The sequence below is a fragment of the Faecalibacillus sp. genome (assembly GCF_047023275.1).
In the GTDB taxonomy this organism is placed as follows: domain Bacteria; phylum Bacillota_I; class Bacilli_A; order Erysipelotrichales; family Coprobacillaceae; genus Faecalibacillus.
Map to the genome: position 1 here is coordinate 1 of NZ_JBKYAR010000021.1, position 48,454 is coordinate 48,454.

Genomic DNA, 48,454 nt, shown 5'->3' on the forward strand with positions numbered 1-48,454 from the left:
ATTTTATTTTGCAGTTTTATTTTGTTTTTAGATGTATTCAGTTTGCGGTTTAACAGTCGACAACCATAAATAATAAAAAGGATGGACATAATAAGGGTAAGGAGTGTTAGTTTATTAAAAAACATTATAATCATCGCTAGACCTAACCCAGCAATAGAAAAGCCATATCCAAGAGAAATAAACCAAACGAATTTTTTGAAGCCAATAGAACTGATCAACATGGCAATAATAAATAAAATTAAAAATTTCATAACATATTCTTCTTTCTTTTAATAAGTTTTGTTAAATGCACATAGGGCATTGATATAATTATACAGTTGCTGATAAGAAAATACAATGATATGATTTTTATAAAAAAATATATTTTAGCACTCAAATGTTGACAGTGCTAAAAGTAAGAACTATAATGTATTTAGAAATTAGGAAAGGTATAAAAAAAGAACCTAGTTTCAAGAGTTAACACCGCTTGAAGTAACGATGCTAATGACTAAGCATTTATATTGAAAGGGGAAATGACTTATGATGGTGCCTAGCTTATTTACAGAAAACTTATTTGATGATTTCTTTAATGATTTTGATGAAGACTTCTTTGGAAAGAAAAATCCATTGTATGGAAAACATGCAAGAAACATGATGAAGACAGATGTCAGAGAAACAGATACGACATATGAAGTAGATATTGATTTACCAGGTTTCAAGAAAGAAGATATCAATGTCAACTATGAAAATGGATATTTGACAATTTCAACAAGTAAAGGCTTGGATAAAGATGAAAAAGACAAAGATGGACGTTATATCCGTCAAGAAAGATATGTTGGAAATATGACACGAAGTTTCTATTTGGGAGATATTCCAAAAGAAGATATCAAAGCTAAATATGAAGGTGGAGTACTTCGTTTATCAGTTCCTAAATCTGATATGAAACAAATTGAAAATACTTCTACAATAAGTATTGAATAATATTAAATGAGAAATCCTACGGGATTTCTTTTTTTTGTATCATAAATTTAAAAAGTGGGCATATATTATAATGAGCATATCATAAAATACCATATTTATAAGCATATATTTGTTTAAATCCTAAAAAATGACAAGATATCTTTTTGTTCATTCAAAAAAACGTTGATAAAAAGGAGAAAAAATATTTTTAAAAGCATGTATTTTTTTAGAAATTTGACAAAACAGTGATATTTTGTTAGTATTCACCGGGGTGAGATTTATGTACTTTGATACACATTGTCATTTAAATAGTGAACAATTATATGAAAACAGAGATGAATTTATTAAGCATGCTTTAGACAATCATGTAGAAATGATGGTTGTTGTAGGGTATGATCTTGAGTCTTCCAAAAAGGCAGTTGAAATTGCTAAAGAGCATTCCTTTATCTATGCTGCTGTAGGTATTGGACCTAATGACTGTTTAAACACAACTACTCAAGATTTACAAATCATCGATGAGTACTTAAATGAACCAAAGGTCGTAGCACTTGGTGAAATCGGATTGGATTATTATTGGGATGATGTTCCTAGCGATAAACAAAAAGAAATTTTTCAACAACAAGTTGATCTTGCTAAAAAACATCAAAAACCAATTATTATTCATTGCAGAGATGCTTATGAAGATACTTATGAAGTGCTTAAAAGAAATGGACATCCAGGAATTATGCATTGTTATAGTGGATCAGTGGAAATGGCTAAAAGATTTATTGATTTAGGTTTTTATATTTCTTTAGCTGGACCAGTCACTTTTAAAAATGCAAGAGTTCCTAAAGATGTGGCAGAAAAAATAGGTTTAGAGCATTTATTAATTGAAACCGACTGTCCTTATTTAACACCACATCCATATCGTGGAAGCTTAAATGAGCCTGCAAATGTTGTGTATATTGCCCAGGAAATAGCGAAGCTAAAGAACATGGAGATAGAAAGCGTTGCAAGTCAGACAACGTTTAATGCTAAAAAAGTATTTGGCATTAAATAGGAGGAAAATTAATGAAAACAATTAAACAAATCATTTCAGATGCAGACCCCCGACTGAAAGGGGTATTAGTGATTATGATTGTCTATGTGATGGTTATGGCTACAACTGTTACATCAGGCGCAACTCAAGAAATTAAAGGTTATAAAGAAACCATTGAAATTCAGTATCAAGATGGTGGTCAAGAAGCTAAAGATTATTTAGTTAGACAAGATACTGTAAAAAATGTATTAAAAGAATTAGATGTAAATTTAAATGCAAAAGATACAGTTAATAAAGATATGGCTTATATTGTACAAAGTAAAGATTTACTTCTAGTCAATCGTATTAGTGAAGAAGAAGTTAAAGAAGTACAATATGTAGCTTCTCAAACAGTTCAAACAACTGGTTTACATTTATTTACAACAGAAGTTGTTCAACAAGGACAACGAGGACAAATTAATAATAAAGTGAAAGTCACTTACGAAAATGGTAAAATTGTCAAAAAAGAATTGTTATCAAGTGAAGTTGTAACTGAAAAAACAGATACGATTATTGCACATGGTACAGTTCAACCTGGGGCTTATTTTACTGGAAAACTGACAACTTATGGTGGCGATTGTGCAGGAGGAAATGGAACTTCATCATCAGGAATTTCTTTATCACCAACAACTGGTGTTAAAGGAAGTCATAGTGCAAAGTTAAGTTATAATGGTGGAAGTTATTATTGTTTAGCAGCAGATCCATCTATTCCTTTTGGAACAATTATTAAGATTACAAATCACAACTTAGGTATTGAATCAACAGCGTATGGTATTGTTGTTGATAGAGGTGGAGCTATTAAGAAAAATCATATTGATATTTTTAATGGAACAGAAGCTGGTAAATACTTTAAAGGTGGTACATCCAATAATACGCAATTTGAAATCGTATCTGTTGGTAGTGGCAAGAATTTTTGGAAATAGATGACAAGTATATCTCGAAGGAGGTATACTTTTTTTGTGGGGTGATGATATGAAAATAGGTGTTATTCAAGCTTCGTCACAAATAGAAAAAAATACTATTTTATATGAGTGTACAAAAGATTATGGGGAAGTTATCAATTTTGGTTGTTTTGAAGATGAAGAAAATTATTCTTATGTTGAAATTGCTTTAGAAATTTGTTTGCTTATTTCAAGTCAAGCAGTAGATTTTATAGTGACAGGATGTTCTTCAGGACAAGGAATGATGATTGCTTGTAATAGTCTACCAAATTTAATTTGTGGATATTTGCCAACACCACAGGATGCATATTTATTTGGAAGAATCAATGATGGTAATGTAGCTTCTTTACCGTTAGGACTTAACTATGGATGGGCTGGTGAAATTAATTTAAAAGCAACCCTCCAACAATTGTTTGAAGAACCTTTTGGGATAGGGTATCCTTTAAAAGATGCCAAACGAAAAATAGAAGATACAAAGAAAATAAAAGCATTAAATCAACTATGTAAAAAAGATATTATTGAATTTTTAGATGAAGTAGATGATCAATTGATGATAAAAGTTTTATCTAAAAAGAATGTGATAGATTATATTTTGGAACAAGGAAAAGAACAAAGAATAAAACAGTGGATTTTAAACAGGAGGTAATCCTGTTTTTTTATGAAAAAAGAGTGATAAAACGTACGAAACTCATCTTTTTTCCTCGTCAAAAAAGCAATGTTGGTGTACAATGGAAAAGAATTGAAAGGGAGTGTAAGTGATATGTATGACGTAATAGTTGTCGGAGGGGGACATGCTGGAATTGAAGCCAGTTTAGCACCTTCAAGAATGGGATTAAAAACATTACTTGTCACATCAAATATAAATAATATTGGGTCTATGCCATGTAATACTTCTATTGGTGGACCTGCTAAAGGAATCATTGTAAGAGAAATTGATGCTCTTGGTGGACAAATGTCTAAAACTGCAGATAAGACTTACTTACAAATGAAAATGTTAAATACAGCTAAAGGACCAGGAGTCCAATCTTTAAGAGCACAAGCTGATAAGAAAGCATATCCTCGTTATATGCAAAAAGTTGTTAAAGAACAAGAAAATCTAGATTTAATTGAAGGTATGGTTGAAGATCTCGTTATTGAAGACCAAACTGTTAAAGGGGTTATTCTTGATGATGGAACAACTTATTTATCTAAAACTGTTATTCTAACAACAGGAACTTATTTAAAAGCAGAAATTCTTGTGGGACATAGTAAACATGCTAGTGGACCTGATCAACAAAAAGAATCTAAATTCTTATCTGAAAAATTAAAAGAATGTGGATTTAGAATTCAAAGATTAAAAACAGGAACACCACCACGTGTTGAAATTAATAGTATTGATTATTCTAAAACATCATTACAACCAGGAACAGATGCAAAACTAGCATTTAGTTTTACCACAGATGAATATGTTCCTATTGAAAAACAAACACCATGTTATCTAACTTATACAAATGAAACAACACATAAAATCATTCATGATAATCTAGAAAAATGTGCGATGTATAGTGGACTTGTTAAAGGAATTGGACCACGTTATTGTCCATCAATTGAAGATAAAGTTGTTAAATTCTCAGATAAACCACAACATCAAATCTTCCTAGAACCCGAATCAAAAGAAATGAATTCAATCTATGTACAAGGTTTTTCAACATCAATGCCACATGATATCCAAGAACAAATGATTCGTACTTTACCAGGATTAGAAAACTGTAAAATCTTAAAATATGCTTATGCGATTGAATATGATGCGATTGATCCATTACAATTATGGCCATCATTAGAAACAAAAGTGATTAAAAACTTATTTACAGCTGGACAAATCAATGGAACAAGTGGTTATGAAGAAGCTGCTGGACAAGGATTAATGGCAGGAATCAATGCAACTCTTAAAGTAAGAAATGAAGCTCCTCTTGTTTTAAAAAGAGATGAAGCTTATATTGGGGTCATGATTGATGATTTAGTTACTAAAGGAACAAAAGAACCTTATCGTATGCTTACATCAAGAGCGGAATATCGTTTATTAATTAGACATGATAATGCTGATGAAAGATTATATGATTATAGTCATCAAATTGGTTTAGTTAAAGATGAAGAATATCAAAGATATCAAAATAAAATGAAAGGAATCTATGATGAAATAGAACGCTTAAGTACTATTCGTTTTACACCAAAAGATGATATCAATGAAATGCTTGAACAAAACAATTCTTCACATTTAAAAGAAGGTGTTTCTGCAAAAGAACTTATTACTAGACCAGAAATCACTTATGATATGATGTTACCTTATATTGATGCACCTGAATTAAGTGATGAACAAAGAAGAAGAATTACAATTTTAATTAAATATGCAGGATATATTGAAAAAGCAAAAAGACAAGCACAAAAACAAATTAAAATGGAAGAAAAACATATTCCAGAAGATATTGATTATGAAGATGTAAAAAATCTTGCTTTAGAAGCAAAACAAAAATTGTCAGAAATTAGACCACTTACAATTGGTCAAGCTTCTCGTATATCAGGAATTAATCCTGCAGATATTTCAGTTTTATTGATTTATTTAAAACAAAAATATAACGGAGAATAATAATGAATGAATTAGAATTTCAAAATATACTTAAAGAAAAAGGAATCGAAGTAAGTGAACATCAACTTCAACAGTTTCAAAAATATTATGAAATATTAGTTGAATGGAATGAAAAAATGAATCTTACAGCAATAACTGATAAAGAAGATGTTTATTTAAAACATTTCTATGATTCAATTACTATTGCTTTTGATTTTGATTTCAATGATCAAACATTAATTGATGTAGGAGCAGGAGCTGGTTTTCCCTCAGTTCCTTTAAAAATTCTTTATCCAAATTTAAAAATTACAATCGTTGATTCCTTAAATAAAAGAATTACTTTCTTAAATCATTTATTTAAAGAATTAGAATTAGATAACTGTCAAGCATTGGCTGCACGTGCAGAAGAATACGCTAAAGATCATCGTGAAAGTGTTGATATCGTGATGGCAAGAGCAGTAGCACGTTTAAATATCTTAGATGAACTTTGTTTACCACTTGTTAAAAAGAATGGTTATTTCTTATCTTTAAAAGGAAGACAAGCACCAGAAGAAGTCAAAGAAGCTAAAAAAGGTATTCAATTATTAGGTGGACAAATAGAAAGTACACATGATTTTACACTTGCAAATCATGATGATTTTAGAAGTAATATTATTATTAAAAAAGTAAAAGAAACACCAAAGAAGTATCCAAGAATGTTTTCTAAAATAAAAAAGAGTCCATTGTAGGAGGGTATCATGTTTAATAATAAATTAAAAAATATAGATATTAATAAAATACAAGCAAATGAGAATCAGCCAAGAACTGTTTTTAATGAAGAAAAAATTGAAGAATTAGCTGCTTCTATTAAAGAAAATGGTTTAATACAACCTATAGTTGTAAGAAAAGTAAATGGAATTTACCAAATTATTGCAGGTGAAAGAAGATATCGTGCTTGTTGTTCTTTAAATATGAAACAAGTACCATGTATTATTGAAGATTATGATGATAAGCAAACACAAACACTTGCTATTATTGAAAATATTCAAAGAGAAGACTTATCACCATTAGAAGAAGCAAAAGCTTATCAAGCTTTAATTAAAGAATATGGTTATAGTCAAACAGAGCTTGCAGATATTGTTGGTAAAAAACAATCAACGATTGCTAATAAATTAAGATTATTAAAATTAAGTGATGATGTTCAATTTTCTTTAAATCAAAAACAAATAACAGAAAGACATGCTAGAGCAATGCTTTCTTTAAATGAAGAAAAACAACAAGAAGTTTTAAGAGAAGTTTTAAAGAAAAAACTAACAGTCGCTGATACTGAAAAATTAATCAAAAAAGAACCAAAACCTAAAAAGAAAAAAGCAGAAGTTGATGTTAAAAAAACAGTTTCAAGAAATGTAAAAATTGCTTTAAATACATTACAACAAGCAATTAGTATGATTGAAAAAACAGGAACAAATTTACAACAAGAAACAGAAGATTTAGAAGATGAATATGTAATTACGATTAGAATACATAAATAGAGGTTTAAAATGAAGTTACTAGCAACAGATATGGATGGAACATTTCTAAGAGATGATAAATCTTATAGCGATGAATTTAATGATTTATATAAACAAATGTTAAAACAAGATATACAATTTGTGATTGCTTCAGGTAATCAATATGAAGCACTAGCCTGTAAATTTGATGAAGAAATCAAAAATGATCTTTATTATCTTTGTGAAAATGGTACAAAGATAGTTTATCAAGGGAAAACACTTTATAAAAAAGCTTTAGAAAAGCAAGATGCTCAAGAAGTTCTAGATATTTTAAAAGTAGATCAAGAATGTATGCTTGTTGTTTCTGGAGATAAACATGCATATATTTCTAAAAATTTTGAAAATAAAAAAGATTTTATTTCATTATTTATGAAAAATGTTCAATTTGTAGAAAGTTATGATGATATTGATGATGACATCTTGAAGTTTTCAATTGCTAGTTTTGATGATCAAATGGAACAAAGAATTGAAAAAATTCAAAAACAATTAAAACCACATCTTAAATTAGTAACAACTGGGAATGTTTGGTTTGATATTTTTTATAAAGATGTTAATAAAGGAACAACATTAACGCATCTTTTAGAAATTTTAAATATTAAACCAGAAGAAGCAGGAGCCTTTGGTGATCAAATGAATGATTATGAAATGTTACAAACTGTAAAATATGGTTATGCTATGGCTAATGCGATGCCACCTGTTAAAGAGGTTGCTTATCAAGTGATTGATAGTAATGAAAATGATGGGGTTATTTTAAAAATAAAAGAAATCTTAAAAGGTAACTATTAATAAAAATAAAGTGAACTATTTTGTGATTAATCAACAAGTAGTTCACTTTGTTTTTATAATTCTTTGTTAAAAATATATTTTTTTAAAATGAATAGGGTGAGAATAAAAATAATTATTTCAGCAATTCCTACAGTAAACCAAATAATTGATGCCCCTAATAGTTTTGGTAAAAATAAAATGATAAATGGTAATACAATAAATCCTCTTATGAAATTTATAATTGTGGCTTCTTTTGCATTTTTTATAGAGTAAAGATACGATGATATTAAAACATTAAAAGAAATAGGAATAAATGCCCATGAATATTGAGATATGACATTTAATACTGTACTTAAAGTTTTAATATCCGCACCAAATAAAATACTTGCCTGTTTACCAAATAGAATAACAAGAATATACACTAAAAGACTTCCTACAAGCCCTATAATGATTCCAGCCTTTAAATAGTATTTTAAATCCTTTTCATTTTTCTTACCATAAGTTTGTCCAAATAATGGTTGAAAACCTTGAGCATTTCCTAAAAATATTGCATAAGCAAAAGAAGAAATATAAGAAATAACAGAATAAGCATTGACTGCATTATTTCCAAGATAAGCAAAGAGTACGTGATTCATACAAATAATGGTGATGGGTGTCGCAAATTCGCTTATTGCTTCTGGCAACCCTTGCATAGAAAGTTCTTTTATAAGTTCCTTATTTATATTGAACTTTCCAAAATATAAATTTCCTTTTTTCATTAAGAAATAAATAGTTAATATAATAAACCCAGTTGTTTGTGAAATTCCTGTCGCAATAGCAGCTCCAGCAATACCCATGTGCAATGGAAAGATGAATAACCAATCTAAAAAGATATTTAATAGTGTTGTAAAAATGACAGAGAAGCTAACTAATACAGGTGCATTATCATTTCTACCAAAACCCTGTAATGTCATAAATAAACCAGAAGGAATAGTAAATACGCTATACCAAAACACATAGTCTGAACACATTTTTATATAGTTTCCTTTAGCCCCTAATAATAAGACAAGTTGATGAGTAAATAAGATACCCATAGTAGAAAATATTAAAGAAATAAGTAATGTTGCAATCAATGAATGCATAAAAACTGCATTTGCTTTTTCTTTTTGCTTGTTTCCTAGAAATATAGCAGTTAGAGTAATTCCTCCCATAGTTGTAAACATAAATAAAGCTCCAATGATCATAGTAAAAGGAAGTGCTAAATTAACAGCTCCTAAAGCATTAGAACCTACACCATTTCCGACAAATATCCCATCCACTATTGTAAATAAAAAAAAAGCACACTGACTTAATATTGTAGGAAAAACAAATTTTAAAATCTGTTTATTTTTTTCTTGTTCCATATAAAAAACTCCTTTCATTAAGTATTCTATTCTCTCCTATGATGGGAGGGTCAATACTTATAAAAAAGAAGTTTATTTATTTTCTAGTGAACAAGATAATTCATAGTCATATTCTCTAACTTGAAGATTACTGTCCCATAATTCAGTTTCAAAAACATATTTTTTATAATCTTTATTAAATAAATCCTTAAATTCTTCTTGAGCATTATCAATACTAGTTGTTTTTACTGATTTAGATAAATATTTTAGTTTAGGTATATAAATAACATTTTCATTATTTTGTTTATTTACTTTAGTTAATTCTATATAAGCATATTTATTTAGAGTCGTTTTATCATAAATATATAATTTACCAAGTTCATAACCTAATTGATGACCTGCATTTAAAGCTTTATTTTCAATGGTAATAAATAAGTTGTAAAACTTATGATTAGATATCTCTTGATTTAAAGGTATAGTATATAAATATTTTTCTTTTTTTATTATTTCAATACTTTTGTTTTGATATTGGTTAGAATGTTCAATTTTATTTTGATAGTATTCTATTTTGTTGATATTACTTCTAATACGTTCTATTTTTTTCTCTGCAAGCATTTTACCTTGTTTTAATAATTTATCATAATAGATTGTTGTTTTATCTTCACTCATAAATTGATCAAAATCTTTTAAAGGAATACCCACATCAATACATGTAGAAATAGCATCTAATATACCAAGTTGTTGATAAGAATAATAACGATAATTAGTTGCAGGATCAACATACATAGGTTTTAAGACACCAATTTTATCGTAATATCTTAATGATTTTATATGAACATTCGCAATTTTAGAAAATTCTCCAATACTTAACAAATTCTTATTCATAAATACCTCACTATTTATTAATATTTTATATTATTAGTATAGCATTATTTATAATAAAAAAGTAAATGATGCTATAATATAAAAAAACAAGGAGGAAGACTATGAAACCAAAATTACATTTTACAGCACCTTATCATTGGATCAATGATCCAAATGGACTTATTTATTATAAAGGAAACTATCATATCTTTTATCAACATTTCCCATATGATAATAAATGGGGAACAATGCATTGGGGGCATGCTATTACAAAAGATTTTGTCAATTTTGAACATCTTCCAATTGCTTTATATCCATCTAAAGATTTTGATAGAAATGGATGCTTTTCAGGATCAGCAATTGAAATCGATGGACAACTTTATCTCTATTATACAGCTATTAAATATGCAAAAGAAAATCCAAGTAATGTACACAATCAATACAGTGATGATGATTTAAGAGCCTCACAAGCACTCGTTGTAAGTAGTGATGGTATTCATTTTGATAATGTTAAAAATAAAAAACAAATTATTCCCATGATTCAAGAAGGATTTATTGGAGATTACCGTCATACTAGAGACCCTAAAGTATGGAAAAAACAAGATGGTAAATATGCTATGGTGATTGGTAGTAAAGTGGCTTATAAAGATGATTATTGTGGAAAAGCACTTTTCTATGAAAGTGAAGATGCTATTCATTTTAATTATAAAAATAGCTATCAAGAACCAACAATTGGAAACATGTGGGAATGTCCAGATGTCTTTAAAATCAATGATCAATTCTTTATGATTTTCTCACCAGAAAATACTGATCAACCACCAAAACCCAATAGTAATGCACGTTATATGCCTATTGATTTTGACGAAGATACACTTACTATTAAATCTCATGGAGATTGGCCTTATCTTGATCATGGATTAGATTTCTATGCGCCACAAACATTCTTATCAAAAGATAATGAAAGACTTTTACTTGGTTGGCTTAGAATGAGAGAACCTGTTCAAGGAGAAGAATGGATTGGAATGTTTATCATGCCAAGAATTCTACATGAAAAAGATGGAAAGATTATTCAAGAGTTATATCCTGAAATTAAAAATTCATTTAATCAAGAAGTTCAAGAAATTTCATTTGAACAACCATTTCAATTAAAAACAACTCTTAATAAAGAAAGTTCTTTAAATTTAGGTGGATTTAAAATTGATATCCAAGATGATTGTTTACATTTAAATAGAGAAGAAGTTTCTATTCAAGCTAATAAAGTATGCAATGATGTTGTTTCACCAAAATTAGAAGGAAATTATGATCTTGAAATTTATTATGATCATCATGTTTTTGAAATCTATATTAATGGTGGAGAGTATGTGATGTCACAAGTTGTTTATGATTTAAATGATCAAGTTGTTATTCAAAACACAGAGTATAAAGTCTATGTCAGATCATTATAAATTCTTCAGTCATAAACAATGTGAATATTATCCATGTCATCAATTAGATGAAATTAATTGTTTGTTTTGTTATTGTCCATTATATATTTTAAAAGATTGTAATGGTCATTATAAAATGATTGGAAATATTAAAGATTGTAGTGAATGTACTTTGCCTCATCAAAAAGAAAACTATGATTATATTATTTCTCGTTATCAAGATGTTATAAAAGCTTTTCAATTACTTGACAATAAAGATACAAATGATAAGATAGAAGCACCGGAGGGTATTGAAGACAATGCTGGATAAGGTTTAGACCTTATCCAGTTTTTTTTAGGAGGAAATTATGGAACAAAGACTTTTAAAAGAAAATGTGTTTAAAGTATTAATGATATTTGCATTACCATATATGTTTTCAAATTTATTACAAGTATTATATGGTTCAGCAGATATGTTTGTAGTTGGACAATTTGGACATACCTTTGATGTTTCAGGAGTTTCGATAGGAAGTCAAACGATGGCTTTAATTACAAATCTTGTTTTAGGACTTACGACAGGGGTTACGGTTTTATTAGGACAATATTTGGGAAGTAAATCGTATCGAGATTTATCGAAAACGATTGGTGGAGCTATTGTTTTATTTTTAATCATTGCTTTAGGTTTAACTTTTATCATGTTGTATTTTAATAATGAAATTACTCTTTTAATGAATACACCTAAAGAAGCCATTGAAGCTACTAAAAGCTATTTAAGTATCTGTTCAGCAGGGATTATCTTTATTGTCGGATATAATGTTGTCAGTAGTATTTTAAGAGGATTAGGGGATAGTAAAACACCTTTATTGTTTGTTTTTATTGCTTGTATCATTAATATTGTTGTTGATTTTGTTTTAGTAGGATATTTTCATTTGGGAGCTAAAGGTGCTGCCATTGCAACTGTATCAGCTCAAGGTTTATCTTTTCTCTTTGCATTAGTTTATTTATGTAAAAAAGGAATTGGTTATTCTTTTTATAAAGAAGATATTTGTTTTTCAAAATATATTCAAAAGATCATGAAAATTGGTTTTCCTTTAGGATTACAAAGTGTACTCGTTAATATTTCATTTTTAATTATTACGATTATTGTTAATCATATGGGATTAATTGCTTCTGCTTCTTTAGGAGTTGTTGAAAAATTAATGGAATTTTTAATGTTACCAGCGATTGCCTTAGGAAGTGCTTTAGCTTCTCTTATTGCTTTAAATGTAGGAGCTAAACAATATAAGCGTGCTAAACAAACTCTAAAGTATGCGATTATGATTTCTCTTGCCTTTGCTATTATTGTAACAACAATTTGTGAAATCGACGGGACACTACTTACTCGTATTTTTACCAATAATCAAGATGTTATAGATAATGGTGCACTTTATTTAAAAACTTATTCTATTGATTGTCTATTAACGAGTTTTCTATTTTGTTTCAATGGTTATTTAAATGGCTATGAAAAAACAGTTTTTACGATGATACATAGTTTAGTAGCTACATTTTTAGGAAGAATACCTTTAACATTGTTATTTTCTAAAATACCAAATGTAACACTTTTCCATATGGGAATTGCAGCACCATTATCTACAATGATTTCACTTATTATGATCTTTATTTATTTCAAGAAAACAAAATTTGATAATATTAAAGAGAGATAAGTTACATTATTACTTAGAAAAAAGAAATATTTTATTTTTTTGTAACAATATATCTTTTTTTATAAATTCTATTGCTTAGTTTATTTTGAATCTTTATGATTAAAGATAGGTGATGAAAATGATTAAAGCGATATTTTTAGATATTGATGGAACATTGATTTCAGGGAAAAGACCTTCTATAAAAAAAGAAGTGATTGAAGGATTAAAACAAGTAAGGAAAAAAGGAATTCAATTGTTTATAGCCAGTGGAAGACATATGTTAGAGCTAGAAGAATTAAAACTTGTTGAACAGTTTGAATTTGATGGCTATCTTTTATTAAATGGTGGCTATTGTACAATAGGTTCACAAATTATTTATGATAATAAAATACCTCAAGAGGATTTAAAAGAAATTGTAAAGATTGTAAAAGAAAATAATTATCCTTGTTTATTTATTGAAAGCAATCAAATGTATATTACTCATGTAAATCAAAGAGTCATAGATGCTCAAGCATCTATTTCAACAATGATTCCACCAATAAGTAATCAAATCAATATAGATAACATTTACCAAGTAGATCCTTATGTAGATGAAAAAGGAATAAAAGAAATTATAAAAAATACCAAACATGTCAAAGTCACAAAATGGCATGACTATGCTTATGATATTGTTCCCAAAACAGGTGGGAAAGCAGCGGCTATTCAAGCTGTTTCAAAACATTTTGGTTATCAAAAAGAAGAATTAATGGCTTTTGGTGATGGACATAATGATATTGAAATGTTAGATGTCGTAGGTTATCCTATTGTGATGGAAAATGGCAGTGATGAAGTAAAACAACATGCATGTTATATTTGTGATGATGTTGAAAAAGAAGGAATTTTAAAAGGATTAAAACATTTTAATCTTATTGACTAGGAGAAAAGAGTATGAGAAGAAAAGATAGAGAAATTACTGATTTTGATGAAATGATGAAAATTATTGCAAAGTGTGATACTTGTCGTTTAGCGCTGTTTGATGATGAATTTCCCTATATCATTCCTTTAAATTTTGGTACAGATATTGAAAATGGACAAATTTATCTATATTTCCATAGTGCCAAAGAAGGCACAAAACTTGATTTAATAAGAAAAAATAATAAAGTTACTTTTGAAATGGATTGTGAACATAATATTATTATGTATGATGAAAGAATGTCATGCACAATGGGTTATGAAAGTATTATTGGACATGGTATTGTAGAATTTGTCGAGGATAAAAATAAGATTGCTGCGTTAAAAATTTTAATGAGACATTATCATGAAGAAGAATTCAAATTCAATGAAAAAATGGCAAGTGCAACAGAAGTTTTCCGTGTAAAAGTATTAGACATGACAGGTAAACGAAGAGATAATATGCATCCTGAAGAAAAAGTAAAAAGACATATTACATTAGAGTAAAACCTTGGCATTGCCAAGGTTTTTAAAACTGATAAACATCTTCACCTAATAGATTTAAGGCATTTAAATTAATAATTTGATATGTTCCTCGTTTGATTTTCTTTATATATTTCTTATCTAAAAATAATTGAAGAATACGTTGGAGTTGACGATAACTACAACCTATCAATTCAGCAACGACTACAAAATTATCTTGAACAATAGAGTTTTTATGAGAAACAATAAAGTAAGCCGCTAATCTATTTTCAACTGGATAATTTAATGAAATAGACTGATTCTGAGTTGATTTAGAATGCTTGCTGGCAAGATTTTTTGCGATGGTTTTCATAAAGAAAACATCATTCATTAATATTTCATGATATTTAGAAAGGGAAATAGTTGCACAAATACAATCTTCATAAGCAATCACATTATTAATAATAGGAGATTGAGTGATAAATTCTAAATCACCAATAATAGAGTAGGGACTATTAAAACTGCATAACATACTATTTCCATTCGCATTAATATGGTTTACTTTCACTTTTCCTCTTAAAAGAATATAAATATAATTAAGCTTTTCACCTTGATGTAATAAATATTCGTCTTTATTTAATTTTTTAATTTCAATATATTGATAATTATCAACGTGAAGAATTTCTAATTTTTTTAATTCATTTAAATAATTCATCTAAATCACCATCACCAATATGACATATGTCGTATTTATAATCAAGTTCAATCACTATAATTCTTTCTGGAGGTGATCTTGATGGATTTTGTATTAGCCACATTATGTGGGATTATTGTAACGACAATGAATGTATTTAATGGGCAATTATCAGATTATACAGGGGTCTATTTATCAACAGTTATCATTCATTTAGTTGGTTTAGTTACTTTTTTAATTATTATGAAAATCAAAGATAAGAAAGTTTGTTTTAAAAAACAAATTCCTTTATATATGTATTGTGGAGGATGTATTGGGGTATTAACCGTTATTTTTAATGTTTTTGCGATTGGTAAGATAGGAGCTTCTTTAATGACAGCACTAGGATTATTAGGACAAATGATGACATCTTTGTTGTTAGAAAATAAGGGATGGCTAGCGACATCTATTCGAAAATTAAATATAGGAAAGATCATAGGATTAGCAGTTGTTTGTTTAGGAATAGGAGTGATGTTATTATGATTTCTATTATATTTTCTATTCTATCAGGAGTTACAATTGTTTTAAGCCGTAGTGTCAATGGGATGCTTTCTAAGAAAATGGGAGCTTATCAGGGAACGTTTTATAATTACTTTACAGGCTTTATAACAAGTTTGATTTTAATGCTTGTTTTGATGATTGTTGGTGTTCAACATATAAATATTTCTTTAGATAAAACGAATTTGATGATGTATTTAGGTGGAATCATAGGGGTTTTTAATATCTTGATTTTAAATATTATTGTTCCTAGAATATCACCTGTTATCCTTACTTTATTAAGCTTTATTGGACAACTTGTCAGTGGGATGGTGATTGATGCTTTTGTATATAACATGTTTTCTATTTCAAAGATTTTAGGATGTTTGATTGTTATTGCTGGTTTAGTGATTTATCAATTAAGTGAAGAAAAAGCATAAAAGAAGATCAGTTTAGATCTTCTTTTTGCTTAATATGAGCTTTTCTTTTTCTGATCTTTTTAATTGTTTAATTTGATACTCTCTTTTTAAAGCCTCGCTTTTATGTTCAAAAGTTTCAAAATAAACAAGTTCGACTGGTCTTCTTGCCTTTGTATATTTAGCACCTTTACCAGCGTTATGGGCTTCAATACGCTTTTCTAGCTGATTTGTCCAACCAGTATAAAGTGTTTGATCACGACACCTTACGATATAAACGTAATTATTTTGTTGTTGAGCCAAAGCCACCATTTCTTTCTTCAGTGACATCATCATCTTCAACAATTCCAAATTCAAAGAAAATACCTTGAACCATTCCTTGTCCTGCTTTTAAAGAAAGAGATTTATCTTCATTACTATCATTTGTAAGTTTTACAAACATATGACCTTCATTATCACTATTATAATAATCACTATCAATAATACCTACTGTATTATTAAGTTGTAAACGATATTTAAATCCTAAACCACTACGAGGATATAAACCTAATACCCAACCATTTTCAATACGTACACGAATACCTGTAGGAATTTTAATAGTTTGTCCTGGATTTAATTCAAAATCAATAGGACTATAGAAATCATATCCAGCTGATCCTTTTGTGGCACGTTTTGGAAGTTGGATGGAATGATAGATTTCTTCTACTTCTTTTTCATTATATTGAGGAAATGAATCCATGAAATCATTTTTAAATTGGTTATATGATACTTTTTCAAATTTTGCGATTTTTTTCATAATTTTTCTCCTTTTTACTTCTCTATTATAGAGGAAAAAAGAAAACAAGAAAATAAATAATTTCATCACTTGACATAGGGAAATGAGATTGTTATTATAAGTGTAAATTACAAGACATAGTATTAAATACTACATAAGATAGTTAAAAGAGGTAATGTGTATGAAAAGAACAAAATTAGATGATCGTGTTTTACCTGTTTATACAAAAGGTGAAGAAATATTTAATATGGTAACTCATATTGTAGGTGGGGCGATGGGAATAGCCGCATTAGTTTTATGTATTATTTTTTGTCATGACGGTTATGGCTTATTTTCAGGGATTGTTTATGGAATTTCGATGATTCTTCTTTATACAATGTCAGCTATCTATCATGGTTTATCACCTAAGCTTAAAGCAAAGAAAATTTTCCAAATTATGGATCATTGCAGTATCTTTGTATTGATTGCGGGAACTTACACACCGGTTTTACTTTGTTCAATAAGAGAAGTTGATGCTAAATGGGCTTGGATTTTATTTGCAGTCATATGGATCATGACAGTGATTGGAATTACGTTAAATGCAATCGATATTAAAAAATATCAAACTTTTTCAATGATTTGTTATTTAGTGATGGGTTGGTGTATTATTTTTAAAATCAATCTCTTACCACAAGCAATAGGAATGAATGGTATTTGGTTACTTGTTTCAGGAGGACTTGCTTATACAATTGGTGTTATTTTCTATGTATTACAAAATAAGATTAAATATATGCATAGTATTTGGCATTTATGGATTTTAGTTGGTTCTATCTTACATTTTTTATGTATTATCTTATATGTTCTTTAGAATTTATAAAAATCATAAATATATTTTTTACAAAGTCCTTTGTTTATATAAACATTGGATTTTTTTATTTTGTAAAAACGTAAAAGAACTATAAAATCAATATTATTTGTGATAGAATGGATTGGACGTCGAATTATTTTAAGTAAAATAATTCGAAAAAAAGTATGGGCCAATAGAGCATAAAAGTATATTTTTTTTTTTTGATTGGCTATAATACAAATACATAAAAAATACGAAAGGGGATATTTGGCGTGAAAATAATAAAAAGAAATGGGCAAGAAGCAATTTTTGATGAAGTAAAAATTACCAATGCAATTATTGGTGCTAATAAAGAAGTTGTTGAAACAGAAAGACTTTCTGAAGAAGAAATAGATAATATTACAAATGACATTAAATATAAATGTCAAAAAATGAAAAGAGCATTAAGCGTTGAAGAAATTCAAAACTTAGTAGAAGATGAATTAATGAAATTAAATGCTTTTTCTGTTGCCAGAAAGTATATTACATATCGTTTTCAAAGAGCACTAGCAAGACAATCTAATACAACTGATGATCAAATTTTAAGTTTGATTGAATGTGCAAATGAAGAAGTTAAACAAGAAAACTCTAATAAAAACCCTACAGTAAATAGTGTACAAAGAGATTATATGGCTGGAGAAGTTAGTAAAGATTTAACAAGAAGAATTTTACTTCCAGAAGATATTGTAAAAGCACATGATGAAGGATTGATTCATTTCCATGATGCTGATTATTTCTCTCAACATATGCATAACTGTGATTTAGTAAATCTAGAAGATATGTTACAAAATGGAACAGTTATTTCAGAAACAATGATTGAAAAACCAAAGAGTTTTTCTACTGCATGTAATGTAGCTACTCAAATTATTGCTCAAGTAGCAAGTTCTCAATATGGGGGACAAAGTATTACATTATCTCATTTAGCACCATTTGTTGATGTAAGTAGACAAAAATTTAGAAAAGAAGTTAAAGAAGAATTTGAAACTATTGGTTTAGAATTAGATGATGAAAAAATCAATGCTTTAGCTGAAGAACGTTTGAAAAAAGAAATTACTAAAGGGGTACAAACAATTCAATATCAAGTTGTTACTTTAATGACAACAAATGGACAAGCACCATTTATTACAGTTTTCATGTATTTAAATGAAGTACCTGAAGGACGTTTAAGAGATGATCTTGCTATGATCATTGAAGAAACACTTAAACAAAGAATGAAAGGTGTTAAAAATGAAAAAGGTGTTTATATTACACCAGCATTTCCTAAATTAATCTATGCTTTACAAGAAAACAATATTGAACCTAATAGTCAATATTATTATTTAACAGAACTTGCTGCAAGATGTTCAGCAAAACGTTTAGTTCCTGATTATATTTCTGAAAAAGTAATGAAAGAATTAAAAGTTGATCAAAATGGAAATGGTCAATGTTATCCATCAATGGGATGTAGATCTTTCTTAACACCTTATATTGATGAAAATGGTAAACCAAAATACTATGGACGTTTCAATCAAGGAGTTGTGACAATCAACTTAGTTGATGTGGCTTGTTCATCAAAAAGAGATATGAATAAATTCTGGAAAATCTTTGATGAAAGATTAGATTTATGTTATAGAGCTTTAATGTGTAGACATGAACGTTTAAAAGGAACACCTAGTGATGTTGCTCCTATTTTATGGCAACATGGAGCATTGGCTCGTCTTAAAAAAGGTGAAACAATTGATAAATTATTATATGGTGGATATTCAACAATTTCTCTTGGATATGCTGGATTATATGAATGTGTTAAATATATGACAGGAAAATCACATACAGATCCAAGTGCTACACCATTTGCAATTGAAGTGATGCAACATTTAAATGATGCATGTACTAAATGGAAAGAAAAAGAAAATATTGATTTCTCACTTTATGGAACACCAATTGAATCAACAACTTATAAATTTGCGAAATGTTTACAAAAACGTTTTGGTAAAATTGAAGGTGTTACAGATAGAAACTATATAACAAATAGTTATCATATCCATGTAACAGAACATATTAATGCCTTTGATAAATTAACATTTGAATCTCAATTCCAAAAATTATCACCAGGTGGAGCTATTTCATATGTAGAAGTTCCAGACATGCAAGATAATATTGATGCGGTATTAGCTGTTATGAAACATATTTATAATAATATTATGTATGCTGAATTAAATACAAAGAGTGATTATTGTATGGCTTGTGGATATGATGGAGAAATTCAAATTGAAAAAGATGAAAATGGTAAGCTTATTTGGGTATGTCCAAATTGTGGAAATAAAAACCAAGATATGATGTCTGTTGCTAGACGTACATGTGGTTATATTGGAACACAATTCTGGAATCAAGGAAGAACACAAGAAATCAAAGAACGTGTATTACACTTATAGAGATGAAATTTTCATCTCTTTTTTTTATATTTATAATAGTTAAAAGCTATGATAAATAATAGGTTATAAGTATTAGTAATAAATTAATTCAAGATTATAATAGAAGCGAAATGGGGGATTAGATGAAAGAGATAGATATGTTACACGGAAGTATTTGGAATAAAATACCATTATTTGCCTTACCTGTTGCTATGACGGCTATTTTAGAACAATTATTTAATGCTTCTGATATTGCGGTTGTTGGTAATTTTACAGGTAAAATGGGAACGATAGCTGTAGCTGCAGTAGGAGCGAATAGTCCTATTATTAGTTTAATTGTGAATTTATTTATTGGTATTGCTTTAGGAACAACAGTGGTCATTGCTAATGCGATTGGGCGTGATGATAAAAAGACTGTTCATCATGCGGTGCATACTTCTATTTTAATGGCAATTGTTGGGGGATTTGTTGTTACGATTATTGGAGAATTAGTTGCTGGTTATGTTTTAAATATGTTAAATGTTCCTCGTGATGTTTATGGACAAGCACTTCTTTATTTAAGAATTTATTTATTAGGTATGCCAGTTATTTTATTATATAACTTTGAAGCAGCTATTTTTAGAAGTGTTGGAGATACTAAAGTTCCTTTAAAAACATTAGTTATTTCAGGAATTATTAATGTTATTTTAAATTTATTTTTTGTAATTGTTTTAAAGATGACAGTTAATGGTGTTGCTATTGCTACTGTTATTTCTAATTTAATAAGTGCAATTATTTTATTAAATAAATTGATTAAAACAGATCAATATATACATGTGAATTTAAAAGAGTTAAGAATCTATAAATTATCACTTGTTAGAATTTTAAAAATAGGAATGCCTGCAGGCATTCAAAGTGCCGTTTTTGCTCTTGCAAATATTGTTATTCAAGCAGCTATCAATAGTTTAGGAACAGTTGTGATTGCAGCTTCAAGTGCAGCCTTTAATGTAGAAATCTTTGCTTATGATATTTTAAATTCTTTTGGGCAAGCTTGTACTACTTTTGTAGGACAAAATTATGGAGCAGGGCAAATTGATCGTTGTAAAAAGACCCTTTATTTGTGTTTGATTGAAGATGCTATTGCTTCAGCTCTTGCAATAGGAATTATTATTGTTTCTGGTAAATTCTTATTATCATTATTTAATAATAATCCACAAGTTATTCAAATTGGCTATACACGTTTAATTATGGTCTTTACAGCCTATATCTTTAGTATGCTCTATGAAGTGATGTCAGGTTATTTAAGAGGGTTTGGTATATCTTTAGTGCCAGCTATTCTTACTTGTATTTGTATTTGTGGAACAAGAGTTTTATGGGTAGAAACAGTATTTAAAAGTTATCAATCATTTACGACTATTATGTGTGCGTATCCTTTAAGTTTATCCCTTACAGCTGTTGCTATCTTTTGTGCTTTGATGTATTATCGACCATCAAAGAAAATGTTAAATAAAAATTAATAAAATGATAGAATGTATCTAAGAGGTGAAAGTATGTATAATCATCAATTAGATACATTTATTGTTGTAGCGGATGTAGGAAGTTTTAATAAAGCTGCAGAAAAGCTCTATATTTCAGCTAATGCAGTTATGAAACAAATTAATTTATTAGAAAGAAATATCGGTTTTCCTTTATTTGAAAGAACCCATACAGGATTAAAGTTAACAGCTTCAGGAAAGTCTTTTTATAAAGATGCAAAATATATCATTCAATATTCAAAAGAAGCTATTTTAAGAGCAAGTCAAATTAAAGATGAACATATTATTCGTTTAGGTGTTTCTTTTACGACACCTGTAGATTATATTATGGATCTATGGAATCAAATGAATGATCAATCTTTAAAATTAGAATTAGTTTCTTTTGAAAACACACCAGAAAACGCTAAAGAAATCATGAAAAACTTTGGTCAAAAAATGGATATTGTAGCAGGAATCTATAGTCAAAATTTATTAAAGGAAAGAAATTGTTTAGCACTTAAACTTTATGAAAGTTCACTTGCTCTAGCAATCCCGAGAACACATCCACTAGCTTCTAAAGAAATAATAAATATAGAAGATTTAACAAATGAAAAAATCTTGATTTTAAAAAAAGGTTATTTAAAAGACATTGATCGTTTAAGAATAGATTTGTTATCTAAAAATCCTTCAATTATTTTAGAAGAAATTTCTTTCTTTAATGTTAAAGCTTTTAATCAATGTGTAAATGAAAATAAATTGATGATTGTTATACCTGAATGGAAAAATATTCATCCAATATTAAAAATCATTCCTGTTCAATGGCATTACACAATTCCTTTTGGCATTATGTATTCAAAACAGCCTTCAAATGATGTTCAGTATTTTCTAAATAAAATCGAAAAGTTACAACCTAAAGGTTAATAGTTATGAAGAAATAGAGAATTCAAAGAGATCTCTATTTTTTATATACTCCTTTTGTAAAGGAGAGATTCAAATGAATAAAAAAATATTAAAAATAGCTTTATTATCAGTATCAATGTTGGTAGCAGTGGCACCTGCTAGCAACGCTAATATTCCTGCTATGAAAGAAGCATTTCCTCAAATACCTCTTTCTATGGTAGAAATGATTACAACAATTCCTTCATTATTTTTAATGATTTCAGTTTTAACAAGTGGTTTTATCGCTAAAAAGATGGGATATAAACAAACTATTATGTTAGGACTAGGAATTGTTGCTATATCAGGGATCATTCCTGTATTTATTGGAAACTTCTATTTAGTATTATTTTCTAGAGCGGCTTTAGGTTTTGGAATTGGTTTATTTAATTCATTGTTGATTGGTTTAATTAGTTATTTCTTTGATGGAAATGAAAGAACAACACTTATTGGTTATCATGAAGCCTTAGGTGGACTTGGTGGTATGTTGATTACATATATTGCAGGTCAACTTATGCATGTAAATTGGCAAGCACCTTTTATCTCTTATGCTATCGCTATTCCGGTATTCTTTATCTTTTGGAAAGTTATTCCCAAAGTTAAAACAGAAGATATTTTACATAAAAATACAAAGCAAGTTGTTGTTAACGATGGAAAAGAAGGAAACTTTTCAATTGTCTTTGTCTTTATGATTTTAATTGTCATAGGGGCAACGCTTAATATGACAATGGGTATTAAAGTATCAAGTTTGATTGTTGAACAAGGTTATGGAAGTGCCAGTGATGCAAGTACAGTCATTATGTTACTTAGTTTAGGTGCGATGATTTCAGGTTTTCTATTTGGTAAAATGTATAAGCTTTTCAAGAATTATATTATGTCTGTAGGATTTACAATTACAGCACTCGCAATGTTTATTATTGGCATTTCTAATACATCATGGATGACCGTTTTAGGTGGATTTTTAGTAGGCTTTGGTTTTAGAGTCATGATGCCATGTCTTACAAATATCGTTAACAGTTCTCATCTTAAAAATCCAACATTAGCGACATCATTACTTCTTGTGGCTTATAATTTAGGAAGTGCTTTTGCTCCTTATGGAAGTATGATTATTCTAAAGTTCTCTTGGACAAGTGATTTAAGAGGTATTTTCTATGTAGATGGTATTGGTTTTATTTGTTTAGCAGTGATTGTTTTTATTGTAAATAAGGTAAAAGGAAAACAATCATGCAAAGAGTAATGATTTCAGTAAATCAACAAGATAAAGAAAAACTTCTACATTTATTAGAAGTGAATCAATATAAATATGTAGAATATAGAAATCAAGACAAGAGTTTATTTGAAATATTTGTTTATGGTTATCAAACGAATTTACTGATTGAACTTATAAGAAAATATCAAGTAAAATATAATATAGATGTCTATTTGTTGAATCAAGTAAAGTTTTATTAAAAGGAGAACATATGTTAAAAAGAAAATTAGGACAAGGTTTAGAAGTATCAAGTTTAGGCCTTGGTTGTATGACCATGGTTGGTAAAGATAGAAAAGAAATGATTCATTTATTAAGAGAAGCTGTTCAATTAGGTGTCAATTTTTTTGATACAGCAGAAATCTATGGACCTTATTTAGATGAAGAACTTGTTGGAGAAGCATTAGCTCCTGTAAGAAATCAAGTCATTATTGCAACTAAATGTGGCTTAAGAATGGAAAATGGTAAACAAGTTGTTGATGGAAATCTTGAAGGAATCAAGAAATCTTTAGAAGGTTCTCTTAAAAGATTAAAAACGGATTATATTGATTTATATTATTTACATCGTGTGGATCCTAATGTACCCATTGAAGATATTGCATATTTAATGAAAGATTTTATTAAGCAAGGGAAAATCAAACATTGGGGATTATCAGAAGCAGGAATTGAAACAATCAAAAAAGCCCATGCAATATGTCCTTTAACAGCCGTAGAAAGTGAATATTCAATGATGTGGAGAGAACCAGAAAACAAGCTTATTCCTTTACTTGAAGAACTAGGAATTGGTTTTGTACCTTTTGCTCCATTGTGTAAAGGATTTTTAAGTGATGCTTATGATAAAAATGGTTTTCATGCAAAGTTAAATGCACCAAGATTTAGCGAAGAAGCACTTAAAAAGAATCAGGTCGTGGTTGATCTTGTAAATAAGATTGCAAAAGAAAAAAAGGCGACAGTGGCACAAATATCTTTGGCTTGGGTATTAGCACAAAAAGATTTTATTGTACCTATTCCAGGAACAACAAAGTTAGAAAGATTAAAAGAAAATATAAAAGCAACTGAAATCAAATTTACAAAAGCAGAAGTTGAATCAATGAATCAAGCATTATCTCAAATGGATATCGAAAGTAGAAGATTTGAACCAGGTTCTGATTTTGAAAAAAGAGTTGGTTTATAAAGGCGAGACATTCTCGCTTTTTTGTTATGAAAAAAATTTAATGGATTGATAAATTTGTAAAAAAATGTCGATTATATCTAAAAAATGTGTAATACTGAAAGAAGTGAGGAAAGGAGAATAAGGTGAAAGATATTTATTTATTACTAACAAAATCGGATACATTTATTTCTAAAGCTATTTATTTAATGACACAGGACAGTTATACACATATTTCTATCTCTTTTGAAGAAAATTTACAACCGATGTATAGTTGTGCTAGAAAATATACTTATTCTCCAATTCCTGCAGGAATTAGAAATGAGTCATTTGAAAAGGGATTCTATAATAAAAATCAACATATTCCTTGTGCATTATATAAACTTACTGTTAAGAAAGAGATATATTATAAGGCAAAATTTATTTTAGAATCTATTTTAAATCATTCTCAAGATTATAAATATAATTTAATGGGATTGATCTTATGTAAATTGGAAGTTCCTTATCGCAGAAATCATTATTATTTCTGTTCAGAATTTGTAAGTGAAATCTTGGCTTATAGTCAAGCTATAGAATTACCGAAGCTTCCTTGTTTAATGAAACCATCGGATTATTTATTATTTGAAGAATTAGAGTGTTTATATCAAGGAAATATTGGAGAACTTATAAAATATAGAGGCTTATGTTAAAGGATGATACATCCTTTTTATTATATCAATAGAATCTATAAAGAATTGTTGTATAATAGGAAAATATGAAAAGAGGAATTGAAATGAATTATGCAGAAATTAAGAATTTTGATATCGCTAATGGCTTAGGAGTTAGAGTTTCTTTATTTGTATCAGGATGCACGCATCATTGTAAGAATTGCTTTAATCAAATGACATGGGATTTTAAATATGGAAAAGAGTTTAATCAAGAAGTAGAAGATTTAATTATTGATTATTTAAAGCCAGAACATATAACAGGATTGTCTTTACTTGGAGGAGAACCAATGGAACCAAGTAATCAAAGAGCGTTATTACCGTTTATTAAAAGAGTGAAAGAACTTTATCCACAAAAGGATATTTGGTGTTATACAGGTTATCTCTTTGATCAAGAACTTTTAAGTGAAAGTCGTGCAAGATGCGAAGTAACTGATGAGTTGTTATCTTATATCGATGTTCTAGTAGATGGTAAGTTTGTAGAGGAACTAAAAGATTTAAGTTTAAAGTTTAGAGGATCATCAAATCAAAGGATTATAGATGTAAAAGAAAGCTTAGAAAAAAAAGAAATTATTTTATATAAAGATTTGAATGAAAATAGAAATTTTCAAAAATATGAATAAGACGATATACACTACATAATTAGATAAAATTATGCTATAATATTTTCGTTAATTATAGAGGGAGTAGAATATGATAGGATTTTATAGTTATACTGTCATTCTTACATATTTATCATTAGTTTTTGCAATGGTAGGAATCCACTTATCAGTCATTGGACTTTATCAATGGTCATTCATTTGTTTAATGATGTGTGGTATTTGTGATACCTTCGATGGAATGGTCGCAAGAAGTAAGAAAAATCGTACAGAAGAAGAAAAGAAGTTTGGGATTCAAATAGATTCTTTATGTGATCTTATTTCTTTTGGTGTTTTTCCAGCAATACTAGGATATAATTTAGGATTATCTTCAGTAGGATGGCTTGCTATTGAAATACTTTATGTATTAGCAGCAGTTATTCGTTTAGCTTATTTTAATGTTACTGAAGAAACAAGACAGCAACAAACAACAGAAAAAAGAAAGTATTATCAAGGTTTACCAGTTACAACTTCAGCCTTTATTTTACCTTTTGCATTTGCTTTAAGATATGTTATTTTTGGTTTAGATTACTTATATGGAACTTTAATGTTAATTACAGGTATTTTATTTGTTGTTGATTTTAAAGTACCAAAATTAAAAGGGAAAGGAATTATTGCACTAGGTTTTTTAGTTGTTATTGAACTTGTGCAAATTCTTTGTTTTTCATGATTAAAGATCGTCAAGGACATATCGTTAAAGAATTAGAAGGGCAAAATCAATTATTAAAAAAATTATATAGCACATCTGCTGGTAGATGTGCTTTAAAAATCTTAGTATCACCATTTGTTACACATTTAGGTGGTTTATATATGTCTTCACCACTTTCAAAGACAAGTATTTCTTCGTTTATTAAAAATAATGATATTGATATGAGTCAATATGAAGAAAAGAAATATAAAAGTTATAACGATTTCTTTACAAGAAGAATAAAAGATGGTAAAAGACCATTTGATGTTTCTAAAGATGTATTGATGGCACCTGCTGATAGTAAACTTACCTATTATCCAATTCATGATGATACGATTTTAGAAATTAAAGATACAAAATACCAATTAAAAGATTTATTACAAGATGAAACTTTAGCTAAAGAATATGATGGTGGAATGTGCCTTGTATTTCGTTTAGCTGTTGATGATTATCATCATTATAGTTATGTAGATGATGGTCAAATTGTTTCACATAAGAAAATAAAAGGTATTTTTCATACTGTTAATCCTATCGCAAATGATTATTACCCTATATACAAAATGAATAGTAGAGAGTACACTGTGATTGATTCAAATAACTTTGGTAGAATGATTCAAATGGAAGTCGGAGCGATGATGGTTGGTAAAATTGTCAATTATAAACATACTATCGCGACAAAAGGAGAAGAAAAGGGTTATTTTGAATTCGGAGGGTCAACAGTTGTATTGATTTTGAAAAAAGATACTGTCAAAATAGATGATGATATTATCAAGAATTCTAGTGAGAATGTGGAAACAAGAGTATTACTAGGACAAACGATAGGACATAAAGGGGTGTAAAGATGTCGAAGGTTATAGCAATTACAAATCAAAAGGGTGGCGTTGGTAAAACAACGACAAGTGTTAATTTGTCAGCGGCACTAGCTAAGATGAATTATAAAGTTTTGCTTATAGATATGGATCCTCAAGCAAATGCAACACAAGGTATTGGTATCGATAGAGATTATATTGAATTATCAACATATCATGTTTTAACAGGAGAAGTTGGTTTAGAAAAAGTAATTCAACATTCTTATATTGAAAACCTAGATGTTGCACCAGGAGAAATAGATTTAGCAGGGATAGATTTAGAATTAGCACATGTAAAACAAGGAAGAGAAGTGCGTTTAAAACAATCATTAGATAAAATTAAAGATTATTATGACTTTGTTTTTATTGATTGTCCACCAGCCCTTGGTTTATTAAATACAAATGCATTAACTTCATGTGATACAGTACTTATCCCAGTACAATGTGAATACTATGCACTTGAAGGTTTAACACAACTGTTAAATACAATTAAATTAACACAAAATCATTTTAATAAAAAACTTTCTATTGAAGGTTTATTATTAACAATGTTAGATCAACGTACAAATTTAGGATTGGAAGTTTCTCAAGAAGTAAGAAAGTATTTTAAAGAAAAAGTTTATAAAACTGTTATTCCAAGAAATATTAAATTATCTGAGGCACCAAGTGCAGGAATCTGTATTTTTGATTATGATGGATCTTCTGTTGGTGCTCAAGCTTATAAAGAACTTGCAAAGGAAGTGTTGAGTAGAAATGGCTGAGAAAAAGAAAAAATTAAATAAAGGATTAGATGCTATTTTTGGTGGAGATATTACATCATTAATTGATGATATTGAACATAATACACCTGAAAGTAGTCAAGAAAAAATCAAATTAGATGAAATTAGACCTAATCCTTATCAACCAAGAAAAGTATTTGCTGAACAAGCTTTAAATGAACTTGCTTTATCAATTCAAGAACATGGTATTTTCCAACCAGTTATTTTAAAGAAATCTGTTCAAGGATATGAAATTGTTGCTGGTGAAAGAAGATGTCGTGCAGCTAGAATGGCACATTTAGAAGAAGTTCCAGCAATTATTGTTGATTTTAGTGATCAACAAATGATGGAAATTGCTTTATTAGAAAATATTCAAAGAGAAGATTTAAATGCCATCGAAGAAGCACAAGCTTATCAAACGATGATGGAAAAGCTTAAACTTACACAAAATGAGTTAGCTAAACGTATTGGAAAATCAAGAACACATATTACAAATACACTTAGATTATTGAACTTACCTGAAAAGATTCAAGAATATGTATTAGATGGTTCTTTATCAATGGGACATGCAAGAGCTTTAATTACATTGGATAAAGAAAGAGCATTAAAGATTGCTAAAAGAGTAATTGATGAAAAATTATCTGTTAGAGATGTTGAAAATATTGTAAAAGGTTTTGAACTTCAAGAAGCTAGAAAGAATAAACCTAAGGTTGAAAAACCTAAAGAATATCAATATGTTGAAGGATTACTTAGAAAAAAATATCGTACGAGAATCAAAGTAGATGATAAGTCTATTACAATTAAATACTCTGACACAGATGATTTAAATAGATTATTAGAATTAATGGGTGTTATTGAAGAAAGCTAGAAGTCGTAAGACTTCTTTTTTTGTGACAAAGTATGAAACATGTAATAGAGCGGTGGTAAACGCTATCAAATATAAAATAAGCATTATATACTGTAAGTAGATAAAATATTTAGCAAAACTATTGAAAAATAGTGACGCAAAGCTACAGAGCTGAACCATAGAGAAGCTGGCTGAGTTGCAATGATTTAGGGCACAGCTTTTCTATGGTTTTTTATTTAGGGAGGAAGAAAAAATGTTAAAAAAAGTTTTAGCTTATGTGATTGCTTTAGTGATGGTTGTTTCGTATTTTATAGGTAGTGTTTCAGCAAAGAGTGAAGATTATATGACATTACCAGTTCAGCTGTATGATTATGATGCAGATGGTTTATTTTATGAATATGCTCTTTATAAAGGCATGGATACTTTTGGATTGGGCGAATCTAATAATGAAGGAATGACACAAGGTTTAGTCGCAAGTAAACTAGGAGATGATGGACTTCCAGTTTATACAAAAAGTGCTGTTGAAAATGCAGCAAAAACAATTCAAGAAAATTTAGTTTCAGGGAAAAATGATGAATCTCTTACTAGATATTCAATATTTAATACATTTGCAACTTATAAACAAGCCCAAGGAAGTACCTATACAAAAGATGACGTACTAGGAAATGAACAAAATTATTTCTATGATCGTTGGAATTTAGAAAATATTCAAGCTTCTAAAACAAATGGTATTCTTCATTCTGGAGTGGGTACGGTTTGGCAACAAGATACAGATGGTGTTGTTAATTATGGTGTAAAAGATCATCTTAAAAAAACAATAGATGTAGAAGCAAATGCAGAATATAAATTTGATTGTTGGAGAGATGGTGGAGAACATGCTCTTAAATACCAAATTAAAGATAGTAATGGAAATGTTTTAGATGATAATGGAAGTAATATAACATTTACGGCAACAACTTCAAAAGTTATATTAGACATTTATAAAGATGATGATTATCAAGGAAGATTAAAATTCTCAATTCCAAAACTTACAAAAGAAGGTGTAACATCTAAAAATTATTTGGGTGATAATCGAGAAGGTAGTAACTTTATTAAAGAAGGTTGGACATCAGAAAAATACCAAGATAATTCCTATATCGATAAGGATAATGGTGAAATTATTCATGGTGATAATTATTGGAAACAAGATGGAGATGGTGTTGTTTGTTTAAAGGATTCATCTATCGTTTTGAATACAGATATTCCAACAGATCAAAATATCAAATTAACTTATTATTTAGGATATGGTTATAATGCTGACGGCATGACAATAGATCTTTTAGATTCTAATAATAAAGTTTTAGTAGAAAAATTAAAATTAGAAGATAAAGAAGGTGGAGAATATACTTTAACTACATTTGTTCCTCAAGGTACTGGAACAGTAAAAGTAAGAATTAATGGTAAAGAAAATTCTAGAATTGCTGCGATGACAATTACTCCTCTTGGACAAGTATTGCCATTAGGTGATTATAATGATACTGTTTTAAAATATAAAAATAATCAATTAAAAACAGTAGAAGATTGTTCAAGTTGTATGGATTATGCTTATTTAAGATTAAAAAACTTCTATAATACAGATTTCTATCTTAATAAAAAATCTAATAAATATAATCAAATGGTATTAAGAAAAATTGTAGAAGATAATACAAATAAATATTATTTTGATTCTAGTAAAACAACAACTTATGATGAAACAAATAAATCATTCTATAATAATGAAGATGAAGGTATTTCAACAGGATTCTTCCCTTTAGATTATATGGATGGTGAAAAAATGAGTGATCAAAATGGTGATGATGCACAAGATCATAATTATCATTTTGCTATGAAAGTTGATGGTGATTTTATTTATAAAAAAGGATCAAATCAATTCTTTGACTTTACTGGAGATGATGATGTTTATGTTTTCATCAACGGTCAATTAGCAGTAGATTTAGGTGGAGCACATAAAGAATTATCTACAAGTTTAGATATTGAAAAATATGCAAGTGAAAATGGAATAAAAAATGGTGAAAAATGTCATTTCCAAATGTTCTATTTAGAAAGACATACAACAACTAGTAACTGTAAAATTCAAATAAATTTAAAAATTGGAAATCATGTGGAATATAAATTTGAAAGTGGAACTGAATGTAAAACACCTCCACAAGATATTTTAGATTTAGTACCAGTAGATGAAAATGAATATTTTGAAGGTGATGTTGTTCAAATTGCTGATCAAAATAAAACTTTTGAAAATTATGTAGATTTAGAAAATAAAGGTGTATGGAAATTTGTAGGATGGGATAAAGAAAATCAAGTAATGACAACTGAAGATATTCAATTTGTAGGTACATGGATTTTTATTCCTGATAATTTCAAAGTTAAATATGAATTTGTAAGTGGTACAAAAGGTAAAGAATTACCACAAGAAATTTTAGATATGTTACCAAATGATCTTGAACATTTAACAAGAAATCAAATTATTGAAGTTGAAAATAATTTTAAGAAAGAAATTAAAGTAAAAGATGGTGTATGGAAATTTAAATCATGGGATAAAGATTCAGTAACGATTGAAGATAAAGATGAATTCTTCAAAGGTGTTTGGGAATTTACAGCTAATGAAGAACCTACACAAAATGTTCAAAAACCTGAAAATAATCAAAAAGGCAATACAAACAAAACACAAAATATTACAAAACAAACGAAAACATCAAAAGTAAAAACAGGAGATGATACAGCACTCTTCATGTATAGTTTAATGTTATTAGTAGCACTTTTAGGATTTATGCTTGTATTAAGAAAGAAAGTAAGATAAGGACTTGTTAATAAGTCCTTTTTCTATGCGATAAAGTTATAGCAGATTGCAAAATTGATATTGTACATCTGAGCTTTTTTATTTCAAAATATAAGTAAGAAAAGAGGAAATATTATGGAATATCAAACATTAAATAATGGGTTAAAAATCCCAACAATAGGATTTGGTGTCTTTAGAGTACCAGATAAAAAAGAATGTGAAGAATCAGTTTATCAAGCAATTAAAGCAGGCTATCGTTTAATTGATACAGCTGCTTCTTATACCAATGAAGATGCTGTAGGAGCAGGTGTTAAAAGAGCAATTGATGAAGGTATTTGTACAAGAGAAGATTTATTTATTACTTCTAAAATGTGGGTTCAAGATATGCAAAACTATGAAACTGCTAAAAAAGCAATTGATGCATCTATTGAAAAAAGTGGTTTAGGATATTTAGATTTATATTTATTACATCAAGCGATGGGAGATTATTTCAGTGCTTGGAGAGCCATGGAAGATGCTTATAAAGAAGGTAAGTTAAAAGCCATTGGTGTTTCTAACTTTTATGCACATGTTCTTGTCAATTTTGTTCATACAGTAGAAATTAAACCGATGGTCAATCAAGTAGAACTCCATCCATATTACACACAAGAAAAAGCAATTGAAACAATGAAAAAATTAGATGTTATTCCAGAAGCATGGGCACCATTAGGTGGAGGAAGATATAATCCATTTGAAGATGAAATGTTAAAAGGAATTGCAGCTAAATATAATAAGTCTGTAGGACAAGTAATTCTAAGATGGAATGTACAAAGAGGAGTTGTTGTTATTCCAAAATCAACACATGTAGAAAGAATAAAAGAAAATATAGATATCTTTGATTTTGAATTAAATGAAGAAGAAATGAAACAAATTTCATCATTAGATATGGGACAAACAGGATCAAGAGCTAAACACTTTGACACTGAGTTTGTGGAAATGTGCTTGGCTAAAAAAATTCATGATTAATAGTAGCGTGATTATTTTCAATTAATGAAATAATCATGCTTTTTTTAATGGAGGTGTTAAGATAGCTTTAGAAAAAGCGGAGGATATGAAAATGAAAAAATTTCCAGAAGGATTTTTATGGGGTGGCGCTGTTGCTGCTAACCAATATGAAGGTGGATGGAATGAAGGAGGAAAAGGTGTTTCTGTTTCAGACTGTGCCCATCATCATTTAGATGTAGATGTTCAAGATTATGCAAAACAAAATGAAATTTCTACAGAAGAAATCTTAAAAGCAATGAAAAGTGATGATACAAGTCTTTATCCTAAAAGACATGGTTCAGACGGGTATCATCATTATAAAGAAGATATTAAATTATTTGCTGAAATGGGATTTAAAGTATTTAGACTTTCTATTGCTTGGTCACGTATTTTCCCTAATGGAGATGATAAAGAACCAAATGAAGAAGGTTTAAAATTCTATGATGATGTTTTTGATGAATGTCATAAATATGGAATTGAACCATTGGTAACAATGTCACATTATGAACCACCAATCAATTTAGTATTAAATTATAATGGATGGTATGACCGTGAAGTTATTGATATGTTTGTAAAATATGTAGATGTTATTACTAATCGTTATAAAGATAAAGTAAAATATTGGCTTACTTTTAATGAAGTAGATTCAATGATTAGACATCCTTATACAACAGGTGGACTTGTAAGAGATCGTTTTGAAGGTAAAAACTTTACAGAAGTTATTTTCCAAGCAATGCATCATCAATTTGTAGCAAGTGCTCTTGCAACAAAAATTGCACATGAAAAAAATCCAGATTGTAAAGTAGGATGTATGCTTACTAAATTAACTTACTATCCATATACTTGTAAACCAGAAGATGTTTTACAAGCACAACAAGATATGAGAAGTACTTATTGTTATAGTGATACTCAAGTCTTTGGTGAATATCCTGCATATTTATTAACTAAATTTAAAAATGAAGGTCTAAATATTAAAATGGAAGAACATGATTTAGAAATCATGAAAAAATATCCAGTCGACTTTGTTTCATTTAGTTATTATTCATCAAGTTGTGTTGCTAAAGATGATGCCGGATTAAAGAAAACAGCTGCTAATACTAATATTGCGATTAAAAACCCTTATATTCCAAGTTCTGATTGGGGATGGCAAATTGATCCAATCGGTTTAAGAGTTTCTTTAGTAGATTTATATGATCGTTATAGAAAACCATTATTTATTGTAGAAAATGGTTTAGGTGCTAAAGATGAACTTGTAAATGGAACAGTTGATGATCAATATCGTATTGATTATTTTGATGCTCATTTTAGAGAAATGTATAATGCAATCTATGAAGATGGTGTTGATTTAATGGGTTATACATCTTGGGGATGTATTGATTTAGTATCTGAAAGTACTAAACAAATGTCTAAACGTTATGGATTTATTTATGTAGATGCAGATGATTTAGGTAATGGTACTTATAAAAGATATAAGAAGAAATCATTTGATTGGTATAAAAAAGTGATTGAATCAAATGGTGCTTGCTTATTTGAAGATTAGAGATTCTTTGAATCTCTTTTTCTTTATATAAAGTGACAGATAAGCAATAAAGTTGTATGATAATCACGGTGATGAAATGAAAAGAGAAAAGACAAAACAAATTGTAACAGGAGCTTTTATGGCAGCACTTTTTGGAGTGTTATCGGTTGTGAATGTTTATACAGGAACGATGTTTGATATTATTTTTATTTATCTGATGACAGTTGCATTAGCTTATTATACGTTTAAGTTTAATGAAAAGATGGCTGTTCTTGTTCTGTTTACAAGTACGTTTATTTTATTTTTAACAGGTGAATTATTTTTTACTTTGTATTCTTTCTTTACTTTACCATTAGGTATTTTATATATTTATTGTTTGAAAAGGGATATTGATGGTAAATGGATTTTAAGAATATATAGTATGTTGAAGAATTTTGTTGTTTTATTTTTATTAAATTCTTTATTAGGTTTAAATACTTTTACAGATGCTAAAGATATTTATTATAGTATTGTAAGTATTCTTCCTTTTTTAGAAAGTGATTTTTTAAAGAATGGAATGTTTATTATTTTATGGATTGTTTTATCATTTTCGGAGGTTTATATTATTAAGGTTTATACGAATCTATTTATCTTAAGAATGAATAAAAATAAGATGATGAAATAAATGAATTCATGTATAATATAAGGTAATAAAGAGGAGGGTATTTCATGATTAAGAAGCTGATGCAACTTAGAAATACAATAGTTGCTTTATTAGGAGTAGAATATGTATTAGCTTTATTAACTTATATGTTTTTACAAAATCGTATTACATTATCATTAATGATTTATATTTTGATTAAAAATGTAGTATGTATTATTGTTTTATATTATCTCCATAATATGTTCAATGAAATGACTTATAGTGTTAAAGAAGCACTCAATGATGAAACAAAGAATGCTTTGATTTTTGGTGGAATAGGTCTTATTAAATATGATGAAAATAGAAATGTTGTATGGGTCAGTGATTTATTGCATGAACTTGGTATAAAAATTGTTGGTAAAAAATTGCTTGAATGGCAACCCTTACTAGCAACACTTTTTGAAGATGAAGATGTTAGAACAATTGATATTAATTCTAGAAGATATGAAGTATATAATTCTAGAAATAATCGTTTGCTATTTTTAAAAGATGTAACAGATTTAACAACGATTGAAAAAGAATATAATGATCAACAACTTTGTGTTGCCTATTTAACAATTGATAATTATGATGATTCTATTGAATATGCTGATGAACAAAAATCAGTAATGATTGAAACTATTTCTAGACAAATGATTTTTGATTGGGCTAAAGATAATGGGATTATTTTAAAAAGATATAAAGAAGATGGGTATTTAGCTATCTTTAATGAAAGAATTTATCGTAAACAAGTAGAAGTTCGTTTTTGTATTTTAGATGAATTTAAACAAAAAATGGAATCAATTGGAGCGGTCATGTCTTTATCAATGGGAATTGGTAGAGGATCTAAAGTTTTACGTGAATTAGATGAACTTGCATTTAGTGCTATTTCTTTATCTTATTCACGTGGTGGAGATCAAGTAGCGGTTAAAACATTAGATGAAGAAATTCGTTATTTTGGTGGAAACAGTGAAAATAGCGAAAAAGCTAATCGTGTAAGAGCACGTGTTATTTCACAAACACTAGCAAGTTTAGTAAAACAAAGTAAAAATATCCTTATTATGGGACATAAACAATCTGATTTAGATTCTTTTGGAGCAAGTTTGGCTGTCGCAAAATTTGTTAAAGCATTTGAAAAAGATGCTTATGTGATTGTTGATGAAAATTCTTTAGAAGAAAAAACAGGAAATATTGCACGTCGTTTAATGGCGGAAGATTTATACAAAGGAAGAATTATTTCGCCAATGAAAGCAATCGACCTTATTGACAGTGATACATTACTTATTTGTGTAGATAATCATAAGCCAACACTTGCTATTAGTGAAGAGGTTTTAGATAAAGCAGAGAAAATTGTTGTTATTGATCATCATCGTCGAGGGGAAGACTTTGTTGATTCGCCAATCTTAACTTACTTGGAACCTGCGGCTTCTTCGACTGTAGAATTAGTTGTAGAATTATTTGAATACCAAAGAGTAGAAATAGAAGTTTTACCAACAGAAGCAACGATTATGTATGCAGGGATGTTGGTGGATACAAATTATTTTAGAAATCATGTTGGTTCACGTACTTTCCAAATTGCATCTAAGCTTAAAGAAAAACAAGCAAATGTCGCAAAAGCATATGAATTTTTACAAGATGATTATAAAACAACACAAGAAAAAATGTCTATTTCTGCTAATGCTTATCGTTTTGGAAATGATATACTAATAGCGTATGGAAATGAAGAAGAGATTTATACAAGACCTCTACTAGCGAAAGTTGGTAATGAGTTATTAAATATTGCTGAGATAAAAGCGGTATTTGTTGTTGGACGCGTAGATAAGGATAAAATTGCTATTTCTGCTCGTTCTAAAACAGAGGTTAATGTACAGTTGATTATGGAAAAACTTGGTGGTGGTGGCCATTTTTCAATGGCAGCATGTCAAGTTGAAGAAGAAACTGTTAAGAAAGCGATTGATAGATTAGAAGAAGCTATTGATCAATATTTGGATGAAAGAGGGTAAAAAAGATGAAAGTAGTTTTATTAGAAGATGTTAGAAAAGTAGGTAAAAAAGGTGATGTTGTCAATGTATCTGATGGATATGGACAAAACTTTTTAATTAAAAATAAATTAGCTGTTAAAGAAACAGCAGGTGCTAAAAAGATTTTAGAACAACAAAAAGAAGAAGCAAGATTACAAGATATTGAAAATAAGAAAAATGCAGAGACATTAAAAGAAAAAATTGAAGGTATTACTTTAGAATTTGTTTTAAAATCTGGTAAAGATGGTAAAACATTTGGAAGTGTTTCAACAAAACATATTGTTGAACAATTAAGAGAAAAATATGATATTAGAGTAGATAAAAGAAAATTTATCAATGCTCATCCAATTGGAGCATTAGGATATTCAAATTTAAAAGTTGAGCTATATAAAGGAGTTATCGCTACTATTAGAGTTCACTTATCAGAAAAATAGGAGGAAGATTTATGCCTAGAGTTTTCCCACATGATTTAGAAGCAGAACGCTCGTTATTAGGTTCAATGCTTATTTCAAAAGAAGCTTGCCAAGATATTTTAAATAAGTGTGAAGATAGAGATTTTTATGAAGAATCACATAAAGTATTATTCAATGCAATGAGTGAACTCTCAAGACAAAATATTCCTGTTGATGTAACAACCATTACTTCTTATTTATTAGATCATAGTCAATTAGATAAAGTTGGTGGTGTAGAATACTTAAGACAATTAAGTGATTCAGTTCCAACTTTAGCACATAGTGAATATTATTTAAAAATTATTCATAACAAATCGATTTTAAGAAAGATCATCAATGAAACAACAAAAATAGCAGAAAATGCTTTTGGAGATATTGAAGATATTGATGGTTTTATTGATGAAAGTGAAAAAACAATGTTGGCCATTACGAGAGATCGTAATGCAGGAGAATTCGTTGACGTTAAAAAAGTCATTAGAGAAGTGACAGATCGTTTAAATAAGTTACAAAGTATTGATGGTAATATTTCGGGTATTCGTACAAATTTTAGAGATTTAGATAAAATAACATCTGGACTCCAAAAAGGAGATTTGATTATTTTAGCTGCACGTCCCGCAATGGGGAAAACAGCCTTTGCTTTAAATATTGCACATAATGTAGCTTTTAAATCAGAAGATCCTGTAGCTATCTTTTCGTTAGAAATGCCTGCAAGTCAATTAGTACAAAGAATTATTTGTTCAATGGGTGGAATAGAAGGTTCTACAATGAGAACAGGTGAAATCTTAAAAACAAATGCGAATAAATACTATGCAGCTGCTGAAAGAGTCAGTAAATGCAATTTATATATAGATGATACCCCTGGTATTAAAATTAATGAAATTGTTGCAAAATGTCGAAAGTTAAAACAAGAACATGGGTTAAAGTTAATTGTTATTGACTATCTTCAATTGATTACTGGAAGTTCTAATAATCGAGAATCAAGACAACAAGAAGTTTCAGATATATCTAGACAATTAAAAATGTTAGCCAGAGAATTAGATGTTCCTGTTATTGCTTTGTCACAGTTATCACGTTCGGTTGAACAAAGACCAAATAAACGTCCAATGATGTCTGACTTGCGTGAATCAGGAGCTATCGAACAAGATGCCGATATCGTTACTTTTATTTATCGAGAAGGATATTATAAAGCAAGTGAAGGTAAAGAAGAGGAAGATAATGGTTTAACAGAAATTATTATCGCTAAACATAGAAATGGAGCAACAGGTGAAGTTAACCTTGCTTTTGAAAAGAATTTTAGTAGATTTACAGATTTAGCACCTATTGGCCCTGATGGAAGTGGCGCAGGTGTAAGAGATGTAAGAGGTTAGGAGAAGAAAGAATGTATCACCAATATCGAGAAGGATATATAGAAGTTATATGTGGATGTATGTTTGCAGGAAAAACAGAAGAATTGATTAGACGAATCAATGTTTTATCTTATGCGAAACAAAAAATATTAGTATTTAAACCTAAAATAGATGATCGCTATTCAGAAATAGAAATTGCATCACATTCAGGAAGAAAAGTTCCTTGTTTTGCAATTGATGATCCAGAAGAAATCTTAGATAAAGTGACAGATGATGTACAGGTTGTCGCTATTGATGAAGTTCAATTTTTTAATTCAAAGATCGTAGATGTTTGTGAATATCTTGCTGATAAAGGCGTTCGTGTCATGGTTGCAGGTTTAGATAAAGACTTTAGAGGTGAAGCATTTGGTGTAATGCCTGAACTTCTTACAAAAGGAGAATTTGTGACAAAGCTTACAGCTGTTTGCGCAAAATGCGGCTCACCGGCTACACGTACACAAAGACTTGTAGATGGTAAACCAGCATCTTTTGATGATCCTGTTGTTTTAGTAGGAGCAGTTGATCATTATGAACCAAGATGCAGACATTGTCATGAAGTTGTCAACAAACCTATAAAAATTAAAAGAAGAACTAAAAGTTCACAATAAATTAACATAGATTCATTATTATAAGGGTGTAAAAGAAAACCTCCCCTTAATATAAACAAAGAAAAGGCACATGTTGAGATAACATGTGTTCTTTTTTATATCATCTAATAAATAATTATCAATATGATAAAAAATAATTGATTTATACACTTAAATAGTGTACTATTCTAATAACTACTAGAGGGGAAGTGGTAATTTGAAAATAATATCTTTACAACTAGAGATATTCATCATCATTATTATAGGATACATATTTGCTAGAAAGGGGATTATTACTAAAGAAGTTAGAAAAAAATTAACAGACATTGTTATTGATCTTATATTACCGTGTGCCATTATTAAATCATTTATGATGAAATTAACACCAGAAATCATAAGAGATACAGTTGTTATTTTTATTGTTTCTTTTATTATTCAACTTTCTTATAGTGTATTTAATCGTATTTTTTATAATCGTTTTGATGATTCAAAAGCAATCATTCTAAAATACGCGACCATTGTTTCTAATGCAGGATTTATGGGATTACCGATTGTTGAAAGTATTTATGGGCAAACTGGTTTATTATATGCTTCAATTGCTTTAATTCCACAAAGAATTTTTATGTGGAGTGCTGGACTTTCGTTATTTACGCAAACAGATTCTAAAAGTATGATCAAAAAAGTTGCACTTCATCCATGTATTATTGCTGTTTATATTGGTATTGCTTTAATGATTATAGAAAGTATAGGAATTATTTTACCAACTTTTATGTTAAATACGATCAATGCAATAGGAGGATGTACAACAGCTTTAAGTATGTTGATTATAGGAGCTATTTTAAATGATGTGAAATGGTCTGAACTTGTAGAAAAATCAAGTTTATATTATTCAAGTATACGCTTGTTAATTATTCCTATTACTATTTTTATATGTTTATCTTTATGTCAGATGAACTCTTTAGTAATTGGAGTATCTGTACTTTTAGCTGCTATGCCTGCTGGAAGTACAGCAGCGATGTTAGCACAAAAATATAATCAAGATGTGATATATGCTTCTAAAATCATTGTTGTTTCAACAATATTGTCTTTAGTAACATTGCCAATGATTTCTATTTTAGTAAAAGGGGGATGATGATATGGAAATTGCGGTAACAGCTAGAAATTATAATTCAAAAAGTGTTAAATATATGGAAGATTTAGGTTATACAGTAAAGGTCTATGAAAATTGTACTTTAATGAGTGAGGATGAACTGTATGAATGTTTAAAAGATGCAGATGGAGCTATTGTAAGCGTAGAAGCATATACAAAACATCTTTTACAGCGATTGCCTAATTTAAAGGTTATTTCTAGAAGAGGTATAGGATATGATGCAATCGATGTAGAAGCATGCAAAGAATTAGGAATTGCTTTTACAAGAACTTTAGGGGCAGTTGAAGCGCCTGTTGCTGAACAGGTTTTAGCTTATATGTTATATTTTGCTAGAAGAGTAGATTTACAAAGTCAAATATTAAAATCAGGAATATGGAATCGATCATTGAAATTAGGACTTAAAGGAAATACATTAGGGCTTATTGGTTTTGGTGGTATTGGAAAAGAAATTGCTAAAAGAGCTCTTTCTTTTGGAATGCGTGTCATTGCTACAAGTCATCATGATGCTATTGGTACTATTGTAGAAGGAGTCGAAATCTTAAGTGAAGATGAAGTTTTAGCACAAAGTGATTTTGTCAGCATTAATGTTCCTCTTCGAGAAGATACTTTTCATTATGCTGATAAAAACTTTTTTAAGAGAATGAAAAAGGGCGCTTATTTTATCAATATTGCAAGAGGAAAAGTGATGGATGTTGATGCTTTAGTAGAAGCCTTAAATACAGAACATTTAGCAGGATGTGCAGTTGATGTTTTTGATCAGGAACCTTGTTTAGATTCACCTTTAGCTAAATTTGGAGATCAAGTTTTAATTACACCGCACTCTTGTCCAATGACTTATCATGATCAGTATAATATGGATCAAATGGCAGCTGAAAATACAGTTGAAGTTTTGGATTTAATAAGAGGTAAAAAATAACAAATAGAATTTTCTATTTGTTATTTTTTGTATACTGCATAATAAAAGTGAACATTCTAAGTTGTTTGTTCAACTTATTCTGTTCACTTCATGATGTCCTTTATTTACAAAACTGATAAGTTAATTCTCCTAATATTTTAATTCCTTTTTCTATTTCTTCTAAAGAAGGTAAAGAGAAATTCATACGAATACTTTGACAAGATTTAGAAGAATCAACATGAAATTCATTACCTGGAACAATAGCAATATGTTTTTCTACTGCTGCTTCAACAAAATCTAACATATTGACATTATCTGGAAGATCAAACCAAACAAACATACCACCTTCAGGTTCAACAAAAGAAATACGAGGATGAAAATATTTTTTCATCATTTTTAACATATAATGACATTTTTCACTATACATATCTCTTAGTTTAGAAATATGTTCATCCATATCTACTGTTCTTAAGAAACCATCAATTGTATATTGTGATAAAGAGTTTGTATGATTATCATTTACCTGCTTAGCCATTTTAATTTTACTTATTAATTCTTTTTGTCCAACTAATAAACCTGCACGCATACCAGGAGAAATAATTTTAGAAAAACTACTTGTATAAATAACCATGCCTTTTTCATCAAAAGATTTAATTGATGGTACATCATTTCCACTTGTTCTTAAATAACCATAAGGATTATCTTCTAAAATAACAACACTATATTGACAAGCTAAATCATAAATAGCTTTTCTTTTTTCTAATGATGTTGTAATACCTGTTGGATTTTGAAAATTAGGAATAATATAAAAAAGTTTAGGTGTTGGTTTTGTTTGAAAGGCTTTTTCAAGTTCTTTTAAATTAACACCATCCTCTTCTAGAGGTACACCAATTAAACGAGCACCATTACATCTAAAACAGTTAAATGCTCCTAAAAAACTAGGATCTTCTACAACAATCGTATCCCCTTCGTCTATAAATATTTTACTTGTTAAATCTAATCCTTGTTGAGATCCAGTTGTAATTAAAATATCATCATTTTCTTTACAAATAGAATCATATTTATTTAAAAATTCTTTAGCAGATGCCATAAGACCTGGATAACCTTGGGCATCTCCATATTTTAAAATATCATCTGGATTTTTAGAAAAAACTTCATGTGCAATCGATACAAGTTGATCTTTAGGTATTGCATTGGGATCGGGAAATCCTCCTGCAAAACTAATAGCATCACTATATTGACCATTTCCGTTTGCTCTTGCAAGTACTGCTCGAATTGCTGAAAACTTAACTTGGTCCATTTTATTAGCAAAATTATAATTCATTGAAATCCCCTCCTTGGGGTTATTTTAGCAGTTATAAAATATAAATCAATAAAAAATTATCAAATATAATAAATAAATATCACCATGATAATAATATAATTAATAAATTATTATTAATATGATAAAAAAGTATTGACTTTTGTTTCGACCTCTTGTAGTATGTAGACAACAACAAAGCGAGGGGGGATCCAAATTGATTAAGTTAGAAAATGTAAATAAAGTATTTGGAAGTAATCATGTTCTAAAAGATATCAATTTAGAAGTTAAAGAAGGGGAAAAGCTTGTTATTTTAGGTCCAAGTGGTTCTGGAAAATCAACAACAATTCGCTGTATGAATTATTTGGAAGTACCAACAAGCGGAACAGTTTCAATTAATGGTGAAACCATTAATAAGAAAAATAAAAATAAAATTGTTGGAAACAATATTTCAATGGTATTTCAACAATTTAATTTATATCCACATAAAACAGTATTAGAAAATCTTACATTAGCACTTATAAAAATTCACAAAATGAAAAAAGAAGATGCTAATGAAAAAGCCTTTCAATATCTAAGAAGAGTTGGATTAGAAAATAAGGCTTATGCTTATCCACAAGAATTAAGTGGTGGCCAACAACAGCGTGTAGCGATTGCAAGAGCACTTGTTACTAATTCAAAAATCGTTTTATTTGATGAACCAACCAGTGCCTTAGATCCAGAAATGGTTAAAGAAGTTTTAGATGTTATGACAGATCTAGCAAAAGAAAACATTACCATGGTATGTGTCACACATGAGATGGGTTTTGCTAAACAAGTTGCAGATCGTGTGGTGTTTATGGATGATGGCCGTATTATAGAAGAAGGTACACCTGTAGAGTTCTTTGAACATCCTACAACAGATCGTGCTAAAGCATTTTTAAGTAAAATTATGAGATAGGGGGAAATCATAATGAAAAAGTTAGGGAAAGTATTATTATCAAGTTTATTTTGTTTAAGTTTAGTGGGATGTGGAAGTTCTTCAAGTAGTTCTTCTAAATCTACTTTGGAACAGATCAAAGAAGATGGGGTATTAAAAGTAGGTGTTAAAGATGACCGAATTGGTTTTGGTTTAAAAAACACAAAAACTGGAGAATATGAAGGTTATGAAATTGAACTTGCTGATATGTTAGCGAAAGAACTTATTGGTAAAAAAGCAAAAGTTGAATATACAGCAGTTGATGCTAAAACAAGAACAGGCCTTTTAGATAATAAAGAAATTGATTGTGTTATTGCTACATTTACAATTACTGATGAAAGAAAAGAATCATGGAATTTCTCAGATTCTTATTATCGAGATAATGTAGGAATCTTAGCTAAAAAAGGAAAATATAGTAGTTTAAAAGATATGGATGGAGCTACAGTTGCCGTACAACAATCATCTACGAGTAAAGAAGCTTTAGAAGAAGCTGCTTCAAAAGTAGGGGTTAAATTAAATTATAAAGAATTTGCAAGCGCACCTGAATGTGTTTCAGCAGTTAACTCAGGAGCAACAGATGCTTATTCAATTGATGTTACTTGTTTAATGAGTTATTTAAATGATGATCTAGAAATTTTACCTGATCGTTTTTCACCACAAGATTTTGGAATTGCAACGAGAAAAGATGATAAAGAATTAGCTAAAAAAATTAATAAATTTATTAAAGAATTAAAGGATGACGGAACATTAGATAAGTTACAAAAGAAATACAATATCGCACAGGAGGAATAGACTATGTTATTTAGAGGTTGGGATTTATTAATAAAAGATTTACCAGAGTTTTTACAAGCATTCTTCTTGGTGACTATTAAAGTTGCAGCTATTGGTGCAATTTGTGCATTGGTGTTAGGAGTTCTCTTTGGACTTCTATCATCATCACGTCATAAGATTATTCGCTTTATTTCTAGATGTTACGTAGAATTATTTCAAAATACACCTGTGTTAATTCAAGTATTCTTTGTTTATATTGGTTTACCTTATTTAGGATTTAATTTAGATTCTACAATTATTGCAGTGATTATTATTTCTTTATATCATGGAGCTTATATTAGTGAAGTAGTAAGAAGTGGAATTGAATCAGTACCACGTGGACAATATGAAGCAGCTAAATCTCAAGGCTTTTCATATTTAGAAACAATGATATATATCATTTTACCACAAACAGTAAGAATGATTTTACCACCACTTACAACGCAAATTGTAAACCTCATTAAAAATACATCTATTTTACAAGTTATTGCTGGTGGTGATTTGATGTATATGGCTGATTGTTGGGCAGCTAATACAGGAATTACAGTACCACCTTATTTAGTAGCAACAGTTTTATATTTTGCTATTTGTTATCCACTAACATGCTTATCAAGACATTTTGAAAAGAAGAGCTTAGAAGGATATAAACAAAAAGAAAAAGTCGTAGAAAAAGAAGTCATTATGAGACAACCTGCCATGGTGAAAGGGGTGCGCTTATGAGTGAATTCATAAATTTAGTACAAACAGTTTTAACACCTGATAACTTAAAATTCTTAGGAGAAGGTCTTATTCTTTCAATTAAATTCTCAATTATTGTTATATTTGGAAGTTTGGCTTTAGGAATAATTTTAGCTTTGACCCGTAATTATGCACCAAAACCATTAAAATTATTAAGTGTTTGTTATGTTGAATTATTTAGAAATACGCCCTTATTATTATGGATATTATTCGCTCGATTTACCTTACCAAAAATGTTTAATATTTCAGCATTTCAAGCAATTGTAATTACTTTTATATTCTTTTGTGCAAGTGGATTATCAGAAATTGTTAGAGGTGGGTTAAAAGCTATAGGAAAAGGACAATTTGAAGCAGCTGAGTCCCAAGGCTTTACTTTTGTTCAAACAATCATATATATTATTTTACCCCAAACGATTAAATTAGTTATTCCTCAATTGTTACAAACAATTATTACAATATTTAAAGATTCTTCTTATTTAAGTACAATTGGTGTAGTTGACTTTATGTATCAAGGTAGACGTTTAATGGCTCATTTTTTCCAAGCAGATCAAATTATGTTTATCTTTGTTTATATGGCAGGAATTTACTTTATTATTAACTTTGCTTTATCGTTAGTAGTAAGACATATGACTTCAAAGAAACGTGAAGCTAAAAAACGTATGAAATTAAGTAGAAAGTTACAAACTGTATAGCCCCCTTATAAGGACAATGGAAACATTGTTCTTTTTTTGTTGCTATATATCGTTTAACGATATATAATAAAAGTGAAGAAAGTATCGTTAAACGATATAGGAGATGAAATAAATGCCAAAAAGAGAAATGGAAGTATTAACCCCACAAATGTATTATGTATTACTTGTTTTACATCAACCAATGCATGGCTATGAAATTATGAATGAAATTACTCGAATTACTAATGGAGAAATCACTGTAGGAGCAGGTTCTTTATATACTTTATTACCAAAGTTTGAAAAAGAATGTTATATCAAATTAGTAAAAGTGGTAAATAATAAAAAAATTTATCAAATTACAAATCTAGGAAAAAAGAAATTACAAAAAGAAAAAGAAAGAATGCTTAAACAAATTTCATTATTAGATCAAATAGGAGGATAAAGATATGAAATACAAAGATGTCTTAAGAAATAGTTTGTATTTAGATGAAGAATTACAAGATTATTTTAATGAAATGTCTAAAAAAGGATGGCGTTTAGATTTCGTTGGTTATTATTATCGATTTATAAAAGATGAACATGTTTATAAGTATCAAATAGATTACACCCCTATATCTAGTGAATATCAAGATATTTTAAAGGAAATGGGGTATCACGAAGTAAGGAACTCATTTGATGATTTTAGAGTTTTAGAAAATGAAAATATTGATGCTCCTGATTTAAATACAGAATTTATTTTTGATAAAAATAATAAAATGAAACAATTTAAAAAGCTTCGCTATTTTATTTATCCAATTTTAGCGTATTTCCTATTTTGGTTAGGTAAGATTTTTATAAAAGATATTATAGAGATAGGTAAACATGTTCTTTATTATGAAGGATTTGGTTCATTGTTGATGGGGATTGTTTTTATTGTTTTATCATTTGTACTCTTATTTGTAACAATTTTAAATTTTTCTATTTTATATGCATTAAAAAATGATAAAGATTTAAAAAATTTAAAGAAGTTAAACAGTATTAAAGATCATTTAAGTATTCTATTTTATATTTTGTTATTAATAAGTGGTGTTTTTTACTTATTAAAATCATTTATAACATTAGATTTAAAAGTCATTGTTTATCTTTTACTTACATGTATTATTGGTGTGATTTTATCACGTATTATTAAAGATAATAAATATAACAGTATGATTGCTACTTTTGTTGCTATTGCTATTTGTGGACTTATTTTTCCTCAGGTACAAATGGATGATTCATTATTTGAAAGTAGCACTGTTAAAACAAAAATCACAAATTATGAAAAAGATATAAAAGATACAACATGTACCTATCCACAATTAGATGTCTTGATTAAAAAAGATAAGTATAAAGATGAAATCTTTAAATACATCATTATCAAAACAGAACATGATACAAGAGATAATCAAAATTTTGAAAAAGCAGTAAATACAAAATCTAATGTCTCATGGGACAGTAATAAAACACAATATGTTCATTATGAAAAAGCTATTCAATCTTTTAATAAAAAAGGAAATACATATGACAATGGAACATATGTAATCAAAGTATTAAAAAATAGAATTATTACAAGATACAAACAATAAGGGAGGATAAGACGATGAAACACAAATATGTTTTAAGAAATAGTTTGTATTTAGATGAAGAATTACAAGATTATTTTAATGAGATGTCTAAAAAAGGATGGCGTTTAGACTTTATAGGTTATTACTATCGTTTTAGTAAAGATGAACATATTTATAAGTATCAAATAGATTACACTCCTGTATCTAGTGAATATCAAGAGCTTTTAAAAGAAATGGGTTATCATGAAGTAGAAAATGCTTTATATGATTTTAGAGTTTTAGAAAATGAAGATGAAGATGCTCCTGATTTAAATACAGAATTTATTTTTGATAAAAATAACTTAATTAACCATCTGACACATCTTTTGATTTAACTCCGTTATTCTC

52 protein-coding genes and 1 riboswitch are annotated in these 48,454 nt (G+C 28.7%); of the genes, 45 read left to right on the forward strand and 7 right to left on the reverse strand.

Features of this window, described 5'->3' with window-relative positions:
- The coding region (locus ACLVEP_RS08380; protein ID WP_412584149.1) for a hypothetical protein at positions 1-251 on the reverse strand (251 nt) is incomplete at its 3' end.
- Between the two features lie 268 nt (positions 252-519).
- Between ACLVEP_RS08380 and ACLVEP_RS08385 the strand changes: the two genes are divergently transcribed.
- From ACLVEP_RS08385 to ACLVEP_RS08420, 8 genes are all read left to right on the forward strand, one after another.
- Complete coding sequence (locus tag ACLVEP_RS08385) at positions 520-960, forward strand: Hsp20/alpha crystallin family protein (RefSeq protein ID WP_412584151.1); 441 nt, start codon at positions 520-522, stop codon at positions 958-960.
- 259 nt (positions 961-1,219) lie between these two features.
- Positions 1,220-1,978: a TatD family hydrolase gene (locus tag ACLVEP_RS08390; RefSeq protein WP_317999779.1), complete on the forward strand. Its 759-nt coding sequence runs from the start codon at positions 1,220-1,222 to the stop codon at positions 1,976-1,978.
- Positions 1,979-1,989: 11 nt separating this feature from the next.
- On the forward strand, positions 1,990-2,919 hold the full coding sequence (locus tag ACLVEP_RS08395) for a G5 domain-containing protein (RefSeq protein ID WP_412584153.1): 930 nt from the start codon (positions 1,990-1,992) through the stop codon (positions 2,917-2,919).
- Between the two features lie 34 nt (positions 2,920-2,953).
- Positions 2,954-3,583, forward strand: a complete 630-nt coding sequence (locus ACLVEP_RS08400; RefSeq protein ID WP_412584155.1) for an RpiB/LacA/LacB family sugar-phosphate isomerase — start codon at positions 2,954-2,956, stop codon at positions 3,581-3,583.
- Positions 3,584-3,697: 114 nt separating this feature from the next.
- Complete coding sequence (mnmG, locus tag ACLVEP_RS08405) at positions 3,698-5,560, forward strand: tRNA uridine-5-carboxymethylaminomethyl(34) synthesis enzyme MnmG (RefSeq protein WP_412584158.1); 1,863 nt, start codon at positions 3,698-3,700, stop codon at positions 5,558-5,560.
- A gap of 2 nt (positions 5,561-5,562) precedes the next feature.
- Positions 5,563-6,267, forward strand: a complete 705-nt coding sequence (gene rsmG / locus ACLVEP_RS08410) for a 16S rRNA (guanine(527)-N(7))-methyltransferase RsmG (protein WP_412584160.1) — start codon at positions 5,563-5,565, stop codon at positions 6,265-6,267.
- Positions 6,268-6,276: 9 nt separating this feature from the next.
- Positions 6,277-7,050 (forward strand): nucleoid occlusion protein, encoded by a 774-nt coding sequence (gene noc, locus ACLVEP_RS08415; protein WP_412584161.1) that lies wholly within the window; start codon positions 6,277-6,279, stop codon positions 7,048-7,050.
- Positions 7,051-7,059: 9 nt separating this feature from the next.
- Entirely contained in the window at positions 7,060-7,854 is a 795-nt protein-coding gene (locus ACLVEP_RS08420; RefSeq protein WP_412584163.1) for an HAD family hydrolase, read from the forward strand.
- Positions 7,855-7,907: 53 nt separating this feature from the next.
- Here the strand turns inward: ACLVEP_RS08420 and ACLVEP_RS08425 are convergent, their stop codons facing one another.
- Positions 7,908-9,215: an MATE family efflux transporter gene (locus ACLVEP_RS08425; protein WP_412584165.1), complete on the reverse strand. Its 1,308-nt coding sequence runs from the start codon at positions 9,213-9,215 to the stop codon at positions 7,908-7,910.
- A gap of 72 nt (positions 9,216-9,287) precedes the next feature.
- Positions 9,288-10,079 carry a MerR family transcriptional regulator gene (locus ACLVEP_RS08430; RefSeq protein ID WP_412584167.1) on the reverse strand — a complete coding sequence of 264 codons (792 nt, stop codon included), beginning with the start codon at positions 10,077-10,079 and terminating at the stop codon, positions 9,288-9,290.
- 101 nt (positions 10,080-10,180) lie between these two features.
- On the opposite strand from ACLVEP_RS08430, the gene ACLVEP_RS08435 reads away from it, so the two are divergent.
- The 5 genes from ACLVEP_RS08435 to ACLVEP_RS08455 all read left to right on the forward strand — a co-directional run bounded on the left by ACLVEP_RS08435 (position 10,181) and on the right by ACLVEP_RS08455 (position 14,580).
- The gene (locus tag ACLVEP_RS08435; protein WP_412584169.1) at positions 10,181-11,503 is read left to right on the forward strand and encodes a glycoside hydrolase family 32 protein; all 1,323 of its coding nucleotides are present in this window, start codon (positions 10,181-10,183) and stop codon (positions 11,501-11,503) included.
- Complete coding sequence (locus ACLVEP_RS08440; RefSeq protein ID WP_412584172.1) at positions 11,487-11,792, forward strand: cysteine-rich small domain-containing protein; 306 nt, start codon at positions 11,487-11,489, stop codon at positions 11,790-11,792. The genes ACLVEP_RS08435 and ACLVEP_RS08440 overlap by 17 nt, the downstream gene beginning before the upstream one ends.
- Before the next feature lie 37 nt (positions 11,793-11,829).
- Positions 11,830-13,164 (forward strand): MATE family efflux transporter, encoded by a 1,335-nt coding sequence (locus ACLVEP_RS08445; RefSeq protein ID WP_412584174.1) that lies wholly within the window; start codon positions 11,830-11,832, stop codon positions 13,162-13,164.
- A 118-nt stretch (positions 13,165-13,282) separates the two neighbouring features.
- The gene (locus ACLVEP_RS08450; protein WP_032091158.1) at positions 13,283-14,059 is read left to right on the forward strand and encodes a Cof-type HAD-IIB family hydrolase; all 777 of its coding nucleotides are present in this window, start codon (positions 13,283-13,285) and stop codon (positions 14,057-14,059) included.
- Between the two features lie 11 nt (positions 14,060-14,070).
- Positions 14,071-14,580: a pyridoxamine 5'-phosphate oxidase family protein gene (locus ACLVEP_RS08455; RefSeq protein ID WP_412584176.1), complete on the forward strand. Its 510-nt coding sequence runs from the start codon at positions 14,071-14,073 to the stop codon at positions 14,578-14,580.
- 22 nt (positions 14,581-14,602) lie between these two features.
- Here the strand turns inward: ACLVEP_RS08455 and ACLVEP_RS08460 are convergent, their stop codons facing one another.
- Positions 14,603-15,250, reverse strand: coding sequence for a cyclic nucleotide-binding domain-containing protein (locus tag ACLVEP_RS08460; protein WP_412584178.1), 648 nt, complete (start codon positions 15,248-15,250; stop codon positions 14,603-14,605).
- 81 nt (positions 15,251-15,331) lie between these two features.
- Here ACLVEP_RS08460 and ACLVEP_RS08465 point away from each other — a divergent pair, with 81 nt between their 5' ends.
- Together ACLVEP_RS08465 and ACLVEP_RS08470 are read left to right on the forward strand one after the other, a co-directional pair.
- Positions 15,332-15,751: a DMT family transporter gene (locus tag ACLVEP_RS08465; protein WP_022000803.1), complete on the forward strand. Its 420-nt coding sequence runs from the start codon at positions 15,332-15,334 to the stop codon at positions 15,749-15,751.
- Positions 15,748-16,185: a DMT family transporter gene (locus ACLVEP_RS08470; protein WP_147579783.1), complete on the forward strand. Its 438-nt coding sequence runs from the start codon at positions 15,748-15,750 to the stop codon at positions 16,183-16,185. The genes ACLVEP_RS08465 and ACLVEP_RS08470 overlap by 4 nt, the downstream gene beginning before the upstream one ends.
- 12 nt (positions 16,186-16,197) lie before the next feature.
- Here the strand turns inward: ACLVEP_RS08470 and ACLVEP_RS08475 are convergent, their stop codons facing one another.
- On the reverse strand, positions 16,198-16,473 hold the full coding sequence (locus ACLVEP_RS08475; RefSeq protein WP_032091165.1) for a GIY-YIG nuclease family protein: 276 nt from the start codon (positions 16,471-16,473) through the stop codon (positions 16,198-16,200).
- On the reverse strand, positions 16,445-16,957 hold the full coding sequence (locus ACLVEP_RS08480) for a deoxyuridine 5'-triphosphate nucleotidohydrolase (RefSeq protein ID WP_032091166.1): 513 nt from the start codon (positions 16,955-16,957) through the stop codon (positions 16,445-16,447). The genes ACLVEP_RS08475 and ACLVEP_RS08480 overlap by 29 nt, the downstream gene beginning before the upstream one ends.
- Positions 16,958-17,117: 160 nt before the next feature.
- On the opposite strand from ACLVEP_RS08480, the gene trhA reads away from it, so the two are divergent.
- The 23 genes from trhA to ACLVEP_RS08595 all read left to right on the forward strand — a co-directional run bounded on the left by trhA (position 17,118) and on the right by ACLVEP_RS08595 (position 42,028).
- Entirely contained in the window at positions 17,118-17,783 is a 666-nt protein-coding gene (gene trhA / locus ACLVEP_RS08485; RefSeq protein WP_412584181.1) for a PAQR family membrane homeostasis protein TrhA, read from the forward strand.
- Between the two features lie 251 nt (positions 17,784-18,034).
- The gene (nrdD, locus tag ACLVEP_RS08490; protein WP_412584183.1) at positions 18,035-20,212 is read left to right on the forward strand and encodes an anaerobic ribonucleoside-triphosphate reductase; all 2,178 of its coding nucleotides are present in this window, start codon (positions 18,035-18,037) and stop codon (positions 20,210-20,212) included.
- Positions 20,213-20,334: 122 nt separating this feature from the next.
- A complete protein-coding gene (locus ACLVEP_RS08495; protein WP_412584184.1) occupies positions 20,335-21,687 on the forward strand; it encodes an MATE family efflux transporter in 1,353 nt (450 codons plus the stop codon).
- Positions 21,688-21,720: 33 nt separating this feature from the next.
- Entirely contained in the window at positions 21,721-22,605 is an 885-nt protein-coding gene (locus tag ACLVEP_RS08500) for a LysR family transcriptional regulator (protein ID WP_412584185.1), read from the forward strand.
- A 73-nt stretch (positions 22,606-22,678) separates the two neighbouring features.
- Entirely contained in the window at positions 22,679-23,857 is a 1,179-nt protein-coding gene (locus ACLVEP_RS08505) for an MFS transporter (RefSeq protein WP_412584186.1), read from the forward strand.
- Positions 23,845-24,069 carry a hypothetical protein gene (locus ACLVEP_RS08510; RefSeq protein WP_412584187.1) on the forward strand — a complete coding sequence of 75 codons (225 nt, stop codon included), beginning with the start codon at positions 23,845-23,847 and terminating at the stop codon, positions 24,067-24,069. The genes ACLVEP_RS08505 and ACLVEP_RS08510 overlap by 13 nt, the downstream gene beginning before the upstream one ends.
- A gap of 11 nt (positions 24,070-24,080) precedes the next feature.
- The gene (locus tag ACLVEP_RS08515; RefSeq protein WP_412584188.1) at positions 24,081-25,040 is read left to right on the forward strand and encodes an aldo/keto reductase; all 960 of its coding nucleotides are present in this window, start codon (positions 24,081-24,083) and stop codon (positions 25,038-25,040) included.
- A gap of 122 nt (positions 25,041-25,162) precedes the next feature.
- On the forward strand, positions 25,163-25,705 hold the full coding sequence (locus tag ACLVEP_RS08520) for a hypothetical protein (RefSeq protein ID WP_119362499.1): 543 nt from the start codon (positions 25,163-25,165) through the stop codon (positions 25,703-25,705).
- Between the two features lie 83 nt (positions 25,706-25,788).
- Entirely contained in the window at positions 25,789-26,343 is a 555-nt protein-coding gene (gene nrdG, locus ACLVEP_RS08525; protein WP_412584191.1) for an anaerobic ribonucleoside-triphosphate reductase activating protein, read from the forward strand.
- Between the two features lie 70 nt (positions 26,344-26,413).
- Positions 26,414-27,028, forward strand: a complete 615-nt coding sequence (locus ACLVEP_RS08530; protein WP_412584194.1) for a CDP-alcohol phosphatidyltransferase family protein — start codon at positions 26,414-26,416, stop codon at positions 27,026-27,028.
- Complete coding sequence (locus tag ACLVEP_RS08535) at positions 27,025-27,885, forward strand: phosphatidylserine decarboxylase (protein ID WP_412584195.1); 861 nt, start codon at positions 27,025-27,027, stop codon at positions 27,883-27,885. The genes ACLVEP_RS08530 and ACLVEP_RS08535 overlap by 4 nt, the downstream gene beginning before the upstream one ends.
- Before the next feature lie 2 nt (positions 27,886-27,887).
- Positions 27,888-28,655 carry a ParA family protein gene (locus ACLVEP_RS08540; RefSeq protein ID WP_022000815.1) on the forward strand — a complete coding sequence of 256 codons (768 nt, stop codon included), beginning with the start codon at positions 27,888-27,890 and terminating at the stop codon, positions 28,653-28,655.
- The gene (locus ACLVEP_RS08545; protein WP_412584197.1) at positions 28,648-29,520 is read left to right on the forward strand and encodes a ParB/RepB/Spo0J family partition protein; all 873 of its coding nucleotides are present in this window, start codon (positions 28,648-28,650) and stop codon (positions 29,518-29,520) included. The genes ACLVEP_RS08540 and ACLVEP_RS08545 overlap by 8 nt, the downstream gene beginning before the upstream one ends.
- Positions 29,521-29,621: 101 nt before the next feature.
- A riboswitch (cyclic di-GMP riboswitch) is annotated at positions 29,622-29,703 on the forward strand.
- A 49-nt stretch (positions 29,704-29,752) separates the two neighbouring features.
- Complete coding sequence (locus ACLVEP_RS08550) at positions 29,753-32,335, forward strand: SHIRT domain-containing protein (RefSeq protein WP_412584200.1); 2,583 nt, start codon at positions 29,753-29,755, stop codon at positions 32,333-32,335.
- Positions 32,336-32,449: 114 nt separating this feature from the next.
- Complete coding sequence (locus tag ACLVEP_RS08555) at positions 32,450-33,319, forward strand: aldo/keto reductase (RefSeq protein ID WP_412584203.1); 870 nt, start codon at positions 32,450-32,452, stop codon at positions 33,317-33,319.
- 91 nt (positions 33,320-33,410) lie between these two features.
- Positions 33,411-34,877 carry a family 1 glycosylhydrolase gene (locus ACLVEP_RS08560; protein WP_412584205.1) on the forward strand — a complete coding sequence of 489 codons (1,467 nt, stop codon included), beginning with the start codon at positions 33,411-33,413 and terminating at the stop codon, positions 34,875-34,877.
- A gap of 76 nt (positions 34,878-34,953) precedes the next feature.
- Positions 34,954-35,520, forward strand: coding sequence for a DUF2232 domain-containing protein (locus tag ACLVEP_RS08565; protein WP_412584207.1), 567 nt, complete (start codon positions 34,954-34,956; stop codon positions 35,518-35,520).
- Positions 35,521-35,564: 44 nt separating this feature from the next.
- Entirely contained in the window at positions 35,565-37,520 is a 1,956-nt protein-coding gene (locus ACLVEP_RS08570) for a DHH family phosphoesterase (RefSeq protein ID WP_412584208.1), read from the forward strand.
- A gap of 5 nt (positions 37,521-37,525) precedes the next feature.
- Entirely contained in the window at positions 37,526-37,972 is a 447-nt protein-coding gene (rplI, locus tag ACLVEP_RS08575; protein WP_412584210.1) for a 50S ribosomal protein L9, read from the forward strand.
- 11 nt (positions 37,973-37,983) lie between these two features.
- Complete coding sequence (gene dnaB / locus ACLVEP_RS08580) at positions 37,984-39,357, forward strand: replicative DNA helicase (protein WP_412584212.1); 1,374 nt, start codon at positions 37,984-37,986, stop codon at positions 39,355-39,357.
- A gap of 11 nt (positions 39,358-39,368) precedes the next feature.
- Positions 39,369-39,983, forward strand: a complete 615-nt coding sequence (locus tag ACLVEP_RS08585) for a thymidine kinase (protein WP_032091176.1) — start codon at positions 39,369-39,371, stop codon at positions 39,981-39,983.
- A 196-nt stretch (positions 39,984-40,179) separates the two neighbouring features.
- Positions 40,180-41,094, forward strand: a complete 915-nt coding sequence (locus tag ACLVEP_RS08590) for an AEC family transporter (protein WP_412584214.1) — start codon at positions 40,180-40,182, stop codon at positions 41,092-41,094.
- 4 nt (positions 41,095-41,098) lie between these two features.
- Positions 41,099-42,028, forward strand: coding sequence for an NAD(P)-dependent oxidoreductase (locus tag ACLVEP_RS08595; protein ID WP_412584216.1), 930 nt, complete (start codon positions 41,099-41,101; stop codon positions 42,026-42,028).
- Positions 42,029-42,128: 100 nt separating this feature from the next.
- Here the strand turns inward: ACLVEP_RS08595 and ACLVEP_RS08600 are convergent, their stop codons facing one another.
- Positions 42,129-43,331, reverse strand: a complete 1,203-nt coding sequence (locus tag ACLVEP_RS08600) for a PLP-dependent aminotransferase family protein (RefSeq protein WP_412584218.1) — start codon at positions 43,329-43,331, stop codon at positions 42,129-42,131.
- A gap of 193 nt (positions 43,332-43,524) precedes the next feature.
- Here ACLVEP_RS08600 and ACLVEP_RS08605 point away from each other — a divergent pair, with 193 nt between their 5' ends.
- From ACLVEP_RS08605 to ACLVEP_RS08635, 7 genes are all read left to right on the forward strand, one after another.
- The gene (locus ACLVEP_RS08605) at positions 43,525-44,247 is read left to right on the forward strand and encodes an amino acid ABC transporter ATP-binding protein (RefSeq protein ID WP_412584220.1); all 723 of its coding nucleotides are present in this window, start codon (positions 43,525-43,527) and stop codon (positions 44,245-44,247) included.
- Positions 44,248-44,259: 12 nt separating this feature from the next.
- Positions 44,260-45,057, forward strand: coding sequence for a transporter substrate-binding domain-containing protein (locus tag ACLVEP_RS08610; protein ID WP_412584222.1), 798 nt, complete (start codon positions 44,260-44,262; stop codon positions 45,055-45,057).
- Between the two features lie 3 nt (positions 45,058-45,060).
- Entirely contained in the window at positions 45,061-45,795 is a 735-nt protein-coding gene (locus ACLVEP_RS08615) for an amino acid ABC transporter permease (protein WP_412584224.1), read from the forward strand.
- Complete coding sequence (locus tag ACLVEP_RS08620; protein ID WP_412584226.1) at positions 45,792-46,505, forward strand: amino acid ABC transporter permease; 714 nt, start codon at positions 45,792-45,794, stop codon at positions 46,503-46,505. Before ACLVEP_RS08615 ends, ACLVEP_RS08620 begins: the two co-directional genes overlap by 4 nt.
- 112 nt (positions 46,506-46,617) lie before the next feature.
- Positions 46,618-46,926: a PadR family transcriptional regulator gene (locus ACLVEP_RS08625; protein ID WP_412584227.1), complete on the forward strand. Its 309-nt coding sequence runs from the start codon at positions 46,618-46,620 to the stop codon at positions 46,924-46,926.
- Between the two features lie 4 nt (positions 46,927-46,930).
- Positions 46,931-48,088 carry a DUF2812 domain-containing protein gene (locus tag ACLVEP_RS08630; RefSeq protein WP_412584229.1) on the forward strand — a complete coding sequence of 386 codons (1,158 nt, stop codon included), beginning with the start codon at positions 46,931-46,933 and terminating at the stop codon, positions 48,086-48,088.
- 14 nt (positions 48,089-48,102) lie between these two features.
- Entirely contained in the window at positions 48,103-48,441 is a 339-nt protein-coding gene (locus tag ACLVEP_RS08635; RefSeq protein ID WP_412584230.1) for a DUF2812 domain-containing protein, read from the forward strand.
- Positions 48,442-48,454: the final 13 nt, after the last annotated feature.

What these genes read in the sequence shown, in the direction of transcription:
- ACLVEP_RS08460 (WP_412584178.1), bottom strand. Translation starts at nt 15,250, where the DNA reads ATGAATTATTTAAATGAATTAAAAAAATTAGAAATTCTTCACGTTGAT.
- ACLVEP_RS08435 (WP_412584169.1), top strand. Translation starts at nt 10,181, where the DNA reads ATGAAACCAAAATTACATTTTACAGCACCTTATCATTGGATCAATGAT.
- ACLVEP_RS08560 (WP_412584205.1), top strand. Translation starts at nt 33,411, where the DNA reads ATGAAAAAATTTCCAGAAGGATTTTTATGGGGTGGCGCTGTTGCTGCT.
- ACLVEP_RS08395 (WP_412584153.1), top strand. Translation starts at nt 1,990, where the DNA reads ATGAAAACAATTAAACAAATCATTTCAGATGCAGACCCCCGACTGAAA.
- ACLVEP_RS08515 (WP_412584188.1), top strand. Translation starts at nt 24,081, where the DNA reads ATGTTAAAAAGAAAATTAGGACAAGGTTTAGAAGTATCAAGTTTAGGC.
- dnaB (WP_412584212.1), top strand. Translation starts at nt 37,984, where the DNA reads ATGCCTAGAGTTTTCCCACATGATTTAGAAGCAGAACGCTCGTTATTA.
- ACLVEP_RS08625 (WP_412584227.1), top strand. Translation starts at nt 46,618, where the DNA reads ATGCCAAAAAGAGAAATGGAAGTATTAACCCCACAAATGTATTATGTA.
- ACLVEP_RS08420 (WP_412584163.1), top strand. Translation starts at nt 7,060, where the DNA reads ATGAAGTTACTAGCAACAGATATGGATGGAACATTTCTAAGAGATGAT.
- ACLVEP_RS08635 (WP_412584230.1), top strand. Translation starts at nt 48,103, where the DNA reads ATGAAACACAAATATGTTTTAAGAAATAGTTTGTATTTAGATGAAGAA.
- ACLVEP_RS08535 (WP_412584195.1), top strand. Translation starts at nt 27,025, where the DNA reads ATGATTAAAGATCGTCAAGGACATATCGTTAAAGAATTAGAAGGGCAA.
- ACLVEP_RS08585 (WP_032091176.1), top strand. Translation starts at nt 39,369, where the DNA reads ATGTATCACCAATATCGAGAAGGATATATAGAAGTTATATGTGGATGT.
- ACLVEP_RS08510 (WP_412584187.1), top strand. Translation starts at nt 23,845, where the DNA reads ATGCAAAGAGTAATGATTTCAGTAAATCAACAAGATAAAGAAAAACTT.
- rsmG (WP_412584160.1), top strand. Translation starts at nt 5,563, where the DNA reads ATGAATGAATTAGAATTTCAAAATATACTTAAAGAAAAAGGAATCGAA.
- ACLVEP_RS08570 (WP_412584208.1), top strand. Translation starts at nt 35,565, where the DNA reads ATGATTAAGAAGCTGATGCAACTTAGAAATACAATAGTTGCTTTATTA.
- nrdG (WP_412584191.1), top strand. Translation starts at nt 25,789, where the DNA reads ATGAATTATGCAGAAATTAAGAATTTTGATATCGCTAATGGCTTAGGA.
- ACLVEP_RS08620 (WP_412584226.1), top strand. Translation starts at nt 45,792, where the DNA reads ATGAGTGAATTCATAAATTTAGTACAAACAGTTTTAACACCTGATAAC.
- ACLVEP_RS08390 (WP_317999779.1), top strand. Translation starts at nt 1,220, where the DNA reads ATGTACTTTGATACACATTGTCATTTAAATAGTGAACAATTATATGAA.
- ACLVEP_RS08600 (WP_412584218.1), bottom strand. Translation starts at nt 43,331, where the DNA reads ATGAATTATAATTTTGCTAATAAAATGGACCAAGTTAAGTTTTCAGCA.
- ACLVEP_RS08425 (WP_412584165.1), bottom strand. Translation starts at nt 9,215, where the DNA reads ATGGAACAAGAAAAAAATAAACAGATTTTAAAATTTGTTTTTCCTACA.
- ACLVEP_RS08450 (WP_032091158.1), top strand. Translation starts at nt 13,283, where the DNA reads ATGATTAAAGCGATATTTTTAGATATTGATGGAACATTGATTTCAGGG.
- ACLVEP_RS08615 (WP_412584224.1), top strand. Translation starts at nt 45,061, where the DNA reads ATGTTATTTAGAGGTTGGGATTTATTAATAAAAGATTTACCAGAGTTT.
- ACLVEP_RS08550 (WP_412584200.1), top strand. Translation starts at nt 29,753, where the DNA reads ATGTTAAAAAAAGTTTTAGCTTATGTGATTGCTTTAGTGATGGTTGTT.
- ACLVEP_RS08440 (WP_412584172.1), top strand. Translation starts at nt 11,487, where the DNA reads ATGTCAGATCATTATAAATTCTTCAGTCATAAACAATGTGAATATTAT.
- ACLVEP_RS08540 (WP_022000815.1), top strand. Translation starts at nt 27,888, where the DNA reads ATGTCGAAGGTTATAGCAATTACAAATCAAAAGGGTGGCGTTGGTAAA.
- rplI (WP_412584210.1), top strand. Translation starts at nt 37,526, where the DNA reads ATGAAAGTAGTTTTATTAGAAGATGTTAGAAAAGTAGGTAAAAAAGGT.
- ACLVEP_RS08545 (WP_412584197.1), top strand. Translation starts at nt 28,648, where the DNA reads ATGGCTGAGAAAAAGAAAAAATTAAATAAAGGATTAGATGCTATTTTT.
- noc (WP_412584161.1), top strand. Translation starts at nt 6,277, where the DNA reads ATGTTTAATAATAAATTAAAAAATATAGATATTAATAAAATACAAGCA.
- ACLVEP_RS08595 (WP_412584216.1), top strand. Translation starts at nt 41,099, where the DNA reads ATGGAAATTGCGGTAACAGCTAGAAATTATAATTCAAAAAGTGTTAAA.
- ACLVEP_RS08385 (WP_412584151.1), top strand. Translation starts at nt 520, where the DNA reads ATGATGGTGCCTAGCTTATTTACAGAAAACTTATTTGATGATTTCTTT.
- ACLVEP_RS08455 (WP_412584176.1), top strand. Translation starts at nt 14,071, where the DNA reads ATGAGAAGAAAAGATAGAGAAATTACTGATTTTGATGAAATGATGAAA.
- ACLVEP_RS08630 (WP_412584229.1), top strand. Translation starts at nt 46,931, where the DNA reads ATGAAATACAAAGATGTCTTAAGAAATAGTTTGTATTTAGATGAAGAA.
- ACLVEP_RS08565 (WP_412584207.1), top strand. Translation starts at nt 34,954, where the DNA reads ATGAAAAGAGAAAAGACAAAACAAATTGTAACAGGAGCTTTTATGGCA.
- ACLVEP_RS08555 (WP_412584203.1), top strand. Translation starts at nt 32,450, where the DNA reads ATGGAATATCAAACATTAAATAATGGGTTAAAAATCCCAACAATAGGA.
- ACLVEP_RS08445 (WP_412584174.1), top strand. Translation starts at nt 11,830, where the DNA reads ATGGAACAAAGACTTTTAAAAGAAAATGTGTTTAAAGTATTAATGATA.
- ACLVEP_RS08530 (WP_412584194.1), top strand. Translation starts at nt 26,414, where the DNA reads ATGATAGGATTTTATAGTTATACTGTCATTCTTACATATTTATCATTA.
- ACLVEP_RS08505 (WP_412584186.1), top strand. Translation starts at nt 22,679, where the DNA reads ATGAATAAAAAAATATTAAAAATAGCTTTATTATCAGTATCAATGTTG.
- ACLVEP_RS08495 (WP_412584184.1), top strand. Translation starts at nt 20,335, where the DNA reads ATGAAAGAGATAGATATGTTACACGGAAGTATTTGGAATAAAATACCA.
- ACLVEP_RS08470 (WP_147579783.1), top strand. Translation starts at nt 15,748, where the DNA reads ATGATTTCTATTATATTTTCTATTCTATCAGGAGTTACAATTGTTTTA.
- ACLVEP_RS08500 (WP_412584185.1), top strand. Translation starts at nt 21,721, where the DNA reads ATGTATAATCATCAATTAGATACATTTATTGTTGTAGCGGATGTAGGA.
- ACLVEP_RS08465 (WP_022000803.1), top strand. Translation starts at nt 15,332, where the DNA reads ATGGATTTTGTATTAGCCACATTATGTGGGATTATTGTAACGACAATG.
- ACLVEP_RS08610 (WP_412584222.1), top strand. Translation starts at nt 44,260, where the DNA reads ATGAAAAAGTTAGGGAAAGTATTATTATCAAGTTTATTTTGTTTAAGT.
- ACLVEP_RS08430 (WP_412584167.1), bottom strand. Translation starts at nt 10,079, where the DNA reads ATGAATAAGAATTTGTTAAGTATTGGAGAATTTTCTAAAATTGCGAAT.
- trhA (WP_412584181.1), top strand. Translation starts at nt 17,118, where the DNA reads ATGAAAAGAACAAAATTAGATGATCGTGTTTTACCTGTTTATACAAAA.
- mnmG (WP_412584158.1), top strand. Translation starts at nt 3,698, where the DNA reads ATGTATGACGTAATAGTTGTCGGAGGGGGACATGCTGGAATTGAAGCC.
- ACLVEP_RS08480 (WP_032091166.1), bottom strand. Translation starts at nt 16,957, where the DNA reads ATGAAAAAAATCGCAAAATTTGAAAAAGTATCATATAACCAATTTAAA.
- ACLVEP_RS08475 (WP_032091165.1), bottom strand. Translation starts at nt 16,473, where the DNA reads ATGGTGGCTTTGGCTCAACAACAAAATAATTACGTTTATATCGTAAGG.